The sequence below is a fragment of the Rhizobium leguminosarum bv. trifolii WSM2297 genome (assembly GCF_000271845.1).
The window spans coordinates 3156253-3211812 of the sequence record NZ_JH719395.1; the positions used below are offsets into that span (position 1 = coordinate 3156253).

The 55560-nt window shown below is 62.1% G+C and carries 54 protein-coding genes and 1 tRNA gene (1 of these 55 only partly in view); 26 read left to right on the forward strand and 29 right to left on the reverse strand.

Annotated features, from left to right (window positions below):
- Both RLEG4DRAFT_RS41180 and RLEG4DRAFT_RS30480 read left to right on the forward strand, forming a co-directional pair.
- Positions 1-215: hypothetical protein (locus tag RLEG4DRAFT_RS41180; protein WP_210161338.1), on the forward strand; the 215-nt coding region annotated here is incomplete at its 5' end.
- A 391-nt stretch (positions 216-606) separates the two neighbouring features.
- Positions 607-2547, forward strand: a complete 1941-nt coding sequence (locus tag RLEG4DRAFT_RS30480; protein ID WP_003582542.1) for a M23 family metallopeptidase — start codon at positions 607-609, stop codon at positions 2545-2547.
- 83 nt (positions 2548-2630) lie between these two features.
- Here RLEG4DRAFT_RS30480 and clpB read toward each other — a convergent pair whose 3' ends face one another.
- The 6 genes from clpB to RLEG4DRAFT_RS30510 all read right to left on the reverse strand — a co-directional run bounded on the left by clpB (position 2631) and on the right by RLEG4DRAFT_RS30510 (position 12245).
- A complete protein-coding gene (gene clpB, locus RLEG4DRAFT_RS30485) occupies positions 2631-5231 on the reverse strand; it encodes an ATP-dependent chaperone ClpB (protein WP_003582544.1) in 2601 nt (866 codons plus the stop codon).
- A gap of 250 nt (positions 5232-5481) precedes the next feature.
- The gene (locus RLEG4DRAFT_RS30490) at positions 5482-6207 is read right to left on the reverse strand and encodes a DUF4167 domain-containing protein (protein ID WP_003582546.1); all 726 of its coding nucleotides are present in this window, start codon (positions 6205-6207) and stop codon (positions 5482-5484) included.
- Positions 6208-6550: 343 nt separating this feature from the next.
- Positions 6551-7411 carry a peptide chain release factor N(5)-glutamine methyltransferase gene (gene prmC / locus RLEG4DRAFT_RS30495; RefSeq protein ID WP_003582549.1) on the reverse strand — a complete coding sequence of 287 codons (861 nt, stop codon included), beginning with the start codon at positions 7409-7411 and terminating at the stop codon, positions 6551-6553.
- Entirely contained in the window at positions 7408-8487 is a 1080-nt protein-coding gene (gene prfA, locus RLEG4DRAFT_RS30500; RefSeq protein WP_003582551.1) for a peptide chain release factor 1, read from the reverse strand. The genes prmC and prfA overlap by 4 nt, the downstream gene beginning before the upstream one ends.
- A 126-nt stretch (positions 8488-8613) precedes the next feature.
- Positions 8614-10881, reverse strand: coding sequence for a phosphoenolpyruvate--protein phosphotransferase (ptsP, locus tag RLEG4DRAFT_RS30505; RefSeq protein ID WP_003582553.1), 2268 nt, complete (start codon positions 10879-10881; stop codon positions 8614-8616).
- Positions 10882-10970: 89 nt separating this feature from the next.
- Complete coding sequence (locus tag RLEG4DRAFT_RS30510; protein WP_003566987.1) at positions 10971-12245, reverse strand: aspartate kinase; 1275 nt, start codon at positions 12243-12245, stop codon at positions 10971-10973.
- A 297-nt stretch (positions 12246-12542) separates the two neighbouring features.
- Here RLEG4DRAFT_RS30510 and ubiG point away from each other — a divergent pair, with 297 nt between their 5' ends.
- A complete protein-coding gene (gene ubiG / locus RLEG4DRAFT_RS30515) occupies positions 12543-13289 on the forward strand; it encodes a bifunctional 2-polyprenyl-6-hydroxyphenol methylase/3-demethylubiquinol 3-O-methyltransferase UbiG (protein WP_003582556.1) in 747 nt (248 codons plus the stop codon).
- Positions 13290-13310: 21 nt separating this feature from the next.
- On the opposite strand, the gene RLEG4DRAFT_RS30520 is transcribed toward ubiG, so the two are convergent.
- Genes RLEG4DRAFT_RS30520 through RLEG4DRAFT_RS30540 form a run of 5 tightly spaced genes read right to left on the reverse strand, consistent with a single transcriptional unit; the run spans position 13311 to position 16249 of the window.
- Positions 13311-13889: a DUF3291 domain-containing protein gene (locus tag RLEG4DRAFT_RS30520; protein ID WP_003582557.1), complete on the reverse strand. Its 579-nt coding sequence runs from the start codon at positions 13887-13889 to the stop codon at positions 13311-13313.
- 1 nt (position 13890) lies between these two features.
- Complete coding sequence (locus tag RLEG4DRAFT_RS30525) at positions 13891-14319, reverse strand: DUF1178 family protein (RefSeq protein ID WP_003582558.1); 429 nt, start codon at positions 14317-14319, stop codon at positions 13891-13893.
- Complete coding sequence (locus RLEG4DRAFT_RS30530) at positions 14316-15173, reverse strand: carbon-nitrogen hydrolase family protein (RefSeq protein ID WP_003582559.1); 858 nt, start codon at positions 15171-15173, stop codon at positions 14316-14318. The genes RLEG4DRAFT_RS30525 and RLEG4DRAFT_RS30530 overlap by 4 nt, the downstream gene beginning before the upstream one ends.
- 10 nt (positions 15174-15183) lie before the next feature.
- Complete coding sequence (gene grxC, locus RLEG4DRAFT_RS30535; protein ID WP_003582560.1) at positions 15184-15441, reverse strand: glutaredoxin 3; 258 nt, start codon at positions 15439-15441, stop codon at positions 15184-15186.
- A gap of 31 nt (positions 15442-15472) precedes the next feature.
- On the reverse strand, positions 15473-16249 hold the full coding sequence (locus RLEG4DRAFT_RS30540; protein ID WP_003582561.1) for a ComF family protein: 777 nt from the start codon (positions 16247-16249) through the stop codon (positions 15473-15475).
- Positions 16250-16326: 77 nt separating this feature from the next.
- Between RLEG4DRAFT_RS30540 and RLEG4DRAFT_RS30545 the strand changes: the two genes are divergently transcribed.
- Positions 16327-17211 (forward strand): methyltransferase domain-containing protein, encoded by an 885-nt coding sequence (locus RLEG4DRAFT_RS30545; protein WP_037094931.1) that lies wholly within the window; start codon positions 16327-16329, stop codon positions 17209-17211.
- A gap of 15 nt (positions 17212-17226) precedes the next feature.
- Here the strand turns inward: RLEG4DRAFT_RS30545 and RLEG4DRAFT_RS58740 are convergent, their stop codons facing one another.
- The 6 genes from RLEG4DRAFT_RS58740 to RLEG4DRAFT_RS30575 all read right to left on the reverse strand — a co-directional run bounded on the left by RLEG4DRAFT_RS58740 (position 17227) and on the right by RLEG4DRAFT_RS30575 (position 21518).
- A complete protein-coding gene (locus RLEG4DRAFT_RS58740) occupies positions 17227-17394 on the reverse strand; it encodes a Flp family type IVb pilin (RefSeq protein WP_003582563.1) in 168 nt (55 codons plus the stop codon).
- A 125-nt stretch (positions 17395-17519) separates the two neighbouring features.
- Positions 17520-17837, reverse strand: coding sequence for a hypothetical protein (locus RLEG4DRAFT_RS30555; RefSeq protein ID WP_003582564.1), 318 nt, complete (start codon positions 17835-17837; stop codon positions 17520-17522).
- A gap of 230 nt (positions 17838-18067) precedes the next feature.
- On the reverse strand, positions 18068-18496 hold the full coding sequence (mutT, locus tag RLEG4DRAFT_RS30560) for an 8-oxo-dGTP diphosphatase MutT (RefSeq protein WP_003582566.1): 429 nt from the start codon (positions 18494-18496) through the stop codon (positions 18068-18070).
- The gene (locus RLEG4DRAFT_RS30565; RefSeq protein ID WP_003582568.1) at positions 18493-19299 is read right to left on the reverse strand and encodes a GNAT family N-acetyltransferase; all 807 of its coding nucleotides are present in this window, start codon (positions 19297-19299) and stop codon (positions 18493-18495) included. Before RLEG4DRAFT_RS30565 ends, mutT begins: the two co-directional genes overlap by 4 nt.
- Entirely contained in the window at positions 19280-20521 is a 1242-nt protein-coding gene (gene argJ / locus RLEG4DRAFT_RS30570) for a bifunctional glutamate N-acetyltransferase/amino-acid acetyltransferase ArgJ (RefSeq protein ID WP_003582570.1), read from the reverse strand. The genes RLEG4DRAFT_RS30565 and argJ overlap by 20 nt, the downstream gene beginning before the upstream one ends.
- Before the next feature lie 115 nt (positions 20522-20636).
- Positions 20637-21518: a peptidylprolyl isomerase gene (locus RLEG4DRAFT_RS30575; RefSeq protein ID WP_003582571.1), complete on the reverse strand. Its 882-nt coding sequence runs from the start codon at positions 21516-21518 to the stop codon at positions 20637-20639.
- Positions 21519-21763: 245 nt separating this feature from the next.
- Between RLEG4DRAFT_RS30575 and secA the strand changes: the two genes are divergently transcribed.
- The 3 genes from secA to RLEG4DRAFT_RS30590 all read left to right on the forward strand — a co-directional run bounded on the left by secA (position 21764) and on the right by RLEG4DRAFT_RS30590 (position 27353).
- On the forward strand, positions 21764-24481 hold the full coding sequence (gene secA / locus RLEG4DRAFT_RS30580; protein WP_003582573.1) for a preprotein translocase subunit SecA: 2718 nt from the start codon (positions 21764-21766) through the stop codon (positions 24479-24481).
- A 178-nt stretch (positions 24482-24659) separates the two neighbouring features.
- Positions 24660-26075, forward strand: a complete 1416-nt coding sequence (locus RLEG4DRAFT_RS30585) for a lipopolysaccharide biosynthesis protein (protein ID WP_003582575.1) — start codon at positions 24660-24662, stop codon at positions 26073-26075.
- The gene (locus tag RLEG4DRAFT_RS30590; protein ID WP_003582576.1) at positions 26076-27353 is read left to right on the forward strand and encodes a GNAT family N-acetyltransferase; all 1278 of its coding nucleotides are present in this window, start codon (positions 26076-26078) and stop codon (positions 27351-27353) included.
- A 49-nt stretch (positions 27354-27402) separates the two neighbouring features.
- On the opposite strand, the gene RLEG4DRAFT_RS30595 is transcribed toward RLEG4DRAFT_RS30590, so the two are convergent.
- Positions 27403-29034 carry an AMP-binding protein gene (locus tag RLEG4DRAFT_RS30595; RefSeq protein WP_003582577.1) on the reverse strand — a complete coding sequence of 544 codons (1632 nt, stop codon included), beginning with the start codon at positions 29032-29034 and terminating at the stop codon, positions 27403-27405.
- Between the two features lie 221 nt (positions 29035-29255).
- On the opposite strand from RLEG4DRAFT_RS30595, the gene RLEG4DRAFT_RS30600 reads away from it, so the two are divergent.
- Complete coding sequence (locus RLEG4DRAFT_RS30600; RefSeq protein WP_003582578.1) at positions 29256-30236, forward strand: aldo/keto reductase; 981 nt, start codon at positions 29256-29258, stop codon at positions 30234-30236.
- A gap of 172 nt (positions 30237-30408) precedes the next feature.
- Positions 30409-31206, forward strand: coding sequence for a class I SAM-dependent methyltransferase (locus tag RLEG4DRAFT_RS30605; RefSeq protein ID WP_003582579.1), 798 nt, complete (start codon positions 30409-30411; stop codon positions 31204-31206).
- Between the two features lie 2 nt (positions 31207-31208).
- On the opposite strand, the gene RLEG4DRAFT_RS30610 is transcribed toward RLEG4DRAFT_RS30605, so the two are convergent.
- Positions 31209-31787, reverse strand: coding sequence for a TetR/AcrR family transcriptional regulator (locus RLEG4DRAFT_RS30610; RefSeq protein ID WP_003582580.1), 579 nt, complete (start codon positions 31785-31787; stop codon positions 31209-31211).
- A 128-nt stretch (positions 31788-31915) separates the two neighbouring features.
- On the opposite strand from RLEG4DRAFT_RS30610, the gene RLEG4DRAFT_RS30615 reads away from it, so the two are divergent.
- Together RLEG4DRAFT_RS30615 and RLEG4DRAFT_RS30620 are read left to right on the forward strand one after the other, a co-directional pair.
- Positions 31916-33211 carry an MFS transporter gene (locus RLEG4DRAFT_RS30615; protein WP_003582581.1) on the forward strand — a complete coding sequence of 432 codons (1296 nt, stop codon included), beginning with the start codon at positions 31916-31918 and terminating at the stop codon, positions 33209-33211.
- A 124-nt stretch (positions 33212-33335) separates the two neighbouring features.
- Positions 33336-33420, forward strand: a tRNA-Leu gene (locus tag RLEG4DRAFT_RS30620).
- A gap of 121 nt (positions 33421-33541) precedes the next feature.
- On the opposite strand, the gene RLEG4DRAFT_RS30625 is transcribed toward RLEG4DRAFT_RS30620, so the two are convergent.
- Together RLEG4DRAFT_RS30625 and RLEG4DRAFT_RS30630 are read right to left on the reverse strand one after the other, a co-directional pair.
- Positions 33542-33829 carry a hypothetical protein gene (locus RLEG4DRAFT_RS30625; RefSeq protein WP_003582583.1) on the reverse strand — a complete coding sequence of 96 codons (288 nt, stop codon included), beginning with the start codon at positions 33827-33829 and terminating at the stop codon, positions 33542-33544.
- 167 nt (positions 33830-33996) lie between these two features.
- Positions 33997-34281 carry a hypothetical protein gene (locus tag RLEG4DRAFT_RS30630; protein ID WP_003582587.1) on the reverse strand — a complete coding sequence of 95 codons (285 nt, stop codon included), beginning with the start codon at positions 34279-34281 and terminating at the stop codon, positions 33997-33999.
- A gap of 189 nt (positions 34282-34470) precedes the next feature.
- On the opposite strand from RLEG4DRAFT_RS30630, the gene RLEG4DRAFT_RS30635 reads away from it, so the two are divergent.
- Positions 34471-36219 carry a cation:proton antiporter gene (locus tag RLEG4DRAFT_RS30635; RefSeq protein ID WP_003582589.1) on the forward strand — a complete coding sequence of 583 codons (1749 nt, stop codon included), beginning with the start codon at positions 34471-34473 and terminating at the stop codon, positions 36217-36219.
- A gap of 13 nt (positions 36220-36232) precedes the next feature.
- Here the strand turns inward: RLEG4DRAFT_RS30635 and RLEG4DRAFT_RS30640 are convergent, their stop codons facing one another.
- On the reverse strand, positions 36233-36517 hold the full coding sequence (locus RLEG4DRAFT_RS30640) for a hypothetical protein (RefSeq protein WP_037094934.1): 285 nt from the start codon (positions 36515-36517) through the stop codon (positions 36233-36235).
- Positions 36518-36775: 258 nt separating this feature from the next.
- Here RLEG4DRAFT_RS30640 and RLEG4DRAFT_RS30645 point away from each other — a divergent pair, with 258 nt between their 5' ends.
- Both RLEG4DRAFT_RS30645 and RLEG4DRAFT_RS30650 read left to right on the forward strand, forming a co-directional pair.
- Complete coding sequence (locus RLEG4DRAFT_RS30645; RefSeq protein ID WP_003582594.1) at positions 36776-37366, forward strand: YqaA family protein; 591 nt, start codon at positions 36776-36778, stop codon at positions 37364-37366.
- 22 nt (positions 37367-37388) lie between these two features.
- Positions 37389-37904, forward strand: coding sequence for a disulfide bond formation protein B (locus RLEG4DRAFT_RS30650; RefSeq protein ID WP_003582597.1), 516 nt, complete (start codon positions 37389-37391; stop codon positions 37902-37904).
- Between the two features lie 11 nt (positions 37905-37915).
- Here RLEG4DRAFT_RS30650 and RLEG4DRAFT_RS30655 read toward each other — a convergent pair whose 3' ends face one another.
- Together RLEG4DRAFT_RS30655 and RLEG4DRAFT_RS30660 are read right to left on the reverse strand one after the other, a co-directional pair.
- Positions 37916-38473, reverse strand: a complete 558-nt coding sequence (locus RLEG4DRAFT_RS30655) for an HNH endonuclease (protein WP_003567029.1) — start codon at positions 38471-38473, stop codon at positions 37916-37918.
- Between the two features lie 111 nt (positions 38474-38584).
- A complete protein-coding gene (locus RLEG4DRAFT_RS30660; RefSeq protein WP_037094383.1) occupies positions 38585-39277 on the reverse strand; it encodes a DNA-3-methyladenine glycosylase family protein in 693 nt (230 codons plus the stop codon).
- Here RLEG4DRAFT_RS30660 and gluQRS point away from each other — a divergent pair.
- The gene (gene gluQRS, locus RLEG4DRAFT_RS30665) at positions 39276-40157 is read left to right on the forward strand and encodes a tRNA glutamyl-Q(34) synthetase GluQRS (protein ID WP_003582601.1); all 882 of its coding nucleotides are present in this window, start codon (positions 39276-39278) and stop codon (positions 40155-40157) included. The genes RLEG4DRAFT_RS30660 and gluQRS overlap by 2 nt on opposite strands.
- Here gluQRS and RLEG4DRAFT_RS30670 read toward each other — a convergent pair.
- The gene (locus RLEG4DRAFT_RS30670; RefSeq protein ID WP_003582602.1) at positions 40122-41045 is read right to left on the reverse strand and encodes a YihY/virulence factor BrkB family protein; all 924 of its coding nucleotides are present in this window, start codon (positions 41043-41045) and stop codon (positions 40122-40124) included. The genes gluQRS and RLEG4DRAFT_RS30670 overlap by 36 nt on opposite strands.
- A gap of 76 nt (positions 41046-41121) precedes the next feature.
- Between RLEG4DRAFT_RS30670 and RLEG4DRAFT_RS30675 the strand changes: the two genes are divergently transcribed.
- From RLEG4DRAFT_RS30675 to RLEG4DRAFT_RS30705, 7 genes are all read left to right on the forward strand, one after another.
- Complete coding sequence (locus RLEG4DRAFT_RS30675) at positions 41122-41955, forward strand: SDR family oxidoreductase (protein WP_003582604.1); 834 nt, start codon at positions 41122-41124, stop codon at positions 41953-41955.
- A gap of 14 nt (positions 41956-41969) precedes the next feature.
- Positions 41970-42173 (forward strand): twin transmembrane helix small protein, encoded by a 204-nt coding sequence (locus RLEG4DRAFT_RS30680; protein ID WP_003582606.1) that lies wholly within the window; start codon positions 41970-41972, stop codon positions 42171-42173.
- Positions 42174-42512: 339 nt separating this feature from the next.
- On the forward strand, positions 42513-43091 hold the full coding sequence (locus RLEG4DRAFT_RS30685; RefSeq protein WP_003582607.1) for a cob(I)yrinic acid a,c-diamide adenosyltransferase: 579 nt from the start codon (positions 42513-42515) through the stop codon (positions 43089-43091).
- A 33-nt stretch (positions 43092-43124) separates the two neighbouring features.
- Positions 43125-43922, forward strand: a complete 798-nt coding sequence (locus tag RLEG4DRAFT_RS30690; RefSeq protein ID WP_003582608.1) for a rhomboid family intramembrane serine protease — start codon at positions 43125-43127, stop codon at positions 43920-43922.
- Positions 43923-44084: 162 nt separating this feature from the next.
- Positions 44085-44834, forward strand: a complete 750-nt coding sequence (locus RLEG4DRAFT_RS30695; protein ID WP_003582609.1) for an electron transfer flavoprotein subunit beta/FixA family protein — start codon at positions 44085-44087, stop codon at positions 44832-44834.
- A 24-nt stretch (positions 44835-44858) separates the two neighbouring features.
- Positions 44859-45788: an electron transfer flavoprotein subunit alpha/FixB family protein gene (locus RLEG4DRAFT_RS30700; RefSeq protein WP_003582610.1), complete on the forward strand. Its 930-nt coding sequence runs from the start codon at positions 44859-44861 to the stop codon at positions 45786-45788.
- A gap of 209 nt (positions 45789-45997) precedes the next feature.
- Complete coding sequence (locus RLEG4DRAFT_RS30705; RefSeq protein WP_003582611.1) at positions 45998-46879, forward strand: 3-hydroxybutyryl-CoA dehydrogenase; 882 nt, start codon at positions 45998-46000, stop codon at positions 46877-46879.
- Between the two features lie 531 nt (positions 46880-47410).
- Here RLEG4DRAFT_RS30705 and tlpA read toward each other — a convergent pair.
- Positions 47411-48073 carry a thiol:disulfide interchange protein TlpA gene (tlpA, locus tag RLEG4DRAFT_RS30710; protein WP_003582614.1) on the reverse strand — a complete coding sequence of 221 codons (663 nt, stop codon included), beginning with the start codon at positions 48071-48073 and terminating at the stop codon, positions 47411-47413.
- 26 nt (positions 48074-48099) lie between these two features.
- Here tlpA and argH point away from each other — a divergent pair, with 26 nt between their 5' ends.
- From argH to RLEG4DRAFT_RS30730, 4 genes are all read left to right on the forward strand, one after another.
- Entirely contained in the window at positions 48100-49503 is a 1404-nt protein-coding gene (gene argH, locus RLEG4DRAFT_RS30715; protein WP_003582616.1) for an argininosuccinate lyase, read from the forward strand.
- Between the two features lie 152 nt (positions 49504-49655).
- Complete coding sequence (gene lptM / locus RLEG4DRAFT_RS30720) at positions 49656-49850, forward strand: LPS translocon maturation chaperone LptM (RefSeq protein WP_003582619.1); 195 nt, start codon at positions 49656-49658, stop codon at positions 49848-49850.
- Between the two features lie 11 nt (positions 49851-49861).
- Positions 49862-51130, forward strand: coding sequence for a diaminopimelate decarboxylase (lysA, locus tag RLEG4DRAFT_RS30725; protein ID WP_003582622.1), 1269 nt, complete (start codon positions 49862-49864; stop codon positions 51128-51130).
- Positions 51131-51341: 211 nt separating this feature from the next.
- Positions 51342-54002, forward strand: coding sequence for a TIGR02302 family protein (locus tag RLEG4DRAFT_RS30730; RefSeq protein WP_003582625.1), 2661 nt, complete (start codon positions 51342-51344; stop codon positions 54000-54002).
- A 133-nt stretch (positions 54003-54135) separates the two neighbouring features.
- Here the strand turns inward: RLEG4DRAFT_RS30730 and RLEG4DRAFT_RS30735 are convergent, their stop codons facing one another.
- From RLEG4DRAFT_RS30735 to RLEG4DRAFT_RS30745, 3 genes are all read right to left on the reverse strand, one after another.
- A complete protein-coding gene (locus RLEG4DRAFT_RS30735) occupies positions 54136-54495 on the reverse strand; it encodes a response regulator (RefSeq protein WP_003582627.1) in 360 nt (119 codons plus the stop codon).
- Between the two features lie 168 nt (positions 54496-54663).
- Positions 54664-55206: a hypoxanthine phosphoribosyltransferase gene (gene hpt, locus RLEG4DRAFT_RS30740; RefSeq protein WP_003567049.1), complete on the reverse strand. Its 543-nt coding sequence runs from the start codon at positions 55204-55206 to the stop codon at positions 54664-54666.
- A 135-nt stretch (positions 55207-55341) separates the two neighbouring features.
- On the reverse strand, positions 55342-55560 hold the 3' portion of the coding sequence (locus RLEG4DRAFT_RS30745) for a hypothetical protein (protein WP_003582629.1). It continues 432 nt past the right edge of the window; only the last 219 of its 651 coding nucleotides appear in the window; the start codon falls outside the window, past its right edge; the stop codon is at positions 55342-55344.

Genomic DNA, 55560 nt, shown 5'->3' on the forward strand with positions numbered 1-55560 from the left:
GATCCAAATCGCTTCAGATCCCGCAAGCTCCGCCGCCCACGTTTCTCTTTCTTCCAATCTTCAATTGTCAAATAACAGACGACACCAAAGGCCGTCGACAAAACCAACGCTCCAAACTCTCGCTCGAAGCACAAACCAGCAATCCGCTAATCCGCTTGGGTTTCTTCAGAACGAAAGACTTCGTCGCCAGCAGCGCCGCCGCCCTCGTTCAGTGAGTGGGCTTATAGAACTAACCCTCCCGAACAGTCAACAGCCCTTTTTGAAAAAAGTGACTTTTCTTTCAGACCATTGTTTTTCCAGACGAATTTTCAGACGACGCGAGAATGCGGTCGTTTCCCGGATTCCGATCCGCCTGCCACAGCCAGGAAAGTGAACGCCTTTCGACTTTTCGGGGGGAAGAACGCTCTTTCGTCTCCCCGCGCCCCGACATCATCACAATCTGCTGGTCTTAAGAGACGCATGATTCACACAGGCAAATGCAGGTAGACTGCCTTTCCTTGGGCGATTTGACTTCCATGCCCAAAATATGCACATCTTTTGCCCCAGCCAGGATGGCCGAGAAATGCTTCCAGAGACGCCTGATGTAAGGACGCGGACCCGACTGCCATGATGACGGAGAAAATGATGATCCGCTCGTTGGGCAACGAGCCTCCGCTTCTGGCCGACGGCAGGCGTGCGCCCGACCGCCGCGAAGTGTCTCTGCGCTGGCTCTCGGGTACGTTCCTCACCGGCATCACATCCTCAGTCCTGATGGGTGTTGCGCTTTTTGCCGCCCTTGACGGCCGCCAGCAATTGGCGATCCCGGCCGAAGCCTATGCCAGTGCGGCGGCAGACGCGCATGAGGATACGACAGTGGTGCGCGGCGGAAGGCTGATTGCACCCGCCATCGCCGCAAAACCCTCCGACCGAGCGATCATGGAGGTTTCCACAGTCGTCCACGACGGTGAGAAAGAGGTCGTGCGCCGCCAGCCCTTCGCGCATGTGAAGATGACGCTGGCCGCCAACCATGTGGCGACCGAGGACTATCCCGACTTCGATCCCCTGGCGATCTTTTCCGCCGACGAGCCGCAGCCCGCCCCGCAAAGCCGCACCGGCGCGATTTACGGCTCCGACGTCGAATCCGAAGTCAGCCTGAAGACCATCCCCTTCCCGACCGGCAAGTCCAGCATGAAGATGGCCTCCGGCCTGTCGCTCGAGGAGGTCGAAGAGAATGTGCGCTCCAACGGCTCCGTCCTGACCGATGGCAACACTCAGCTTGCAGCCCTCTATTATGTCGATCCGCGCCGTTTCTCCAACGAGGATGCCGATGTCGATCTGACCGCTGGCCTCTCCGCCCGCGTGCTCGAACAGAACATGACCGTCTCCGCATCGGAATCGATCACGCCGCAGACCGAGGAGTTCGCCGACGACATCCTGCCTGTGCGCATCGACACGCCGATCGCCAAGGCGCTGACGGATTCAGGCTATCCGCAGCAATATGCCGATGGCATTGCCGGTTTCATCTCGCAGCAACTGGGTTCCGCCGATCTCGACAAGGGCGATGTGCTGCGCATCGGCATCATTCAGAAGGGCGAACAGGCAAAGATCATCCGCGCCAGCGTCTATCGCGGCACGCGCCACCTCGTCACCGTGGCCGTCGACGACAAGGGCAGATACGTGCCCGGCAGCGAGCCGCCGATGCTGGACGCCATCGCCACCGCCTTCGATGACAATTCCTTCGCGCCGCCGCCGGGCCAGAACCTGCCGCGCGTCTATGACGGCATCTATCGCGCCGCCCTTTCCTACGGCATGACCAAGGATATGACGGCGCTGATCATCAAGCTGCTCGCCAGCAATGTCGATTTCCAGGCGCAGTTGCGGCCGACCGACAGTCTCGAAGCCTTCTTCTCCGTCGCCGACAGCGCCGGCCAGGCGACCGAGGATTCCGAACTGCTCTACGTCAACGCCCGTTTCGGCGATACGCAGACACGCTTCTACCGCTTCCAGGATCCGGACGACGGCACGGTCGATTATTTCGACGAGAACGGCAAAAGCATCCGCCAGTTCCTGCTGCGTAACCCGGTCCCGAACGGCATCTTCAAATCGGGCTTCGGCATGCGCCGTCACCCGATCCTCGGTTTCGCCCGCATGCACACCGGCGTCGATTGGGCGGCACCCCGCGGCACCGCGATCATCGCCGCCGGCAACGGCACGGTCGAAAAAGCCGGCTGGGATTCCGGCGGTTACGGCAACCAGACGATTATCCGTCACGCCAACGGCTATGAATCCTCCTACAATCACCAGAGCGCCATCGCCAAGGGCGTTACCCCCGGCGCCAAGATCCGCCAGGGTCAGGTGATCGGCTGGGTCGGCACGACGGGCGAGTCCACCGGACCGCATTTGCATTACGAGCTGATCGTCAACGGCACCAAGGTCGATCCACTGCGCATCCGCCTGCCGGGCGGCAAATCGCTGCAGGGTGAGGCGCTGGCGAAATTCGAGGACGAGCGCAAGCGCATCGATACGCTGCTGAACAACCAGGCCTCGGATCAGGTGGCGAGCAAGTAATCCCCAACCCTTGCGTCGTTTCGTCTCCGCCAGACAAAAATGGCGGCCGAGGCCGCCATTTCTCATTCATCCGGCAGGCGGGTTTACGCCGCTTCGCTCACCGTCTGCCGCGTCCTGAACTGCAGCCGGTCGGAACCGCTGGTCACCTTCACCGTCGATCCGTCCGGCACTTGGCCGGACAGGATCTGCTCGGCCAGCGGATCCTGCACGAACTTCTGGATCACCCGCTTCAGCGGCCTTGCGCCGTAGACCGGATCGTAACCCTTGTTCGCCAGCCAATGGCGGGCTTCCTCGTCGAGATCGATGACGATCTTGCGTTCCGACAGCAGCGCCACCAGCCGCTTCAGCTGGATATCGACGATCGCACCCATCTCCTCACGCTTCAGGCGGTGGAAGAGGATGATCTCATCGATGCGGTTCAGGAATTCCGGCCGGAAATGCCCGCGCACGACCCCCATCACCGGCTCGCGAACCGTATCGCTGTCGTCGCCGTCGGCGAGCTGCGTCAGATATTCGGCGCCGAGGTTCGAGGTCATGATGATCATCGTGTTGCGGAAATCGACGGTCCGGCCCTGGCCATCCGTCAGGCGTCCGTCGTCCAGCACCTGCAGCAGGATGTTGAAGACGTCGGGATGCGCCTTCTCGATCTCGTCGAACAGCACGACCTGATAGGGCCGGCGGCGCACGGCTTCCGTCAGCGCCCCGCCTTCGTCGTAACCGACATAACCGGGAGGCGCGCCGATCAGCCGGGCAACGGAGTGTTTCTCCATATATTCCGACATGTCCATGCGCACCATCGCAGTCTCATCGTCGAAGAGGAAGCGGGCGAGCGCCTTGGTGAGCTCGGTTTTGCCGACACCCGTCGGCCCGAGGAAAATGAACGAGCCGATCGGCCGGTTCGGATCCTGCAGGCCGGCGCGCGCGCGCCGCACCGCCCGCGACACGGCCTGAACCGCATCACCCTGGCCGATCACCGATTTCGCCAGCTCGTCTTCCATCCGAAGCAGCTTGTCGCGTTCGCCTTCCAGCATCCTGTCGACTGGAATGCCCGTCCAGCGGGAAACGACATGGGCGATGTTGTCGGGGATAACCACCTCCTGCACCATCGCACCGCGTTCGCCGTCCTGCTTTTCGGCGTCGACCAGCTGCTTTTCCAGATCCGGAATGACACCATAGGTCAGCTCGCCGGCCCGCTGGAATTCACCCTTGCGCTGGGCGATCGCCAGTTCGTTGCGCGCATCATCGAGCTGCTTCTTGAGATCGGCGGCCAGGCCGAGCTTCTGCTTTTCCGCCTGCCAGCGGGCCGTCAACGCGTCGGCCTCCTCTTCGAGGCCGGTCAATTCGGTCTCCAGTCGCTTCAGCCGGTCGGCCGAGGCGACGTCGGTTTCCTTCTTCAGCGCCTCGCGCTCGATCTTCAGCTGAATGATGCGGCGATCGAGTTCGTCGAGTTCTTCCGGTTTGGAATCCACCTGCATGCGCAGCCGTGCGGCCGCCTCATCCATCAGATCGATCGCCTTGTCGGGCAGGAAACGGTCGGTGATATAGCGGTTGGAAAGCGTCGCAGCCGCCACCAGCGCCGCATCGGCGATGCGCACCTTGTGATGCTGCTCGTATTTTTCCTTGAGGCCGCGCAGGATCGAGATCGTGTCTTCGACCGTCGGTTCGTCGACGACAACAGGCTGGAAGCGGCGGGCAAGGGCCGGATCCTTCTCGACATGTTTGCGATATTCGTCGAGCGTGGTCGCTCCGACGCAATGCAGTTCGCCGCGGGCAAGAGCGGGCTTCAACAGGTTGGAAGCGTCCATCGCCCCATCGGCCTTGCCGGCACCGACCAGCGTGTGCATCTCGTCGATGAACAGGATGATCTCGCCGTTCTCAGCCTGGACTTCATTGAGCACGGCCTTCAGCCGCTCCTCGAATTCGCCGCGGTATTTCGCTCCGGCAATCAGCGCGCCCATATCGAGCGCCATCAGCTTTTTGTCCTTCAGCGATTCCGGCACGTCACCGTTGACGATGCGCAGCGCCAGCCCCTCGACGATCGCCGTCTTGCCGACGCCGGGTTCACCGATCAGCACAGGATTGTTCTTGGTGCGGCGCGAAAGCACCTGGATGGTGCGGCGGATTTCGTCGTCGCGGCCGATCACCGGATCGAGCTTGCCCTCGCGGGCTTCGGCGGTGAGATCGCGTGCGAACTTCTTCAGCGAATCGAAACCCTGCTCGGCATTGGAGGAATCCGCCGTCCGGCCCTTGCGGATGTCGTTGATGACCTGGTTCAGGCCCTGGGCCGTCACGCCTGAATTCTTCAGCGTCGAAAAGGTTGAGGCTGAGGATTCGATTGCCAGCGCCTGCAGCAGGCGCTCGACGGTGACGAAACTGTCGCCGGCCTTCTTCGCCGCCTCTTCGGCGGTCGAAAGCACTTTGGCGAGCGGCTGGGCCAGATAGATATTGCCGTTGCCGCCGGAAATTTTCGGCAGTTTGGCCAGCGCCGCGTCATTGGCAAGGCGGGCCGCCTTGGCATCGCCGCCGGCGCGCTCGATCAGCGACGCCGCCATGCCCTGATCGTCGTCGAGCAGGACTTTCAGCACATGCTCAGGCGTAAATTGCTGGTGACCTTGCGCCAGCGCATAGGTCTGCGCCGACTGGATGAAGCCGCGCACCCGCTCGGAATATTTCTCGATATTCATATTCTACCTCCATGGATCGCCCTGCCCTGACGAGGCGCAGACCGATGATTGAGATCGACCCCCTGAAAAGGCAGGCCGCGCTTGGCCCATCTCTCAATTGGGCGAAGCAGTCGAGGAGAATATGGTAGCCTGTTCTGCGAGTTTAAAGAGCCGGCAAAACGAAAATCCCCGGCGCGAGGCCGGGGATTTTCTTTGCAATTCTAACAGATGGCGTGAAGCTCACGCTTCCCCCGAAGGAGAAGCGAAATCCTCATTCCGATGCGGCATCGGCCAGCACCGGCGCCTCGCCGGAAGCGCCCTCGCCTTCAGCAGCGGCTTCGCCCTCGGCGCCGCGACGCGGGCGACGGGGGCGGCTGCCGGTGCTGCGGCGGCGGGGCTGGCGTTCGCGCGGCTGGCCGCCGGCACCTTCCTCGTCCATCGCGACTTCGGCCGGAATGCCGTCGATCTCCGGCTGCGGGCCGGTTCCGTCGATGACTTCGGCCTGGGACGCTACCGGGGCCGGAGCGGGAGCCGGCTGGGGCTCCGGTTGCGGCCGTGGCTGATGCTGCCGGTTCTGCGGCGGCTGAACGATAACAACGTCATCGCCGTCATTGTCGTTGCCGTCCATGTCGTCGCCGTCGCGGTCTGCGCCGTCGCGATCAAACTCGCCGCGATCGTCGCGCTGGAAGCGTTCCTGCATCTGCGCCTGGGCGCTGGCGATGATACGGTTGTAATGTTCGGCGTGCTGGAGATAGTTCTCGGCAATCACGCGGTCGCCGGAGCTTTGAGCATCGCGGGCGAGCTGCGCGTATTTTTCGGCGATATGCTGGGCAGTCCCGCGAATCTTCACATCGGGGCCGGAGCTGTCATAGGTCCGGGTCAGCGGATTGCCGCCCTTGCGGTTGAAATTGTTGTTATTGTTATTTCCGCCGCCGCCGCCGTTGTTATTATTGTTACCACGCCCTCGACCGCGCTTGTTCTGCTGTCCTGGCCTCATAGATCGTTCACCTGAATTCTCTGTTTGTGATGGATACATGGCACCAACCGCCATGACCGGAAAACCGGGTCAGGACCTTTGTGCCGCGAGCATACTGCGCCTTTGCGCCGACCTGCCGCTTGGTTCTCAAGTCAGATTGACTGATTCACGCGTTGGGTCGTGTTCAACCGTTGAAACTCTCGTTTAAAAGAGCGGACCCCCGAGGCAAACCAAGTACCGAACGAATCTCGTTCATTCCTATCTGCCCAACACGTGACCGCAACCTATATTGCTTCCCTGGGAAATCCAAGCCTTTTCTTCGCAATAACAATAATGTCCCGTTCAATGCAGCGATTATCGCCTGTCACGCGAGCGCGAACACGAGCACCCTATCGTTCTGACCATAATCTTTTACGGATTTGAGGCACTCGAAGCCTTTCGCTTCAAAGATCGCCGTCACATCGTTCCGCTGATCGTAACCGATTTCCAGCCCGACGACCCCATCGGGCCTCAAGAACCTTGCCGCATCCTTGGCGATGGCGTGATAGGCGTCAAGCCCATCCGGGCCGCCATCCAGTGCCGCGACCGGATCAAATTTCGTCACTTCGGGAGCGAGATCGTGAATGACATTGGAAGCAATATAGGGCGGATTTGAGACAATCGCGTGAAACGAACCCTGGATGCTCTCGAACCATCTAGACTCCACGGCCTGAAAACGATCCTGCAACCCGTTTCTTTCTGCATTCGATCTTGCTGTGCGAAGTGCATCCGCCGATATGTCGCTCCCGACACCTGACGCCTCAGGACATTCGCTCAAAAGCGCAAGGCATATCGCCCCGGTCCCGGTTCCCATGTCAAGGATATGGAGACGGCCTTGCGCCTTTGCAAGGTCCTTGAGATAGGCAAGCACCGTATCGACCAGGATTTCCGTATCCGGCCGTGGTTCCAGCGTTTCCACCGAGAGCCGAAGCGGCAGGCCGTAAAATTCCCGCTCGCCGAGAATGCGGTGCACCGGCTCATGGCTGAGCCGCCGCTCCAGCGCCTTGGACATGAGCTCCGCCTGCTCAGGCGAAAGCAACTCGGCCGATCGCGTCAAAAGCTCGGTCGGCGATAGTTTCAGAAGGCCCGCGACAAGCAACCGCGCATCGGTTGTCGGGTCGGCGATACCCGCTTCGGTGAAGCGGCGGCGCGCTTCGGCAAGCGTAGCGGCAACCGTCGCGCTCATTGCTGCTCGCCGAGCTGCGCCAGCTGGCTTGCCTGGTAATCGGCCATCAACGCATCGACCACCTCCTCGATCTCGCCTTCCATCATCCGGTCGAGTTTGTAGAGCGTCAGATTGATGCGATGGTCGGTTATGCGCCCCTGCGGGAAATTATAGGTGCGGATGCGTTCGGAGCGGTCACCGGAGCCGACCTGGCTCTTGCGGTCGGCCGAGCGCTCGCTGTCAGCCCGCTGCCGCTCGGCATCGTAGAGCCTGGAGCGCAGCACCTGCATCGCCTTGGCGCGGTTCTGGTGCTGCGATTTTTCCGAGCTGGTAACAACGATGCCGCTCGGCAGATGGGTGATGCGCACCGCCGAGTCCGTCGTATTGACGTGCTGGCCGCCCGCGCCCGAAGAGCGCATCGTGTCGATGCGGATATCTTCCGGCCGGATCTCGATATCGATCTCCTCGGCCTCCGGCAGCACCGCAACCGTTGCGGCCGACGTATGGATGCGCCCGCCCGCCTCGGTCTCAGGCACACGCTGCACGCGATGCACGCCGGATTCGAATTTCAGCTTGGCGAAGACGCCTCTGCCGGTGATCGTCGCGATGATTTCCTTGTAGCCGCCGGCTTCGCCCTCACTTGCCGAGAGAACCTCCACCTTCCAGCCCTTCTCCGCCGCGAAACGCTCATACATGCGAAAGAGGTCGCCGGCAAAAAGCGCCGCTTCCGATCCGCCGGTGCCGGCGCGGATTTCGAGGATCGCGCTCTTTTCGTCCGCTGCGTCCTTCGGCAGCAGCAGGATCTGCATCTCATGCTCGAGCGCCTCGATCTGCTCTTTCACCTCAGGTAGTTCCAGCTCGGCGAGGTCGCGCATTTCGCGATCGACCGACTTATCGTCGAGCAGCGTTTCGAGATCGGCAAGCTCGGCGTTCGCCTTCTCATAGGCGCGGATCTTCGTCACGACGGGCTGCAGTTCGGAATATTCGGATGCCAGCTTCACATAGACATCGGCAGCCGGGCCGGCCGACATGCGCGCCTCGATCTCGCCGAAACGACGTTCCAGCTCGCGCATCTTTTCAACGGGAAGCTTCGCCACCCTTCACTCCGATTCTTGTTAATGTCTGCCTAGAGCAATTCCAGGAAAAGTGCGAAGCGGTTTTCCGTCCGGAATTGCGTAAAAAGTTAGAGCGGTTCTGCGTTTCCGTGAAAAAGCTGAATCGCTCTAAAGGGGAATATTGTGGCTCTCGGCGAAGCGGGCAAGCACCTCGCGCATCGGCGTCATGGCGTGGACATCGTCCAGCACCTCGTCCATCGCCGTTGCCAGCGCCCCGATATCGAGCCCGAGAAGCATCGCTTTCACCGGTCCGATCGAGGCCGGCGACATCGAGATCGAACGGAAACCGACACCGAGCAGCGCCATCGCCGAGATCGGCTTGCTGGCGAGTTCGCCGCAGAGCGTCACCGGCGTCTTGTTCCGGTCCGCGCCGCGCACGATATCGCGCAGAATGCGCAAAAACGGTTTGCCGAGCGGATCGAACCGGTCCGAGACCCGCGCATTGCCGCGATCGACCGCCATCGAGAACTGGAAGAGGTCGTTCGAACCGACCGAGACGAAATCCACCGCCTCCATCAGCTCATCGAGCTGCCAAAGCAGTGCGGGCACCTCCAGCATCGCTCCGAATTGCAGCTTGCGCGGCAGCCCATGGCCGAAGCGCGAGAGATGCTGCACTTCCCTCTGCAGCAGTTCGCGCACCATCTTCAACTCGGCAACCTCGGTCACCATCGGCACCATCAGCTTCAGCTCGGTATCGGCCGATGCCTTCAACAGGGCGCGCAGCTGGGTGCGCAACAGCCCCGGCCGGTCGAGCGACAGCCGAATGGCGCGCCAGCCGAGCGCCGGATTTTCTTCCTCATGGCCACGAAAATAGGGCACGACCTTATCGCCGCCGATATCGAGCGTACGGAAGGTAACGGGGCGGCCCGCCGCCTGTTTTATCACATTGCGGTAGAACTGCTCCTGCTCTTCCGCCTTCGGCATGGTGGAGGCGATCATGAACTGCAGTTCGGTGCGGAACAGGCCGATGCCCTCGGCACCCGATTCCGAAAGCTGCGGCAGGTCGACCAGCAGCCCCGCATTCATCATCATCGCGATGCGCTGCCCATCCTTGGTCACCGGCTCGACGGCGCGCAACGCCCGGAACTGTTCCTGCCGCCTGGCGCGGAAGCGAACCTTTTCCTCGTAGGAACGCCGGTGATCAGCCATCGGCCGCAGGTGCACATGCCCCTCGTCGGCGTCGATGATCACGGCATCGCCGTTCTCGGCGAGCGCCACCACACCTGCTGCCTGGCCGATGACCGGAATACCCATGGCGCGTGCGACGATCACCACATGGCTCGTCACCGCACCTTCTTCCAGCACCAGCCCGCGCACATTGGCACGAGGATAATCGAGCAGCTCGGCCGCTCCCATGGCGCGCGCCAGGATGATCGCATCGTTGGGGAAACCCTCGGCGGTCGTCCGCCCGGTATAACCCGTCAATTGTCTGAGCAGCCGATTTGCCAGATCCTCGAAATCATGCATGCGTTCGCGCAGATAGGGGTCGGTCAACCGCATCATCCGCGCCTTGGTGTCGCTCTGCACCTTCTCGACCGCCGCTTCCGCCGTCAGGCCGTTGCGGATCGCCTCTTCGAGCTTGCGCACCCAGCCCTGGTCATGGGCGAACATGCGATAGGTTTCGAGCACCTCGCGGTGCTCGCCTTCCATCGACACATCGCGGCGCGAGAGCATGTCGTCGATGGAGATCCTGAGCGAGCCCATGGCTTCGGCCAGCCGCCGGATTTCCTTCTCGGCATCTTCGTTGAGCAGGTTGGTGACGACGATGCGCGGCTCGTGCAACACGACGTAACCAAGGCCGATGCCGTCATTATAGGTGTCGCCGTCGACCGTCACCGAACGCGTCAGGTCGAGTTCGAGGCCCGGCTTGGTGATCTTTTTGAGCTCGCCGGTGGCGATCATCTCGGCAAGCACCATCGCCGTCGTCTCGAGCGCTTCCAGCTCCTCTTCGCGATAGTTGCGGCTTGCCTTGTTCTGCACGACGAGGACGCCGAGCGAACGCCCGGTCCGGAGGATCGGCACGCCGAGGAAGGAATGGTAGATCTCTTCGCCCGTTTCCGGCAGGTAGCGGAACGCCGGATGCGACTGGGCGTCGGAAAGGTTCAGCGGCTGGGCCGAGGCCGCGATCGTGCCGACCAGGCCCTGCCCCATTTTCAATTGCGCCAGATGCACGGCCTCACGGTTGAGGCCTTCGGTCGCATAGAGTTCGAGCACGCCATCGGCGCGCAGCACGTAAACCGAGCAGACCTCGGCCACCATGTTGCCGGCGATCTGGCGGACGATCCGGTCAAGACGATCCTGCGGCTCCAGCGGCTCCGCCATCAACTCGCGCAGCCGCCTGAGCAGCACGCGCGGACCGCCGGAAAGGTCTCTCATGGCGTCTCAAGCTCCCGAAACAACGCACTCAGTCCCGGCAGGCCAGCCCTCATCTCCTCAACCTGAAGGGGCAGGCCGCCCACTGGGAATCAATTCTTATCCAGACCGTAGCAGGAATGCAAAGTCCTGACAGCGAGTTCTGCATAAGGACCGTCGATCAGAATGGAAATCTTGATCTCGGAGGTGGTGATCGCCTTGATGTTGATGCCTTTTTCGGCAAGTGCACGAAATGCGGTCGCGGCCACGCCGGCGTGGCTGCGCATGCCGATGCCGATGACCGACACTTTCACCAGCCCCGATTCGTTCTGCACGACATCGTAGCCGATCTTCTCCTTATGGTCGCCGAGCACCTTGATCGCTTTCTCGACGTCGCCCGACGGCACGGTGAAGGTCATGTCGGTCTTCGACCCGTCCTCGGAGATATTCTGGACGATCATGTCGACATTGATATGGGATTCGGCGAGCGGTCCGAAGATCGCCGCGGAGACGCCCGGCCGGTCGGCAAGACGGCGAAGCGAGATCTGAGCCTCATCCTTGGCATAGGCGATGCCGGTGACTACTTCCTGTTCCACGATTTCATCCTCGTCACAAATCAGCGTTCCGGGCGGGTTTAGCAGATCGCCCATGCCCGGAGCATCGGGATCTTCGAATGATGAGCGCACAAAGGTGCGCACCTTGTGCACCATGGCAAGCTCGACCGAGCGCACCTGCAGCACCTTGGCGCCGAGCGAGGCCATTTCGAGCATTTCCTCGAAGGCGATCTTCTTCAGCCTGCGCGCCTTCGGCACGATGCGCGGATCGGTCGTGTAAACGCCATCGACATCGGTATAGATATCGCAGCGATCCGCTTTGACAGCTGCAGCGATCGCGACAGCCGACGTGTCCGACCCACCGCGGCCGAGCGTCGCGAGGCGGTTGTCAGGTCCAAGTCCCTGGAAGCCGGCGATGACGGCAACCTGCCCCTCGCCCATCCGCTTGACGATGTCGGAGCCGTCGATCTCCATGATCCGCGCCGCGCCATGCGCATTGTCGGTGCGGATCGGGATCTGCCATCCCTGCCAGGAGCGCGCATTGATATCCATCGCCTGCAAAGCGATCGCCAGCAGCCCGGAGGTTACCTGCTCGCCGGAGGCGACCACCGCATCATATTCCCGCGCATCGTAAAACGGCGAATTGGCGCCGATCACCTTCGGCATGCCCTGCACCCAGCCGACCAGCTCATTGGTCTTGCCGGACATGGCCGACACCACCACCGCCACCTCGTGGCCGGCATCGACTTCGCGTTTTACATGGCGGGCGACGTTCTTGATGCGATCCAGGTCAGCGACGGACGTACCGCCGAATTTCATTACGATGCGTGCCATATGCCTCTACCACGACTGGCGCCGGGAAAGCGGAAAACCGGACCCGGCATCACGAAAGCTCTGGGGCAGACCGCTTGGCCAGAGAGCCGGCTCCCGACTTCCGGAACCGCTCTAAAAGCCCGGGTCCCCAAGGCCCCAAGTTGCGGCGTCTCTTAGCGAGTTTGGCGGGGGGAGGCAAGCGCGCGCAATAAAAGCGATCGGCGAGCGGCGTAGCACTCATCGATGCTCTGGCCTGCGCCCCTTGACTTATGCCCCCGATCGTCCGACTTCACGTGTCACGAACACAAGGAGTGGACGATGACGGAAGGCGCCAGAAGCACGATCGACCAGGGCGAAGTGGACCGCTTCTCGGCGATGGCGGCGGAATGGTGGAGCCCGACCGGCAAGTTCAAGCCGTTGCACAAGTTCAATCCGGTCCGCCTCGCCTATATCAGAGACAAGGCCTGCGAGAATTTCGGTCATGATCCGAAAAGCGCCCGCCCGCTGGAGGGCCTGCGTGTGCTCGATATCGGCTGCGGCGGCGGTCTGCTGTCCGAACCTGTCGCCCGCATGGGCGCCTCCGTCACCGGCGCCGATCCTTCCGAGAAAAATATCGGCATCGCCTCGACCCATGCCAACGCCTCCGGCGTTTCGGTCGACTACCGCGCCGTCACCGCCGAGGAACTGGCGGGCGCCGGCGAAACTTTCGACATCGTCTTGAACATGGAAGTGGTCGAACACGTCGCCGATGTCGAGTTTTTCATAACGACCTGCGCAAAAATGGTCCGCCCCGGCGGCCTGATCTTCGTTGCCACGATCAACCGCACCATGAAGGCGGCAGCCCTTGCCATCTTCGCCGCCGAAAACATTCTGCGCTGGCTGCCGCGCGGCACCCACCAATATGAGAAGCTGGTACGCCCCGAAGAGCTGGAAAAACCATTGACGGCAAGCGGCCTCGAGATTACCGACCGCACCGGCGTCTTCTTCAATCCACTGTCGAACCAGTGGACCTTGTCCAAAGATATGGACGTCAATTATATGCTGCTGGCAAAGCGGCCCGCCTAGCTCCTGCCGATAATAAGCCGGCTACACTTTCAGCATTTGAACGCGGGCAAGCAACTCCTGTTGGGTTTCTGCGTTGCGAGCGGCAAGTGCCTTGACCCGGTCGCGATCGATTGTCGTCTCCGCGCCATCAGACCCGTAAGGCTGCTTGAACGTAAAGGCGCGAGGGCTTGGCCCGTTATCGGCAAGATATTCGAGGCGTTCGACACCCTCCTGCCAATCCGGCCGGTAATGGCCCGGCACCCACCACAGAACCAGCGGCGGCCACGTCTGTTTCACATTCCAGTTGCGCGCATGTTTCAGCGCCTCGGCATGCACGCCGTTATAGGTAAAGGCCATCAGGCACTCGATGTCGGCCCAGAGCGAAAGGGAGGACGGCGCGGACGTAAAACCGCTGCCTTCGATATAACGGGGAAAGACCTGAACGCCCCAGCTTCTGGCTCCGGGATAACCGGCATAGCCGGAGCGTCCGATGAAGCCGTAGGCACGGGCGGCGGCTTCGAAATTCAAGGGTTCGCGGAGGGCGAAGCCTTCGACCGTTTCGCTTTCGGCAGGCGCGACGTGCAGGCCGAAATTATAGAAGGCCAGACGCGCAGACTGCATTTCAGTTCACATCCTCCGGCAGCACCGGAATGGCGGCAATCTCGATGCCCTCTTCCAAAAGTGCCTGCGCCTCGTCGACCGTCGCCTGGCCAATAATGCCGCGGGCATCCGCCTCGCCATAATGGATCTTGCGGGCCTCCTCGGGAAATTGCGTGCCGACGTCCTCGGAATTGGCCTTGACCGCCGCGACCGCCTCTTTCAGCTTTTGCAGCGCCTCCTGACGCAGGGCATCCATCGCCAGCGTCTGCCTCTCGTCCTTCTTGCGCGCCGTCGACACCGAAGGCGCCATCAGCAGCTTGGAGACGGCGGCGGAATGGCAGACCGGGCAGGTCAGGAAACCGGTCGCGACCTGACGGTCGAAATCGGCGCTTTCGGAAAACCAGCCTTCGAATTCATGGGCATTGTCACAGCTGAGGGAATAGCGGATCAAGCGGCGACGCCTCCTGCGACTGCCCCCGCAATCTTCTCGACCGAGAATTCCCGGCCGTTCCTTAAATTCGGGATCTTGTCATGCGCGGCCTTGACCGCGCCGGGATCGATCTCGGCGACGATGACCGCCTCGCCGGTGGCGCCGGCCGAGGCCAGCACCGTGCCCCAGGGGTCGATGATCATCGAATGGCCGAAGGTCTCGCGCCCGTCCTCGTGCCGGCCGGCCTGCGCAGCAGCAACGACGAAGACACCGTTCTCGATCGCGCGTGCGCGCAGCAGGATCTCCCAATGTGCCTCGCCGGTCTGCTTGGTGAAGGCGGCGGGAACCGTCATCACCTCGGCGCCGGCAATCGCCTGGGCGCGGAAGAGTGCGGGAAAGCGCACATCGTAGCAGATGGCGAAACCCATTTCGGCAAAGGGCAGCGACAGCACGCGCGCCTCCGAGCCGGCCGTATAGGCGGCACTTTCGCGCCAGCTCTCGCCATTGTCGAGGTCAACGTCGAACATATGGATCTTGTCGTAGCGATTGAGAATGCGGCCGTCGGGACCGAACAGGAAACCGCGATTGGCGATCTTGCCGTCGGCCAGCGCGATCGCCGTCGAGCCGACATGCATGTGGATGCCGAATTCTGCGGCGAGCTCGGAGCCGGTTTTGACGATGATGTCATGGGTCTCGTCTGCGAGCACGGCGCGCGCCGCCGCGCGGTCGCGCTGCAGCATGCCGGTCATCTCGGGCGTTTGCACATAGGTCGCGCCTTGGGCGGCGGCCTCGCGCACCAGCCGCGCCATGGCGGCGGCATTCTTCACCGGATTAACCCCGGAGCACATCTGGACGGCGGCGGCCTTGAAGCTCATCGGTTCGTCCTCAGGCCGCCAGCAGCGGATCGAGCTTGCCGGCCCGATCGAGCGCGAAGAGATCGTCACAGCCGCCGACATGATCGGCGCCGATGAAGATCTGCGGAAAGGTGGTGCGGCCGTTCGACTTGCCGATCATTTCCTGGCGAAGGTCCGGTGAATATGTCGCATCGTGCTCGACGTAGTCGACGCCCTTTTCTTCGAGAAGGGACTTGGCGCGGCTGCAATAACCGCAGAACTGCCGCGTATAAATGGTGACGGGTACCATAATCTCTCCAGACCGATGCCGGGTATTTCTGTCATATAGGCTCGGAGAGAGCCCTTGCAAAGGTCAAAACTGTTATCTCGGCCGCGCCCGCCTTGCGCAGCGTCCGGCTTGCCGCGGCAACCGTCGCCCCTGTCGTGTAGACGTCGTCGACAAGGACGATGCGCTTGCCGAAAATGTCGTTTCCGCAACCCTTGGCAATCGCGAAAGCGCCCCTGACATTGTCCTCGCGCGCCTTGGCGCCGAGACCGACCTGCTGGCTGGTGCGCTTGACCCGCACCAGCGTGGCGGCAAGCAGCGGCTTGCCCGAAAGCCTTGCCATATGGCGGGCAAGTTCGGCGGCCTGGTTGAATTTGCGCGCCAGCATCCGGGAGCGGTGCAGCGGCACCGGGATCAGCGCATCGCAGCTTTCGACCGTCCCGTCGGAAGCGCGCAGCATCCAGGCGGCCATCATCGGCGCCAGATCGGTGCGATCGCGATATTTCAGCCCATGAACGAGATCGCGGACCGCATGGTCGTGGGTTGCCGCCGACCGCAGCCGGTCGAAAGGCGGTGGGTTGGCGATCGCCTCGGCGCTGAGGATGCCGGTGCCGAGATCGTGCGAGAAGGGAATGCCGAGCACTTCGCAATAGGGCCGTTCGATGAAACGGATGCCGGACCAGCATTTCGCGCAGAGCCCGCGATGGCCGCCGGTGGAAATGCCGCAGACAGAACAGGCTGGCGGATAGAGAAAATCGGCAAGCGCCGAAAACGGCCGCAAGAGCTGCGCCCGCAGGAATTCCGCCGGTCTTTCGAAATCAATCGGTCCCATCCCGTCGAGACTAGCTTGTTCTCCTCCAAAGGAAAATCGCCTTGCTGCTGCTCTGGAGCGAGACTAAGGACATCGTCATGGAAACGATCTTCGACAAGACCCTGATCGCCGCGCATCGCCACCGCGCGCTCGCCAATAACGACCCGAAAGCCGCCTTCCTGCTCGACATCGCCGCAGAGGAAATGGCCGAGAGGCTTGCTGTGGTCGAGCGGACCTTCGAGACCGCCGTCGAGTTGCATGGCGCAACGGGGGCGGCCGCCCGCGCGGCAATGGCGACGGGCAAGATCGGCACGATGATCCGTGTCGAAAGCGAGAAGGCCTATGCGGCCCCGGGCGAAACCTTGATCGAGGCGCCGCTTGAGGACGTGCCGCTCGAGCCGCAATCGGCCAATCTCATCCTTGCGCCGCTCAGCCTGCACCTGACCAACGATACGCCTGGTGTTTTCATCCAGATCCGCCGCGCCCTGAAGCCGGACGGCCTGTTCCTGGGGGCGATCCCCGGTGCCGGCACGCTGCAGGAACTGCGCGACGTGCTGCTCGCCGCCGAGGCCGAGCTGACGGGTGGCGCCAGCCCGCGCGTCATTCCCTTCGCCGATGTGCGCGATATCGGCAGCCTCATGCAGCGCGCCGGCTTCACGCTGCCGGTCATCGACGCGGAAAACTACACGGTACGCTATGATTCGCTCTTTCCGCTGATGCGGGATCTGAGGGCGATGGGCATGAGCAATCCGCTTGCCGCCCGCGGCCGGATGCCGCTGACGCGCGCCTTCTTCCTACGCGCAGCTGAGATCTATGCCGACCGTTACTCCGATCCTGACGGACGCATCCGCGCGACCTTCTCGATCATCTATGTCTCGGGATGGGCGCCGCACGAGAGCCAGCAAAAGCCGCTCAAGCCAGGCTCGGCCAAGGCACGCCTTGCCGATGCGCTGAAGGTGGACGAGCACAAGCTCAAGCAGTGACGGCCGGTTGCTTCTTCAATTCGCAGGGAGATTGTTGCCGATCACATTAAAGATCGCCTGCAGGCTACCGGTGAAAATTCCGAAAGCGGAGACGATTGCACCACCAATGAGGGCGGCGATGAGACCGTATTCGATGGCCGTCGCACCTCTGTTATCTGCAAGAAATGCCTTCAAAATATGCATTATCCCAACCCTTAGCGCGACCTGACAACCAGAGCATGATGCCGAAAAGTGTAAGCGGTTTTCAGGTGACATCATGCTGTAATGATAAACGATCATTCCACGACCATCGGCGATGGTCGGCATTTTCAGCAACCGGCGCCGACGCCGTAGCCCTGGACGACGCAGACCGAGCCGGGCGTATCCTGAAGGACGCTGCGGCGGATCGTATAACGCTTGCCGCTTTCGCTCTTTGGAATCGATCCCGTCGTCATCGTATCGAATTCTGCCGGCGCGCTGGCAAAGACGCTCTTCTTCGAGGAATCCGCAAGCATCGGCGTCAGGATAAGGGTCAGAGCGACCACCGCCGTGCCGAACAGGAGGGCGATATTCAGCGCACCCGTCCTGCGCGAGGCAGACGAAACCCGTTCCTTTTCCCGGACAGCTTTCCAGAAATCATCGTCCATGACGTCAAGCCTTTTAATACACGCACGCCAGATGCTTGATTGAGGCCGATCTTTGGCAGAAGGTGTTAAACGATCCATTAATATCCACAGCCGAAAACGGCGTGGCACAATAATAATCAGACAATGCTAATGAATGTCGCCTGGAAATGTGTGGCAGTTCCAGGATAACGACATGCATTAGAATAAAAATTTGAAACACCTCGAACGAATCGAGTTCAACGAGACGCGCTTTAAAGTAAATCCTGCAGCATCGGGATCAGCGGCTCGTCGGCGGGCGGCATCGGGTAATCGCGCAGCGCCTGCGGACGCACCCATTTCAGCGCCTGGCCCTCCCGGCCTTGAGGAATGCCCTCATAGCGCCGGCAGATATAAAGCGGCATCAAAAGATGGAAGGTCTCGTAGGAATGGCTGGCGAAGGTCAGCGGTGCCAGGCAGGCGATCTTGGTATTGATGCCGAGCTCTTCCTCGAGCTCGCGCACCAGCGTTTCCTCCGGCGTCTCACCGGGCTCGACCTTGCCGCCGGGAAATTCCCAGAGTCCGGCCAGCGACTTTCCCTCGGGACGCTGTGCCAGGAGGATACGCCCATCGCTATCGATCAGCGCACAGGCGGCGACCAGCAATATCTTCCGGCCATTGCACTGTATGAGAGGCTCGCTCATCGCGGCTCCTGCTGCCAATAGCAATAATGATAGGCGTCGCGAAAACCGAGGCGTTCATAGAGTGCGATGGCCGGACGGTTGGACAGCTTCACCTGCAGCCAGGCCGATCGGGCGCTGCGCATGCGCGCCCAGCGCAGCGCCGAGGTCAGGATCTCGGTGCCGAGTCCCTCGCGCCGCCGCGTCTCAGAAACCGAAAGCGACATGATGCCGGCAAGGTCGTTGTCCTGGACGCAGAGCACGGTCGCAAGCGGACCGTCGACCGCATTCTCGATCATGAACAGGCCCGACGGCGGCTTGATCGCCGAAATGATTTCGGCAAGCGCCGGCTTCAAGCTCAGTGGCGCCCGTTCGACGGCAAGATTGGCGTCGACGAAACGGCCGACATCATGGGTCGGCAGATGATCGAGCGTATCCGGCAGTTCCGCCTCGGCAAGGTCGCAGGTCATCACCACCGTCTCGTCGAACCGCGTCCAGGCCTGCGCCCTGAGAAGCTCGATCAAGACAGGCGAAGCAAGCGGCGTCTGCCGGATGACCGCGGCGCGGCCATAGGCCTCGAACTTCCGGCTCGCCTTTTCCAGACGGATTTCAACGTCGCGATGATCCGAGGGATCGAGCGGCACGATCGAATTCAACCGGTTGGACGGGTGCCCGGCCGTCAGCCGCACCTGCCAGCTGCCGTCATATTGCACCGACGCCGCCGGCCAGGCCCGGAAGCCGACGGCCTCCAGCCTGCGCACCAGCGGCAGATTCTGTGAAGAAATGGATGCCTGCGCCAATGAACGATCAGCTCCGATAGTCGCCATTGATCGCAACATATTCCTTGGTGAGGTCGCAGGTCCAGACGGTTGCCGAACCGGTGCCGAGCCCGATGTCGACTTTGACGGGGATATCCTGCGCTTTCATGACGTTCGTGGCCGCCGCCTCGGAATAATCCGGGTCGCGCTCGCCATTGACGGCGACCCTGATGTCGCCGAACCAGATGGCAAGCCGGTCGCGGTCAGCCATCTCGCCGGATTTGCCGACGGCCATGACGATGCGGCCCCAATTGGCGTCTTCGCCGGCCGCCGCCGTCTTGACCAGCGGCGAATTGGCGATCGACAGTCCGATACGCTTGGCGGCGGCATCGCTTTCGGCGCCCGTCACGGTGATTTCGAGCATCTTGGTGGCGCCTTCGCCGTCGCGCACCACCTGCAGCGACAGATCCTTCAGCACCTCGTTGAGGGCGGTCCGGAAGGCGGCAAGGCGCGGATCGTCGGCGCGTTCGATGCGAGCCTGGCCGTCCTCGGCCGCAGCACCGGTCGCAAACAGCATCAGCGTATCGGATGTGGAGGTGTCGCTGTCGACGGTCATGGAATTGAAGGTCGGGCCGACGCCATCGGACAGCAGCACCTGCAGCGCTGCGGGCGCGATATCGGCATCGGTGACGACGAAGGAGAGCATCGTCGCCATATCGGGCGCGATCATGCCGGCGCCCTTGGCAATGCCGTTGATCGTGACGGTCACGCCGCCGATCTCGGCGCTGCGGGTCGAAACCTTCGGATAGGTGTCGGTCGTCATGATCGCCTTGGCGGCCTCGAACCAGAAATCGCCGGTGGCTTCGGTCTGCATCCGGTCCAGAACGCCGGCGAATTTGGTGGCGTCGAGCGGCTCGCCGATGACGCCGGTCGAGGCCAGGTAGACTTCGTTTTCGCCGCAGCCGACAGCGGATGCCGCCGACTTCGCCGTCAGCTCGGTCGCCTGCCGGCCCTTCAGGCCGGTGAAGGCATTGGCATTGCCGGAATTGACGACAACCGCACGCGCACTGCCATGCGACAGGTTGGCGCGGCAGAAATCGACCGGCGCCGACGGGCATTTCGAGCGGGTGAAGACGCCCGCAACGGCGGCCGGCTTGTCGAAGACCATCATCAGCACGTCGGTGCGGTTCTTGTACTTGATGCCGGCGGACGCCGTTGCCATGCGCACGCCGCGCAGCGGCGGCATCGAGACGAAGGATTTCGGGGCGAGCGGAGAGACGGAACCGGACATGATGAAACCTGCCAATGGGCATTTCCAGGCGAAATCGGCAGCGGTTCGCCGTGCGGAAATGCGACAACAACAACGATATTAAAGGGCCCGGAAAAACCGGGCCCTGATGCGATTATTACGGCTTCGGCGCGGGTGCTGCGGGCTCACTGCCCGGCTCCGGCTGCTTGTTGGCCTGGTCGTAACCCTTGCGCAGCGTCTCGTCGCTGATTTCGATCTTGGCCGAGGCCTTCGCCTTGTTCAGAAGCTCAAGATACTTGTCGCGCATGACGAGCTGACGAACCTGATCCTGTACCTGCTCGAAGGGCGGCGGCGGGGAGTCGCGCTTATCCTCGACCTTGATGACGTGATAGCCGAAATCGGTTTTGACGGGCGTCTTGGAATAGGTGCCCTTCTCAAGCGCAAAGGCCGCGTCCTCGAATTCCTTGACCATGCGGCCGCGCGAGAAATAGCCGAGGTCGCCGCCTTCCGACTTGTTCGGATCGGTGGACTTTTCCTTGGCGAGCTCGGCGAAATCCTTGCCGGCATCGAGCTGCTTGATGATGTCCTTGGCTTCGTCCTCGGTCTTGACGAGGATATGACGGGCGTGAACTTCCTCTTGCTTCGGCAGGGCGGCGACTTCCTTGTCGTAGCGGGCCTTGACTTCTTCGGGCGTTACGATGTCGACGACATGCTTCTTGAAGTAGGCGTTGTGCAGCTCACGGTCGGTGAGATACTGCATGCGCTTCTTGAATTCGTCGGTCTGATCGAGCTTCTCGGCCGCTGCGTCGGCGGCAAGCAGCTTCACGTCGATGGCGGCGGAAAGGGCTGCGACCTTCTTCTGGTCGTCGGGCAGCTGTGCCAGCTGCGGGTCGAGATTGGCGACGGCGAGGTCGAGTTCCGACTGGTGAATCTCCAGATTGCCGACCTTGGCGATGACGGCGTCATCGGCATAGGCCGGGGCCTGGAGCGCAACAAAAGTTGCAAACGCCAGAACGGCAAGTTTGTTGGTGCTCAACATGAAATACCCTTCACAGTTACATCGCCGGTTTCAGCATCGCCTGAATCGGCCCAAAATAGCCATCAACACCGGATTGTGGCCTTTCTGTATCCGCCAAATCCGTTGACATCATTCGACCCCCCTCTTATCTGTCACGCAACCTCGCGTCCAGAACAGTTTCCGGGCGTTTTAGCCGCGCGCCTGATTTTCGGCTGGGCCGCGAACAACAAACGCCGGGGATGAATATTTGAGAAAGGACCAGTCATATGGTCAGCTTTGGCGGTATAGCCCGCAAGTTATTTGGGTCCTCCAATGACCGCCGTGTGCGGTCGTTCCAGCCGAACGTCGCTGCCATCAACTCTATCGAAGAGAAGACCAAGGCCCTGACGGACGAGCAGCTCGCGGCAAAGACCGTGGAGTTTCGTGCCCTGCTCGCCGAAGGCAAGACGCTCGACGACATTCTGATTCCGGCCTTTGCGGTCGTGCGCGAAGCCTCGCGCCGCGTTCTCGGCCTGCGGCCTTTTGACGTACAGCTGGTCGGCGGCATGATCTTGCATTCGAATGCGATCGCCGAGATGAAGACCGGCGAAGGCAAGACCCTCGTCGCCACCCTGCCGGTCTATCTGAACGCGCTTTCCGGCAAGGGCGTGCACGTCGTCACCGTCAATGATTACCTTGCCCAGCGCGATGCCGCGACCATGGGCCGCGTTTACGGCTTCCTCGGCATGACCACCGGCGTCATCGTCCACGGTCTCTCCGACGAGGAGCGCCACGCAGCCTATGCCTGCGACGTTACCTACGCCACCAACAACGAACTCGGCTTCGACTATCTGCGTGATAACATGAAGTACGAGAAGAACCAGATGGTCCAGCGCGGCCACAACTTCGCGATCGTCGACGAAGTGGACTCAATCCTCGTCGACGAGGCGCGCACGCCGCTGATCATCTCCGGCCCGCTCGACGACCGCTCCGAACTCTATAATACGATCGACGCCTACATTCCGATGCTGGTGCCCAGCGATTACGAGATCGACGAGAAGCAGCGCTCAGCCAACTTCTCCGAAGAGGGCACCGAGAAGCTGGAAAACCTGCTCCGCCAGGCCGGCTTGTTGAAGGGCAACGCACTCTACGACATCGAAAACGTCGCGATAGTCCACCACGTCAACAACGCGCTGAAGGCCCACAAGCTGTTCCAGCGCGACAAGGACTATATCGTCCGCAACGACGAAGTCGTCATCATCGACGAGTTCACCGGCCGCATGATGCCGGGCCGCCGCTATTCGGAAGGTCAGCACCAGGCGCTCGAAGCCAAGGAAAAGGTGCGGATCCAGCCGGAAAACCAGACGCTGGCTTCGATCACCTTCCAGAATTATTTCCGCATGTACGCCAAGCTTGCCGGCATGACCGGCACGGCGCAGACGGAAGCGGAAGAATTCGCCAATATCTACAATCTCGACGTCATCGAGGTTCCGACCAACCTGCCGATCAAGCGTATCGACGAGGACGACGAGGTTTACCGGACCTTCGACGAGAAGTTCAAGGCGATCATCGAGGAGATCCTCGACGCCCATAAGCGCGGCCAGCCGGTGCTGGTCGGCACCACCTCGATCGAGAAATCCGAACTGCTCGCCGAACGCCTGCGCAAGCAGGGCTTCGACGACTTCCAGGTGCTGAACGCCCGCTACCACGAGCAGGAAGCCTATATCGTCGCCCAGGCCGGCGTGCCCGGTGCCATCACCATCGCCACCAATATGGCTGGCCGCGGTACCGATATCCAGCTCGGCGGCAACCTCGACATGCGCATCGAGCGCGAACTCGGCGAAGTCGAGGCCGGTCCGGAGCGTGAGGCCCGGATCCAGGCGATCGTCGAGGAGATCAAGGAACTCAAGCAGAAGGCGCTCGCCGCCGGCGGTCTCTACGTCATCGCCACCGAACGCCATGAAAGCCGCCGCATCGACAACCAGCTGCGCGGCCGCTCCGGCCGTCAGGGCGACCCCGGCCGCTCGAAATTCTACCTTTCGCTTCAGGACGACCTGATGCGCATCTTCGGCTCCGACCGCATGGACAGCATGCTGACCAAGCTCGGCCTCAAGGAGGGCGAGGCGATCGTCCATCCTTGGATCAACAAGGCCTTGGAGCGCGCCCAGAAGAAGGTCGAAGCCCGCAACTTCGATATCCGTAAGAACCTCTTGAAGTATGACGACGTTCTCAACGATCAGCGCAAGGTGATCTTCGAGCAGCGCCTCGAACTGATGGAATCGACCAATATTTCCGAGACCGTTTCCGACATGCGCCGTGAGGTGATCGAGGACATGGTCGAAAAGCATATCCCCGAGCGCGCCTACGCCGAACAATGGGATGCCGTCGGCCTGAAGGCCGGCGCTCTCAACATCCTCAATCTCGACCTGCCGATCGAGGACTGGGTGAAGGAAGAAGGCATCGGCGAAGACGATATCCGCGAGCGCCTGACGCAAGCCACCAACGCCGCCTTCACCGAAAAGGCCGAGCGTTTCGGCGACGACATCATGCATTATGTCGAACGCTCGATCGTCATGCAGACGCTCGATCATCTCTGGCGCGAGCACATCGTCAACCTCGACCATCTGCGCTCCGTCATCGGCTTCCGCGGCTATGCCCAGCGCGATCCGCTGCAGGAATACAAGTCGGAAGCCTTCGAGCTGTTCACCGGCCTCCTCAACAATCTGCGTGAGGCCGTGACCGCGCAATTGATGCGCGTCGAGCTGGTGCAGCAGGCGCCGGCCGAACCGGAACCGCCGCTGATGCAGGCCCATCACCTCGATCCGACGACCGGCGAGGACGATTTCGCACCGGCAATCTACCAGGCATCGGAAGTCATCGTTTCGCCGGAGAACCGCAATCCGGATGATCCGGCCACCTGGGGCAAAGTCGGCCGCAACGAGACTTGCCCCTGTGGTTCCGGCAAGAAATACAAGCATTGCCACGGCGCCTTCGAGCAGGTCTGAGGCAAGCCGCAAAGATCATTTAAATGCCGCCTTCGGGCGGCATTTTCTTTTCCGTGGCAGTGCCGGAAAACCGCAATTTCAGCGTCGCAGACAAGCCCGATCCGGAACCGTTTCTTAACCCTGTTCTGTCAAGACTTCGGGACGATTTGCCTGACTTTCAGAGTTTTGCGTGTTCATCATGGCGGTCATAGAAACAGCGGAAAAGATGCTGCCCGCGGGTCTGCGCCCGATCGGCGGTCGCACGCTGCGTATGCTTGCTGCCGTGCTCACCGAACGTGGTGAGAAGGCTGCCGCCCAGCGCATGGCGCTGACGGCCTTTTCAATCCGCATTCTCAGCGCAGCCCTTGCCTTCATCTCCCAGATCGTGCTTGCCCGGCTGATGGGCGAATATGAATACGGCATCTTCGTTTTCGTCTGGGTGCTGGTCGTCGTTTTCGGCGATCTCTCATGCCTTGGTTTCCACACGGCAATCATCCGCTTCCTGCCGCAATACAAGGCAGCGGGCGCCTTCGAGGAAATCCGCGGCCTGACCGGCACGGCGCGTATCTTTGCGCTGCTTTCCGGCACGGCGGTGCTCGCCGCCGGCATGCTCGGGCTGCATTTCTTCGGCCATATGATCCAGCTCTATTATCTCGTCCCGATCTTCCTCGGCCTGCTCGCCATGCCGATGATCGCGCTCGGCGACATTCTGGAAGGCACGTCGCGGGCAAACCACTGGCCGGTCATGGCGCTTGGCCCGGTCTATATCGTCCGGCCGATCCTGATCATCCTCTTCATGCTGATCGCCATTGCCATCGGCGCCGAGCATACGGCCGTCACCGCGATGCAGGCAGCGCTTGCCGCGACCTTCGTCACCGCGCTCGGCCAGTATGCCGCGACGCTCTATCGCCTTCGCCGGCATTATGACGCAGGCCCGCGCAAGGTCGATTTCCTCGCCTGGTTCAGCGTCGCCTTTCCGATTTTCCTGATCGAGGGCGTGAGCTTCCTGCTCACCAATTCCGATGTCGTCGTCGTCGGCATCTTCCTCGAGCCGCACGACGTCGCCATCTATTTTGCCGCCGCCAAGACCATGGCGCTGGTGCATTTCATCAATTTCTCGGTCAAGGCAGCCTCCGGCCCGCGCTTTTCCTCGATCATCGCTGAAGGTGACCATGCACAGCTGGCGACCGCCGCCATCGACGCCGCCCGCTGGACCTTCTGGCCGGCACTCGGCGTTGGCCTTGTGGTGCTTGCCGCCGGCCATCTTCTGCTGTCGCTGTTCGGCGGCGCCTTTACATCAGGTTATCTGGTCATGGCGATCCTGCTTGCCGGCATCCTCGCCAAGGCCTTAGTTGGCCCGGCCGAAACCCTGCTGATGATGGCCGGCAAGCAGAACCTCTGCGTTGCACTCTATGCCGGCGCACTGGCGGCCAATGTCGGCCTCAACCTTGCTTTGATCCCGCATTACGGCATCGAAGGCACCGCGATCGCCACGGCCTCGGCCATGGGGGTCGAGGCAATCCTGCTGCATCTTGCCGTGCGCCGCACGCTCGGCATCGTCCTTTTCGCCTTTGCCAGCCCCTCCGCCGCAACGCCAGAAATGAGAGTTCGATAGATGGTGCGTATTCCTCCCGTGACCGAAAGCACCGACAGCATTGCCAACCGCATGGTGCATGATCTTGCCGCGCTGCATTTCGAAGCGCCGCGGGCCGAGGCGCGCGCCGAGATCGGCCGGCCGGGGCGCGAACTCTGCCTCTATCCCGGCAAGCTCGGCTATGAGCTTCAGGAAGAGCTCGACTTTCTCTCCAACCGGGCGATGGAGCCGAACGTCTTCTTCTCCGGCCGCTTCCTCGCGCCCGCCATGCCGCGGCTCGAAGACCGGCAGGTGAACTTCGCCCTGATCCGTGACCACAATGGCGGCCGCAGCCGCATGCGCTTTCTCATGCCGTTTTCGGTCGACAAGCCGGGTTTTGCCGTCGGTCCGTCGATCATCCGCGGCTGGTCGAACAGCTTCGGCCCGCTGGGTACGCCGCTCGTCGACAGCGAGGATGCCGCCGAGACCCTCGACAATCTCTTCGAGGGACTGACCGCGCGCGACCTCAATCTGCCCGGAATCGTGGTCCTGCCGGATCTCAGGCTGAACGGTATCTTCGTGCGCATGGTCAAAGCCGTGGCGCTCAGCCGCAATCTTCCCGTCACCGTCACCAATCCTTACCTGCGCCCCATGCTGCAAAGCGACGAAGAGGCGCCGGCCTATCTCGGCCGCACCATCTCTTCCTCGCATATGCGCGAGATGCGCCGCCAGTGGCGCCTGCTGGAGGAACAGGGAACGGCGGTTTATGCCGTCGCCCGCCAGCCGCGTGAAATCCATATCCGCTTCGAGGAATTCCTCGCGATGGAAGCCGGCGGCTGGAAGGGCAAGCGGCGAAGCGCCCTCGTCACCGATCGCTATCATACGGCCTTCGCCCGCGAGGCGGTGTCGAACCTTGCGGCCGTCGATGCCGTGCGTATTCACACGATCGACCTCAACGGCAAGGCGATCGCCGCCATCGTCGTGCTGATGATGGGGGGCGAGGCCTATACGTGGAAGACCGCCTATGACGAGAACTATGCGCGCTATTCGCCGGGCAAGCTGCTGATGAGCGAGCTCACCGAATGGCATCTCGACGACGCCAATATCGTCCGCTCCGATTCCTGCGCCGTTTCGGATCATCCGATCATGAGCCGCTTCTGGCAGGAGCGCGAGGAGATGGGAACGCTGGTGATCGGCCTGACGCAGAACAGCGACCGCGACATGCGCCAGGTCTCAGCCCAGCTGCACATGTACCGCAGCACCCGCAACATGGCGAAAATGCTGCGCGAGAAGATCATGTCGCTCGCCGGCCGCGGCTGACACCTTTTGTTTTCATGCATAACCGCTTCACACTTCCGGGCGGTATGCACTAACCTTCCGCCGCCGCCCTCTCGCGCAGCAGCCGGCGGATCACCTTGCCGGTAGTCGTCAGCGGCAAGGCATCGATGAATTCCACCTCGCGCGGATATTCGTGCATTGAAAGCCGCGTCTTCACCCATTCCCTGATATCGGCGGCCAGCGCCTCGCTCGGCTGATGGCCCGGCGACAGCACGATATAGGCCTTGACGATCTCGGTGCGCACGGCATCGGGTTTGCCGACGGCGGCGGCAAGCTGCACGGCGGGATGGCCGATCAGACAATCCTCGATTTCGGCCGGGCCGATGCGATATCCGGACGAGGTGATGACATCGTCGTCGCGGCCTTCGAAGGTAACGTAGCCTTCGGCATCCTGCCGGCCGATATCACCGGTGAGCATCCAGCTTTTGGCGAATTTTCGCGCCGTCGCCGCCGGATCATCCCAATAGCCGAGGAACATGACGGGATCGGGACTGGCCACGGCGATTTGACCCGGTTCGCCCGCCGGCAATTCGTCACCCGCGTCGTTGACGATTGCGACGCGGTGTCCGGGCACCGCCCGGCCGATGGCGCCGGCCTTGGTCACGCCATAGGCTGCGCTCGACGACAGCACGAAATTGCACTCCGTCTGGCCGTAGAATTCGTTGACGGTGAGGCCCAGCGTGCGCTGCGCCCATTCATAGGTCTCGCGGCCAAGCGCCTCGCCGGCCGAGCCGATGGTGCGCAGCACCAGATCATATTTCGACCGCGGATCGGCAACGGATCGCATCAGCCTCAATGCCGTCGGCGGAATGAAGGCGTTGCGCACCCCCATCTCGGCCATGATGCGGTAGGCCATGTCGGCGTCGAATTTCTGCGCCGGCGAAGAGACGACGGGAACGCCGAGCAGAAGGCTCGGCAGGAGCGCGTTGAGCAGCCCTCCGGCCCAGGCCCAGTCGGACGGCGTCCAGACCTTGTCGCCCGCTTTCGGAAAACCCTCATGGGCAAACTGCATGCCGGGAATATGGCCGGGCAGGACGCGGTGGCCATGCAGTGCGCCCTTCGGCGGCCCCGTCGTTCCCGAGGTGAAAATCATCAACGCCGGATCGTCCGGACCGGTCTTGACGACGTCGAAGACCGGGGAATGGCCGTCCACCAGGTCGTCAAACGCAGCCGCATCGGCACTCGCCCCGTCGATGCTGACGATATGTTTCAGCATCGGCAGGCGCTCGCGGATCTGCCGGATGCGCTCAAGACCGAAGCCATTGGTGACGACAGCCGCCACGCCTGCGGCCCTCAGCCGGTACTCCAGCGCCTCGACGCCGAAGAGCAGCGCCAGCGGCAGCGCGATCGCGCCTGTCTTGTAGATCGCCACATGCGCAATCACCGTCTCGAAGGATTGCGGCAGGAGCAGCGCGACGCGATCACCACGATTTATGCCGAGCGAAACCAGCGCATTTGCAAAGGCCGAGGAACGGTCGGCAAGCGCGCGATAGGTCAGGGTGCGGTGATGCCCGTCCGGGCTGAAATGTTCGAGGCAGACGCGCTCCGGCGCCCTCGCCGCCCAGTCGTCGCTGACGGCGCGGCCGATATTGAAATCCTCGGGAATCCGCCACGAGAAATCGCGATAAAGATCGTCGTAGCGATCATGGGACGGCAGTATCATAGGCGAAATCCAATCAATGCTGCACCAGCTAACACCTTGTGCTGCAAATGCGCAAGCGACCTGTCCGGAGGGCGATGACAGGCCGGCTTCGACACCCATCACGCATAGTTGTAGGCATCGCAGAACGGATTTTTCGCAGGGCGTCATGCGACTTTGCCGGTTTGCGCGCTAGATCATGGAAAGCCGCCGGGGGGCTATCGAATTCATCACGGAGTCGTTTCATGGAATATGCAAAATTTGGGAAGACAGGCCTCGAAGTCTCGAAAATCTGCCTGGGCTGCATGACCTTCGGCGACCCCGGCCGCGGCAATCATGCCTGGAGCCTGCGCGAAGAAGAAAGCCGGGCGATGATCAGGCAGGCGATCGACCTCGGCATCAATTTCCTCGACACCGCCAACACCTATTCCAACGGCTCCTCCGAGGAGATCGTCGGCCGCGCCATCAAAGACTTCGCCAAGCGCGAGGACATCGTGTTGGCGACCAAGGTGTTCAACCGCATGCGGCCGGGCCCGAACGGCGCCGGCCTGTCGCGCAAGGCGATCTTCGATGAGATCGACAACAGCCTGCGCCGCCTCGGCACCGATTATGTCGACCTCTACCAAATCCACCGCTTCGACTACACGACGCCGATTGAGGAAACGCTGGAAGCGCTGCACGACGTCGTCAAAGCGGGCAAGGCGCGTTATATCGGCGCCTCCTCCATGTATGCCTGGCAATTTGCCAAGGCGCTCTACATCTCCAGGCTGAACGGCTGGACCGAATTCGTCAGCATGCAGAACCATCTGAACCTGCTCTACCGCGAGGAAGAGCGTGAAATGCTGCCGCTCTGCGAGGATCAGAAGATCGCCGTCATCCCCTGGAGCCCGCTTGCCCGCGGCCGCCTGACCCGCGACTGGGACGAAGCGACGGCGCGCAGCGAAACCGACGAATTCGGCAAGACGCTCTATACGCAATCCATCGATGCCGACCGCAGGATCGTCGAGGCCGTGGCTGAGATCGCCAAGGCCCGCGACGTCTCGCGCGCCCAGGTCGCAACCGCCTGGATCCTGCAGAAAAGTGCCGTAACCGCCCCGATCATCGGCGCTTCCAAACCGAACCACCTGACGGACGCCGTTGCCTCGCTGGCTGTCAAGCTGACGGCCGAGGAAGTGGCGGCACTGGAAGCACCCTATATTCCGCACGCCGTCGCCGGCTTCAAATAGTCGTCCGGCGGTTTCTTCGCCTTCAGCTACCAAGGCAGATCCTTCTCCGTTTGCGCGGAGGAGTGATCGAAATCACGGTCGGCGTCCTTCCGTCGGCAGCCGCATGCCCGCCATCACGAGACAGTCACAGTTGGGCCTTAGTGAATGCCGAGATATCGAGGATATCGCTGCCATGACCACCGTTCCTTTCACACCTCGCCGCTTCCGCACCACCGCCGCCTATTACAGCCGTTTCCGCGTTCCCTACCCCGATGCGCTGATCGAGCGCGTGGCCACCAGAACCGGCCTTCGGCCCGGCGATCGTCTGCTCGATCTCGGTTGCGGGCCGTGCCAGATCGGCATCGCCTTCGCACGCCTTGCCGGCGCCGACGTCATTGGCCTCGATCCGGAACCGGAAATGCTGGAGGCCGCCCGCGAAAACGCCGCAGCAGCCGGTGTCCGTGCCGAACTGGTCCTCGGCTCCTCTTATGATCTCAGCCCAGCCTTCGCGCCACTGAAGATGACCGCCATGGGCCGCTCGTTCCACTGGATGGATCGCGCCGCGACGCTTCAAATGCTGGAGACGCTGACCGAGCCGGGTGGAACAGTCGTCCTTTTCGGCGATCGGCACATTTGCGCCTCGCCAGCCTGGCGCGAGGCCATGGAGAGCGTGTCCGAACGCCTGTCGCCGGAAGTGATGCGAGCGGAACAGCAGTTCCTCCGTGGCCAGGACTTTAGAAAGCACGAGGAATTTCTGCTGCGCTCCGCCTTTCGCAAGCTCGAATGCATTGGCATCGTCGCCGAGCGGGTGATCGATGCCGATGAGATCGTCGGTCGTGCCTTCTCCATGTCCGTCACTTCCCCTCAGGCACTCGGCGACAGGACGATGGAGTTCGAACAGGCGCTGCGAAGCGAGCTGGCCGCCCTTGCCCCGGATGGAAAATTCACCGAGATCGTCGAAAGCAACGCTCTCATCGCCTTCCGAGACTGAGATTACGTTCGGCTGCCCGGATCGAGCTGCCGCCGCATCGTCACCAGAAACTGCTCGGCAAGCGCCCGGTCCTCGACCGCACGCGCGAGGATGACCGCGCCCATCATCGATGAGAGCGTGGTGGCGGCATTGGCGCGGCGTTCCTCTGCGGTCTCGCCGGGAACGATATCGGCGAGCGTGTCGACCAGCACCGACAGCCCATCGCTGAACACGGCGCGGACGGCACCCTGGCTGCGGCTAACCTCCTGGATCAGTGTTGCGAAGACGCAGCTGCCGCCCGGATCGTCGACCGTGCGCCAGTGGATATAGTGGTCGATAAGCGATTCCAGCGGCCGGTCCGGAGAATCGGCAATATGCTCTTTCCAGCGCGTTTCGACCCTGTCGATCAGCTTGCGGCTGACCTCCAGCGCCAGGTCGTCCTTTGAAGCGAAGTGGCCGTAAAAACCGCCATGCGTCAGCCCAGCCGCCTTCATGATGTCGGCGACGCCGACGCCGTCGAAACCGTTCTCGCGAAACAGCACGCCGGCAACGCTCAGGATTTTCTCTCGGTTCTCGGCAAATTTCTCGCGGCTGACCCGCATTTTCGTCTCCAGAAATAGTCGCTTGACAAAATATATGACGTCCATCATGAATACGCAAGAAATATGATGACCATCATGTAAAGCACCCCTGCACCTTCCCGAACCTGAAATCGAACGGAATTTCGCCCATGGTTTCCGCAGCCCTTGCCTCCACCCTTGCCCGGCGCAACATCCATTACGGCTGGGTCGTCGTTGCCGCGACCTTCCTCACCATGCTGGTCACCGCAGGCGCCATGGGCGCACCCGGTGTGCTGATCAAGCCGCTGCAGGACGAGTTCGGCTGGGAGACCTCGCAGATCTCCTCAGCCCTTGCGATCCGCCTGATCCTTTTCGGTTTCATGGGCCCGTTTGCCGCCGCCTTCATGAATTATTTCGGGGTGCGCAAGGTCATCGTCTTCGCGCTGGCGCTGATCGGCGCCGGCTTTGTCGGCTCGCTGTTCATGACCAAGCTTTGGCATCTATTGGCGCTCTGGGGCATCGTCGTCGGCTTCGGCACAGGTCTGACGGCCATGGTGCTGGCTGCGACGATCTCCACCCGCTGGTTCACCAAGCATCGCGGCCTCGTCGTCGGCATGCTTTCGGCCAGCTCCGCCACCGGCCAGCTGGTCTTTCTGCCGCTGATGGCGGAGCTGACGGAGCGCTACGGCTGGCGATCGACGGTGTTTTTCGTCTGCGCCATGATCATGGTCGCAGCCCTTGCCGTCCTCGCCTTCATGCGGGATCGCCCGGCTGACCTCAACCTGCCCTCGCTCGGCGAAACGCAGGTGACGCCGCCTCCGGCAAGCACCACGCTCAGTGCCGCCCTGATGACGCCGATCACCACCCTCCGGGATATTTCGAAGACGTCGACCTTCTGGATCCTGTTTGCCACCTTTTTCATCTGCGGTCTCAGCACCAACGGCCTGATCCAGACCCATTTCGTCACCCTCTGCGGCGACTTCGGCATCGTGCCGGTGGCCGCCGCCAGCGTGCTGGCGGTCATGGGCATCTTCGATTTCTTCGGCACCATCGGCTCCGGCTGGCTGTCCGACCGCTTCGACAATCGCTGGCTGCTGTTCTTCTACTACGGCTTTCGCGGCCTCTCGCTGCTCTATCTGCCTTTCAGCGATTTCAGCTTTTACGGCCTCTCCATCTTCGCCGTCTTCTACGGCCTCGACTGGATTGCCACCGTGCCGCCGACCGTCAAGATCGCCGCTGACCGCTTTGGCCGCGAAAAGGCCGGCCTCGTCTTCGGCTGGGTCTTTGCAGGCCATCAGCTGGGCGCCGCCACCGCCGCCTATGGCGCCGGCCTGTCGCGCACGGAGCTTTCGAGTTACCTGCCCGCCTTCTTCGTCGCCGGCGCCTTCTGCCTGCTGGCCTCGATACTGGCGATCACTCTGAAGAAGTCTGGCCTGAGCGCCCCGGCGCCGGCAACTGCCCATTGATATCTGAAACCTCCGGCCTCATTTCGAGGCCGGATCTCTCTACCGGATCAGTTCGATAACTTCACTCGCGCGTCTTGCGCGTGCGGCCGCTCGCATGTTAGACAGCCGCCCGTTCGTATCCGTTGCCCCATTGGCGGAATTGGTAGACGCGCTCGACTCAAAATCGAGTTTCGAAAGAAGTGCTGGTTCGACTCCGGCATGGGGCACCAGCCTTCGCTCTGCGGAGCTTCGGCCCGGCGGGCCGAGAGAGCAGCTAAGCGGAGGCTGTCGCGCCATAGTTCCGCAGGAACGAAGGCGGACCGGACAATGCTCCAGTCAGCTGCACCTAGACTACTTGTTCTTCAGCAGCCACATCTTGCCGGCCATGGTGATGCCGTAGACGTCTTTCGAGCCATCGTCGTCGAGGTGCCGACGCTCGAGAAAACCCGGTTCCTTTAACTCACCCAATGTCTTGGCAGTGACCGATTTGATTTTCTGGGGGCGTTCTTTCCAGCGGTCGGTTTTTGCGTAGGTGACGGTCGCGTTCTGATGCGTCCATTTATTGGCCGGCTGAGGGTAAAGGTCTCCATCCCTCGCGAGTTTCAGTGCGGCGATCTGGGACGGCGTAAGCTCAATCATACTAAAAGATCCTGTGCAGGAGTTGTTTGCGCTGGGAGTGCGCTTCTACCAAAGGCGTGCTCATAACACCGACGGACGAGTTTCACCACTGCATTGCGGTATTCGCGCCGCGAAAGACGAAAACCCGGCTCGTCGGAACCGGGTTTCGTCTTTGCGCTTATGTCTGGTCAGTCGCAGCGGCGGACCGTTTTGGTCACTTCGCCTTCGTCGGTCTGTCGGGTGACGCTTCTGGTTTCACAGCCGCTGTCGCGATAGCGGCGGTGCTCACGTTCGCGCACCGCTCCGAAAGTGACGCCACGCTCGCTGATGGTAATGCCGGGCCGTACCCGTTCATGACGATAGCCGTCATCATAGGAACGTTCCCTGACATAAACGCTGTCGGCGAGAACAGGCGCTGCAAACGAGCAGGCGGCAAGGGCCGCCACAGTACAATTCAGGATGATCTTCCGCATGTCGTTACTCCTTTCTTGATCAAAGGGCAACGAGACAAAACGCAAGTGGTTCCAACATCGCCGACGGCAGACTATCCCTGCACCTCACCGACGGAACCGGGAACGAGGGCCCCCCGCCACCCAAATCACCTGTTTAATTTTGCTCGCGCTTCGTCCAAAGTGGCCGCCGCTAAAGAAGAGAGGGCAGACGTGCATCAGCAAGTAGGACTCATCGCGACGGTTGCCGTCAGTTTCGTCTTCGCGGCGATCCTGGGCTATGGCGCCGACCGGCTGCGGCTGCCGCCGCTCGTGGGCTACCTGATGGCCGGCATCCTGATGGGGCCGTTCACGCCGGGCTTCGTGGCCGATAGCGCCCTTGCCGGCCAGCTCGCCGAAATGGGCGTCATCCTGCTGATGTTCGGCGTCGGCCTGCATTTTTCCGCCTCCGACCTGCTCGCCGTGCGCGGGATCGCCGTGCCGGGCGCGATCGGACGCATTATCCTCGCCACCCTGTTGGGCATCGGCCTTTGTAAACTCTGGGGCTGGAGCCTCGGCGCCGGCATCGTCTTGGGCCTCAGCCTGTCGGTGGCAAGCACCGTCGTGCTGCTAAAGGCGCTGGAGGAGCGCAATCTCGTCAACGCGCCAAGCGGCCGCGTCGCCGTCGGCTGGCTGATCGTCGAGGATCTGGTGATGGTGTTGGCGCTGGTGCTGCTGCCGGCGCTCGCCGAGCTCCTCGGTGGCCACGCGGTTGAAGCGACAAATCACGGTCTCGGCGAGTTGTCGCTGGCGCTGACGATCGGCCTGACGCTGCTGAAAGTGACCGCCTTCGCCGCCATGGCGATCTTCCTCGGCCCCCGCATCGTGCCGTGGCTGCTGACGATGATCGCCCGCACCGGCTCGCGCGAACTCTTCACACTGACGGTGCTGGCGATCGCGCTCGGCATCGCCTTCGGCTCGGCGGCGATCTTTGGCGTCTCCTTTGCGCTCGGCGCCTTTTTTGCCGGCGTCGTCATGAGCGAATCCCAGCTCAGCCACAGGGCGGCGGCCGATTCGCTGCCGCTGCAGAACGCTTTCTCCGTGCTGTTCTTCGTCTCCGTCGGCATGCTCTTCGACCCCTCGATCCTGGTCCGCCAGCCGCTCGCAGTGATCGGCGCGCTGGCGCTCGTCATCCTCGGCAAGGGCATCATCACCTTCCTCATCGTCCTGCTGCTGCGATATCCGATCGGCCTGGGGCTGACATTGGCCGGCGGCCTTGCCCAGATCGGTGAATTCTCCTTCATCCTCGCCGGCCTCGGCGTCTCGCTCGGGCTTCTGCCGCATGAGGGCCAGGATCTGATCCTTGCCGCCGCAATCCTGTCGATCACGCTCAACCCGATCGTGATCCTGGCGACCGACAGGCTGAAGAAATACGCCCATTCGACGTGGCCCTCCCTTTTCGAAAACTACGGCAGAAAGAGGCAGAAGGCGCTCGGCAAGGAACTGGAAAAGATCAGGGCGCTCGGCGAGGAGCGCGAGCGCCAGCATCAGTTGAAGATGCAGCAGCTGATCGAAACCTTCCCGCTGTTCTCCGAGGTCGGCGAGGACGCCCAGGAGGAGCTGCTGCTGCTCTTCAAGGCGAGGTCCGCTCCACCCGGCGAACGCGTCATCCGCCGCGGCGATCGCGGCGACAGCATGTACTTTATCTCGTCGGGGGCGGTGGAGGTACGGCTCGCAAGCGGTGCGATCCGCCTGGAGCCTGGCGCCTTTTTCGGGGAGATGGCGCTTCTCACCGGTGGACGCCGCACCGCCGACGTCATCGCCGTCGACTTCTGCCAGTTCGAGGTGCTCGAGCGGCGCGACTTCAACATGTTCATGTCACACCATCCCAATCTGCGCGCCGCCGTCAGCGAGATGGCCCAGAAACGCACGGAGATGAACGTCCTGCGTCAGCAGTGGGAAAAGTCGATGGACCTGTCGTGAAACGCAAAAAGTCTCAGCGCGCCGGCCAATAACCGTCGGAGCGGAAATCCTCGGGGATCGGGTCGAGCCTTGACAAGGCTTCCGCTGCAAAATCGATCTGCAGCGACAGGTGTTTGAGAGCCGCCAGCATCGGCATGCCGGTCGCAAACTCCCGAATGCGGGACAGATGATAGCCGCTTTCGCTGAGCCGCCGCGCCGCCTCCCGGCGCACATCGTCTCGGCTCGGCCTGCCACCCTCTTCAGCCTGGACATCCATTTGCATGGCCTGCCCGCGGCCGCCTTCGATCACTTTGAACATCGTTTTGCCACCCTGCACGTCGACCCAATTCAGCTGGAGCATGATGTCGTCCGAAAACCGCCCACACTTTTCGGCATCATGCTCTGACAGCTTGCCGCAGAATGGCCGATTCGCAATCCCGTGAAATCTTGGGAGAGGCGTCGATGCCCCACATCACGAAAATTTTTGGATGGCGGTGGCACGAAGGACACGGGCGAGCATTTACAGCGCCGCGCACGGCCCCTAAAGCTTTTTGCACCGCAACAGGAAGGAAACGGAATGCTCCGCAGACTTTACGACTGGACCATGTCTCTGGCCGCGCGCAAATCGGCCGAAGTCTGGCTCGCCGTCATCGCCTTCGTCGAAAGCTCCGTCTTTCTCGTCCCCGCCGATGTCTTGTTCCTGCCGATGGCGCTTGCCAAGCCGGAGCGCTCCTATCGCTACGCGGTGATTGCAACTGTCGCCTCCGTGCTCGGCGGCATCGCCGGCTGGGCGCTCGGCTTTTACGCCTATGAGACAGTGGCGCGGCCGGTTCTTGAGTTTTACGGCAAGCTCGATGCCTTCGAAGAGATGAAGGCCTATGTCACCTACGAGTGGATCCTGCTGCTGCTTGTCACCTCAGGTCTGGCACATCTGCCGCCGATCAAGATCGTTACGATCCTGTCCGGCGTCATCCACGTCAATCTGGGTCTTTTCATTGTTTCGGCGATCGTTGCGCGCGGCGCGCGTTTCCTGTTTCTCGCCTGGCTGCTGCGCCGCTACGGCGAGCCGATCCGTGATTTCATCGAGAAGCGCCTCGGGCAGATCGTCGGCATCGGTGCCGGTGCCGTGATCGTGCTCTACGTCGGCTATCGCTCTTTCGCTCACTAGGCCTATCTTGCGGAGTTCCGCCATGACTGCCACTTCCTCGCCGCTCGCCCGCCCCGGCTTTGTCTATTCCATATTGCTCGCCATCGGCATGGCGGCTGCGGTCGGCACGGCGCTCGGTTTCCAATATATCGGCGGCTATATCCCCTGCGCGCTCTGCCTCTTGCAGCGCCAGCCCTATTATTACGCCATCCCGATTGCGATCCTCGCCGCAATTTCGGAACTCGTCGGCCTGCCGAACTGGATCACCCGCGCGCTTATTCTTGCGGCCGGCATGCTGATGCTGGTTACGGCGGGCATGGGCGTCTATCACGCGGGCGTCGAATGGCATTTCTGGCCAGGCCCCGCCACTTGTTCGACGACGGCAAGCAGCATGACGACCAATGCCGGCGATCTGCTCGGCGAGCTCAACACGATCAAGGGCCCGTCCTGCACCGATGCGGCGCTGCGGGTGCTCGGCCTGTCTTTTGCTGGCTGGAACGTGATCGCCGGAATTCTGCTCGCAGCCTTCGCCTTCGTTGGCGTTCGCAAGGCCGCCTAAGGCCACTTGGATTACGGCTGCAGTTCGGTATCCCAGTAGAGATAGTCGAGCCAGCTGTCGTGCAGATAGTTTGGCGGGAACAGCCGGCCATTATTGTGCAGATCCTGCACCGTCGGCTGATAGGGCTTCTGCGCCGGGAACATGCTTGCCTGCTTCGGAAGCTTGCTGCCCTTGCGCAGATTGCAGGGAGAGCAGGCCGCCACGACATTTTCCCATGTCGTCTCGCCGCCATGGGCGCGCGGGATGACGTGATCGAAGGTCAGGTCGTCATGGGCGCCGCAATACTGGCACTCGAACCGGTCGCGCAGGAAGACGTTGAACCGGGTGAATGCGGGATTGCGGGACGGCTGAACGTAAGTCTTCAGGCACACGACACTCGGAAGCCGCATCGAAAAACTCGGCGAGGAAACCGAATGCTCATACTCTGCTATGATATTCACACGGTCGAGAAATACCGCCTTGATCGCGTCCTGCCAGGACCACAGCGACAAGGGGTAATAACTCAGTGGCCGGTAGTCAGCGTTCAGGACGAGCGCTGGCAGGGCCTGGGGGGAGACTGCAATCGTCAAGGGACTCTCCTGATCGATTCGGCATCTGCACCTGTATATTAGGCCGGTTGTTACAGGATTGTGAAGTCCAATAAATTCAGAGGATAAAGGCAATTTGAAGAGTATTGCCGATCAGCCGGTCGGCACCATGTCGCGGCGCGTTTTCGTGGCGTAATAGGCCCAGAAAAGCCGCGCCGCCACCGAGCGCCATGGCGACCAGACTTCCGCCAGGGCACTCAGCGCCTTTGCTTCAGGCCGTGCCGCGAGACCGAATGCCGCACCGACAGCGTTCTGCAGCGCGACATCGCCGGCCGGAAACACATCGGCATGGCCGCCGCAGAACATCAGATAGACCTCCGCCGTCCACGGACCGACGCCCTTCAGCGCCGTCAGCTCGCCAAGCGCTTCTTCAGGCGGCTTCAGGCAAAGCCCGGCAAGATCGAGCCGGCCGGAGGCAACGGCTTCGGCGATCCGCGACAGGGTCTCGGCCTTGGCGCGCGACAGGCCGAAATCGCGCCAGGCCTCGGCGTGAAGCAGTGCGTAGCCTTCGGCGGTTAAGAGACCGTCCGCCGGCAGCATGCGCCGCCAGATCGCATCGGCGCTGGCGCGCGACACCATTTGCGAGACGATAATATGGGCAAGGCCGGCAAAACCGGGTTCGCGCAGCCGCAGCGGAACGGGCCCGGCATCTGCCGCAACCGGCACAAGGCGGGGATCGAGGCGAAGCAGCGCTTCGAGCCCCTGCCTGACGTCGTCTTCGTTGCGGATGATCTGCACGTGGCCTCGCAGTGGTTCAAAAACCGAATCCATGGCAGAAGAAAGCATGACCATGAGCGAGCGTCAAAAACCTGTCTTTCGTTTTGCGCCGAGCCCCAACGGGCAGCTGCATCTCGGTCATGCCCTCTCGGCGCTGTTGAACCGCGACATGGCGGAGGCCGCGCATGGCCGCCTGCTGCTGCGCATCGAGGATATCGACCAGGCGCGCTGCACGTCCGCGTTTGAGGCCGGCATCCTCAGGGATCTCGACTGGCTGGGGATTGGCTGGAAAAGCCCGGCGCGGCGCCAGTCGGAACATTTTCCCGAATATCAGGCAGCACTGCACGCGCTGATCGAACGCGGCCTGGTCTATCCCGCCTTCCTGACGCGCGGCGAGGTGAAGGCGCGCGTCACGGCCTATGAGGCGACCGGCCGGTCTTGGCCGCGCGATCCCGACGGCACTCCGCATTACCCCGCCAATGATCGCGAGCGCCCTAAGGACGAATGGCGGGGCTTGCTGACCTCGGGGCAGAAACATGCCTGGCGCCTCGATATGCGCAAGGCGCTCGATCTGATCGGCGAGCTGCTGTTCTGGACGGAAAGCGGCGACGGCAGATCGGGCGAGATCGCCGCCGAGCCGGAAGTCTGGGGCGATGTCATCCTGTCGCGCTCGGACGCCCCGTCGAGTTATCATCTTTCGGTGGTGGTCGACGATGCGCTCCAGGGTGTCACCCATGTGGTGCGCGGGCTCGACCTCTTTCCCGCGACGTCGGTGCACCGGCTGCTGCAAGTCCTGCTCGGCCTGCCGCAGCCGGTCTATCATCATCATCGCCTCATTCTCGACGCGAGCGGCCGCAAGCTTTCGAAAAGCCAGGGCGACAGCGGCATCGGCGAATTGCGCGCCCGCGGCATGTCAGGAATGGATATTCGCCGCCTTGTCGGGCTCTGACGGCCTTTCGACCCGCTCTCTGCCGACGATCGAAAGCGTGTGGGAGAACATCCGGAAGACGCGGAACTTGATCAGCGCCGCATTGATCTCCGCGCCGATGATGAAGATGACGCCGACCATATAGAGGAAGATCAGCACGATCATGACGGAGGCGAGACCGGCATAGGTTGCAGTATAATTGGCGAAGGTTGCGAGATAATAGGCAAAGATCAGCGCCCCGGCGAGCCAAAGCAGTAGGGTCAGCAGCACGCCCGGAATGACGTCGAAGACCCGCCGCTTGCCGGCCGGCAACCAGAGATGCATGACCAGCAATCCGACGGTCAGCACGAAAAGCGTGCCGTAGATGCGCCAGCTGAAGACGATGTCGAGCGTATCGGCAAACAGCGGAAACCAGTTCCTGGCATAATCGAGAGCCAGCGGCACGGCGACCAGCAGGATGCTGATCGCCGCAAAGATAATCACTGCGATCAGCACATAGCCGAGGCTGGCGAGGCGGGTGAAGTACCATGGCCGCGTCTCCTGCACCCGGTAGGCGCGGTTAAGCGAGATGCGCAGCGCCTCGACGCCGTTCGAGGCGAAATAGGCGGCCGCCAGCACCGAGATCGTCAGCAGCCCGCCGCGCGGAATGGTCAGCACCTGCAGCACCTGGTCGGCGAGCGGCTTGGCGATCGCCTCCGGCCAGGTGTCGAAGATCAGATGGATGGCCGTCGAGGAGAACTGATCGGCGCCGAGAAAGCTTGCCAGCGCCGTGCCGAAGATCAGGAAGGGGAAAACCGCAAGCAAGCTCGACAGCGCCACATGGCTCGCCATGGCAAAGCCGTCATCCTCGACCATGTGACAGATCGCGTCATAGACCACGTCGTAGATCGTGCGCAGCGCCTTCGGCATTCCGTCCCCGGCTTTCCAGATTGTATCCTCTGGCCGAATATGGGAAACGAGTCCCATTTTGTACAGGAATCATTCCATGGCGGGAGAGCGCACCATCGTCGTAACCGGATGCTCGTCCGGTATCGGCGCTCATTGCGCGCGGGCGCTGAAAGCCGATGGCTGGCGCGTCTTCGCGACGGTACGCAAACCGGAAGATCTGCCGGGGCTGGAGGCAGACGGCATCGAAGCCTTCCTGATGGACTATGCCAGGACCGAAACGATTTCGGAGCTGGTCGGCGCGGTTCTCGAACGCAGCGGCGGCCGCATCGATGCGCTCTTCAACAACGGCGCCTATGGCCAGCCGGGCGCCGTCGAGGATCTGTCGACGTCAGCGCTGCGGGCCCAGTTCGAAGCGAATTTCTTCGGCTGGCACGAATTGACGCGCCAGGTGATCCCGGCGATGCGCAAACGCAAGGAGGGGCGGATCGTGCAATGCTCGTCGATCCTCGGCGTCCTGCCCTATCGCTATCGCGGCGCCTATACGGCTTCCAAATTCGCGCTCGAAGGCCTCAGCATCACTCTGCGCATGGAACTGCAGGGCAGCGGCATCCATGTGAGCCTGATCGAGCCGGGACCGATCGCCACGCGTTTCACCGCCAACGCGCTCGCCAAGTTCAAGGAGCATATCGACCTTACGAATTCGCCGCACGCGGCCGATTATGTCAGGCAACTGGCAAGGCTTGACGGATCCGGTCCGGTCAACCGCCATAGACTTGGCCCGGAGGCGGTCTATTCCGTATTGAAACACGCATTGAACTCGAAAAATCCGAGGCCACATTATCCTGTAACGACACCGGCCAAGCAGGGCATGTTCCTGAAGCGGCTGCTTCCGGCAGACCTCTTCTACCGCCTGATGCGCTGGACGGACTGAGAAAGCTGAATGCCATGTCCACGGTCACCTATATCCTCGCGATCATCGTCATGGGCGCCGTCGCCCTCGTCCTGATCCGCGGCCTCTTCAACATGATGAAGGGCGGCGATGCCAACCGGTCCAACAAGCTGATGCAGCTGCGCGTCCTGCTGCAGGCAATCGCCGTCATCCTGATTATGATCACCCTCTGGATCACCGGCGGCGGCCGGCCGACGTGAGGAAAACCCTGGAGTGGTTGGTTTGATGGCGAATGGGAATGACAGAGGAGACGTGATGCCGGATGAGGTGTCTCTCCAGGCAGCGTCAAGTTTGGCGAAAAGGCCAACTCCACTCTCCGTCATCCTCGGCCTTGAGCCGAGGATCCATGCCGCGGCTACTGGTGGGCGCCGTGTGGATGCTCGGGTCAAGCCCGAGCATGACGGAGCTTGGGGCGGGCGGACCTATCCACAATGCGGACGCGCATTGGATTCCTTTGACTTACCCCGCGTCGAGCCTGACCACAGGCATGACCGAGGTTGGGATGGCACGGCCATCCTCCCGCCAACAGGCGGTGCAACATGGTGAAACTCAACAAGATCTACACGAAAACCGGCGATGACGGCACGACCGGGCTGGTTTCCGGCCCGCGCCGGGCAAAGGACGATCTGCGCGTCGAGGCCTATGGCACGATCGACGAAGCCAATTCGGCGATCGGTGTCGCGCGGCTGCACACTTCAGGCCTGCCCGAACTCGACGCGATGCTGATGTCGATCCAGAACGATCTCTTCGATCTCGGCGCCGATCTCGCCACCCCCGATACCGGCGAGCCGCCGACCTACGAGCCGCTGCGGATCGTCGACACCCAGGTCGACCGCCTCGAGCACGATATCGACCAGCTGAACGCCGGCCTGGAGCCGCTGAAATCCTTCATCCTGCCGGGCGGCAGCCCAGCCGCCGCGCAGCTGCATCTGGCCCGCACGATCGCGCGCCGCGCCGAGCGTTTGATGGTGGCGCTTGCCCGCACCGATGGCGAAACCGTCAGCGAGCCGGCGAGGAAATATGTCAACCGGCTCTCCGATTTCCTCTTCGTCGCCGCACGTCATGCAAATGACCGAGGCCAAGCGGATGTGCTTTGGGTTCCGGGAAAAAACAGATAGGCTTGCCGCGATGACGATCGCCGGGGGGCCTTTATGTTCATACCACTTCACGACGCCAATACGCTGAAACATATCAAGGTCCAGTGGGTTACGCTCTCGCTGATCGGGCTGAATGTGGCAATCTGGCTCCTGACCAGCCTGGAGAGCGAGCAGGCAGCCCAGGCAACCACCGTCGGCCTCGGCTATATCCCGGCGATCGCCTTTGGCGACGCGGTGCTGGCGCAGGGGCTGGAAATCGTGCCGGAGCCGCTGACTTACCTCACCTATGCCTTCGTCCATTCCGGCTTCTGGCATCTCGCCGGCAACATGATCTTCCTCTGGGTCTTCGGCGACAATGTCGAGGACGCGATGGGACATCTGCGTTTCCTGATTTTCTATCTTCTCTGCGCGGCCGCCGGCGCACTCTGCCACGGCCTGCTGACCATGACGTCGCAAGCGCCGCTGGTCGGCGCCTCGGGGGCGATTTCCGGTGTGGTCGCCGCCTATGTCTTGCTGCATCCGCGCGTCAGGGTCTGGGTTCTGGTGTTCTTCCGCCTGCCGCTGCCGCTGCCGGCCTTCGTGCCGCTGCTTTTGTGGATCGGCCAGCAATTCTTCATGCTGGCGATTGCACCCGACGGCGACGTTTCCTGGGGTGCGCATGTCGGCGGCATCCTTGCCGGGGCTCTTCTGATCCTGGTGTTGCGTCGACCAGGTGTGCCGCTCTTCGACAGGGAGATCGTCACGCCCCGCGCCGTGAGAAGCGATCCCGATGCCGGTCCGTCCATCATCGCAGACGCAGCCGGGCGGAACGCCCAGCGCCTTCCCTGGGGGCGGCGCCGACAAGAATATTGACGTGAACGTAAACGTCAATATATTGCCCGGCAAATCGCCCGCCGGCGACATGGAAGCGTTGTATTTGGAGGAAAAGCGCGTATCCATGTCGCCATTCGACAATCGAAATGGCGCGCGAGCGCGCATTTTCGCTGAAGCCAATTTCCCTGAAGGAAGGACCCCATGAAGATTCTCGTCCCAGTCAAACGGGTTGTCGACTACAACGTGAAGATCCGGGTGAAGCCGGATGGTTCCGGTGTCGAGCTTGCCAATGTGAAGATGTCGATGAACCCGTTCGACGAGATCTCGGTGGAAGAGGCGCTGCGGCTGAAGGAAGCCGGCAAGGCCGAGGAAGTGGTGGTGGTGTCGATCGGCCCTGCCAAGGCCGAGGAGACGCTGAGGACCGCGCTTGCCATGGGCGCCGACCGGGCGATCCTGGTCGAGACCGACGATGCAGTCGAGCCGCTCGCCGTCGCCAAGATCCTCAAAGCGGTGGCCGATGCCGAACAGCCGGGTCTTGTTATCGTCGGCAAGCAGGCAATCGACGACGACAGCAACCAGACCGGCCAGATGCTGGCGGCTCTCTTGGGCTATGCCCAGGCGACCTTCGCCTCGAAGATCGAGATCGGTGACGGCAAAGCCCAAGTGACCCGCGAAGTCGATGGCGGCCTGCAGACGATCGAGATCAAGCTGCCGGCGGTGGTCACCTCGGACCTTCGGCTGAACGAACCGCGTTATGCCTCGCTGCCGAACATCATGAAGGCGAAGAAGAAGCCGCTCGACAAGAAGTCGCCTGATGATTTCGGTGTCGATACGACGCCGCGGCTGAAGGTGCTGAAGACCGAGGAGCCCAGTGGCCGCAAGGCCGGCGTCAAGGTCAAGTCGGTCGCCGAACTTGTCGACAAGCTGAAGAACGAAGCCGGCGTGCTTTAAGGCAGGAAAGAGAGAACAAACACCATGACCATTCTTCTTCTGGCCGATCACGACAATGCCAGCCTTTCCGACCAGACCGCCAAGGCGCTGACGGCCGCTTCCCAGATCGGTGGCGACGTGCATGTGCTCGTCGCCGGCAAGGCCGCCAAGGCTGCTGCCGATGCCGCTGCCAAACTCTCCGGCGTCTCCAAGGTGCTGCTGGCCGAAAGCGACGAACTTGCCAACAACCTGGCCGAACCGCTTGCCGACCTGATCGTCTCGCTGGCCGGCAGCTATGACACCATCCTCTCTGCCGCCACCTCGGTCGGCAAGAACGTGCTGCCGCGGGTGGCGGCGCTGCTCGATGTCGCCCAGGTCTCCGAGATCATCGAGGTTGTCAGCCCCGATACCTTCAAGCGGCCGATCTATGCCGGCAATGCCATCCAGACGGTGCAGGCAAGCGATGCCAAGAAGGTGATTACCGTGCGCACCGCCTCCTTTGGCTCGGCACCGACAAGCGGCTCGGCTAGCGTCGAGGCGATCCCCGCCGTTTCCGATCCGGGTCTGTCGCGTTTCGTCGGCGATGCGCTGTCGGCCTCCGACCGTCCGGAGCTGACCTCGGCGAAGATCATCCTCTCCGGCGGCCGGGCACTCGGTTCTGCGGAAAAATTCAAGGAAGTCATCCTGCCGCTTGCCGACAAGCTCGGGGCTGCCGTCGGCGCCTCCAGAGCCGCCGTCGATGCCGGTTACGCGCCGAACGATTGGCAGGTCGGCCAGACCGGCAAGGTGGTGGCGCCTGATCTTTATATCGCCGCCGGCATCTCCGGGGCCATCCAGCATCTGGCCGGCATGAAGGACAGTAAGGTGATCGTCGCCATCAACAAGGACGAGGAGGCGCCGATCTTCCAGGTCGCCGATTACGGCCTGGTCGCCGATCTGTTCGAGGCCCTGCCGGAATTGGAAAAGGCGCTGTAAAACAGGTCGCGCAAAGACCGAAAGCGCCAAAAGCGAATCCGAAAGATCGCGGCGCGCTTCAAACGCGCCAAATGCTTTTCTTTCGCACTTGCGAATGACTGGAAAATTATCTTTTATCGGGCTACTACTGCTGCAGGGCGATCCTTCGTCCGGCAGCATTGCTAAAAAATGCGGCAGCGCGGGGGCGAATGCCGTGCGGGGGTTTGGAGATGAATGCGGTGTTGAAGAATATTGGTATTATCGGTGCCGGCCAGATGGGCTGCGGCATCGCGCATGTTTCGGCCGCCGCAGGTTACAGGGTTCACATCTACGATCTCTCACAGGATCGCATCGAGTCCGGCCTTGCCACCGTCAATGGCAACCTTGCTCGGCTGGTGACGAACGGCAAAATGACCGAAGAGGAGCGCAAGTCGACCTTGTCGCTCATCTCGGGCTCTTCCGATATCAACGATCTGGCTCCGTCCGATCTCGTCATCGAGGCCGCCACTGAGGACGAAACGGTCAAGCGCAAGATCTATGCGCAGGTCTGTCCGGTCCTGAAGCCGGAAGCGCTGCTTGCCACCAACACCTCTTCCCTTTCCATCACCCGGCTTGCCGCCGCCACCGACCGCCCCGAACGCTTCATGGGCATTCATTTCATGAACCCGGTGCCGGTGATGAAGCTGGTCGAACTGGTGCGCGGCATCGCGACCGATGAGAAGACCTTCTCCGCCGCCAAGGAATTTGTCGGCACGCTGGAAAAGACCATCACCGTCGCTGAGGATTTCCCGGCCTTCATCGTCAACCGCATCCTGCTGCCGATGATCAACGAGGCGATCTACACCCTCTATGAAGGCGTCGGCACGGTCGACGCGATCGACACGGCGATGAAGCTCGGCGCCAACCATCCGATGGGGCCGCTGCAGCTTGCCGATTTCATCGGCCTCGACACCTGCCTTTCGATCATGCAGGTGCTGCACGACGGCTTGGCGGACTCGAAATACCGTCCCTGCCCGCTGCTAGTGAAATATGTCGAGGCCGGCTGGCTCGGACGCAAGTCCGGACGCGGCTTCTACGACTATCGCGGTGAAGTGCCGGTCCCGACGCGTTAGAGCCTTTCCGGGTTAGATTGCAACATTCTGTTGGCTCAAACGGAGTCGGATGATCGACCGGCCGGCGCGCGTCGTAGCCCAGCTCTACGGCCAAGCCGGCCGGTCGATCAGCCGGCCCGTTTCAGCCAACCCTCCCGCAGATTTGCTTGGCAAATCTGCAAGACTCAGGAAACGCCGGGCGCACTTATCGCTTCGCCATGCGAAGCGGTGCGGCCGGTGGGCCGGGCATCTTTCCGCCAGGGCAAAGGCGATCGGCTCGGACGTACCTAGGGGTATGCCCGTCGCCAATCGCCTTTGCCCTGACGAAAACCTGCTCCGGCAGAATGCTGCAATCTGACCCGGAAAGGCTCTAAGCAGACATCACCAGAAAGGGCGAATGGACCGAACGCCCGCGAAATGCTTTCCTTGCCGTGAACGGGAGGAAATGCCATGTCAACCGAAACACCGATGTTCCTGCTGCAATGCTGCGTTCTCATAGGGCTTGCCGGTGTGTTCCTCATCAAAGGAAACGGTGACTCCTGACCGGCCTCTTTACGACCCGATAGCACCCTTGATCAGGGCCTTGGCATCGTCGCTGTCCCAGGCAGCCGGGCCGTTCATCGCCGAAATCAGGCATCCCTTGTCGTCCAGTAGCAGCGTCACCGGCAGGCCGAAGGCGAGGCCTTCCTTCTTCAGGCTGTTGAAGACGCCGATCGTATTGTCGCGGTAAAGCTGCAGCGCATCGACGCCGGTCTCGTTCAGGAAAGTCTTCGGCTTCTCGTCGTCGCCGCTGTCGATATTGACGGGCACCACTTGGAACTTGTCGCTGCCCATCTGCTTTTCGAGGGCATTCAGCGCCGGCATCTCCTCGCGGCAGGGCACGCACCATGTGGCCCAGAGATTGAGAAGCACGGTCTTGCCGGCAAAATGGTCGAGCGTCAGCGGCTTGCCATCAGGCCCGTTGAAGGAGACCGCAGTCAGCTTGCGCGGCTCATTGGCGGCAACCATGGCGGCCACCTGCCCCCTCATCAGCGGCGTCAGATTGGCAGCGCGATCCTTCGCCAGCGCGCATTCGGCCGAAGCGGTATTGCCGATGCCATTGCCAATCCCCGTCTCCTTCACGTATACCGCTGCCGCACCGGCAACAACGCCTGCAACGGCGGCGATTGCGATCAATTTTACGGACGGCAGACCGAAGGGTTTTCTCGTCGTCATTTCATTCTCCAGGACGGGCATCTTCCATGGCCGAGAGCAAAACCGATACCAAATCCTCCAACCAGATGTGGGGCGGGCGCTTCGCTTCCGGCCCGGACGCGATCATGGAGGAAATAAATGCCTCGATCGGTTTCGACAAGAAGCTATTCGCGCAGGACATTCGCGGTTCGATCGCCCATGCGACCATGCTCGCCCATCAGGGGATCATATCGGCCGAGGATAAGGACAAGATCGTTCACGGGCTAAACACGATCCTGTCAGAAATCGAAAGCGGCAATTTCGAATTCTCGCGCCGGCTCGAAGACATTCATATGAATATCGAAGCGCGCCTGGCGACGCTGATCGGACCGGCGGCCGGCCGGCTGCACACCGCCCGCTCGCGCAACGACCAGGTGGCGCTCGACTTCCGCCTCTGGGTGAAGGAAGAGCTTGAGAAGACCGAGAAGATGCTGACCGGTCTGATCGCCGCCTTCCTCGACCGTGCCGAAGAGCATGCCGAAAGCGTCATGCCGGGCTTCACCCATCTGCAGACCGCCCAGCCCGTCACCTTCGGCCATCACTGCATGGCCTATGTCGAAATGTTCGGCCGCGACCGCTCGCGCGTGCGCCACGCCATCGAGCATCTGGACGAAAGCCCGATCGGCGCGGCTGCCCTCGCCGGCACCGGCTACCCGATCGACCGCCATATGACGGCCAAGGCACTCGGTTTCCGCGAGCCGACCCGCAACTCCATCGATACCGTCTCCGACCGCGACTTCGCCATCGAGTTCCTGTCGATTGCCGCGATCACAGGCATGCACCTGTCGCGCCTGGCCGAAGAGATCGTCATCTGGTCGACCCCGCAATTCGGTTTCGTCCGTCTCTCCGACGCCTTCTCCACCGGCTCCTCGATCATGCCGCAGAAGAAGAACCCGGATGCCGCCGAACTGGTGCGCGCCAAGACCGGCCGCATCAACGGCTCGCTGGTGGCGCTGCTGACGATCATGAAGGGCCTGCCGCTCGCCTATTCCAAGGACATGCAGGAAGACAAGGAACAGGTCTTCGACGCGGCCGAGAGCCTGGAGCTGGCAATCGCCGCCATGACCGGCATGGTGCGCGACATGACCGTCAACACCGCACGCATGAAGGCCGCGGCCGGCTCCGGCTTTTCGACGGCGACAGACCTTGCCGACTGGCTGGTGCGTGAGGCGGGCCTGCCCTTCCGCGATGCCCATCACGTCACCGGCCGGGCCGTGGCGCTTGCCGAAAGCAAGGGCTGCGATCTGGCCGAACTGCCGCTCTCCGACCTGCAGGCGATCCATTCCTCGATCACCGACAAAGTCTACGACGTGCTGACCGTCGAGGCCTCGGTCGCCAGCCGCAAGAGCTTCGGCGGCACCGCACCCTCCGAGGTGCGCAAACAGATCGCCTTCTGGCGCGCCCGCAACTGAGAGACAAGGGCGGGGCGAAAGCCGCCTCGCCCCCGCTCACACATGGGAAAAGCGCCCAACAATCAGGGTGCACAAGGCGGATAAACTTCGTTATGAAGATGTCCGTCGTTCGATACGAACGATGTCCGCCATAGCCGCACAAGAGGATATCCATGCAGAAGAGCTTGCCGCATCTCATCCGCCTGACGGCGGTGCTCGCCGTCATCGGCCTTGCCGTTGCCGGATGCGGGCGCAAGGGCGACCTCGATCCGCCGAGTGCTGCGGCAACCAAGGAAGGCGACGTTTCCAAGCCGACGAAACAGCCCGGAACCGTTGATAAGCCCTTCCTTCTCGATCCTCTTCTTTAAGGCATAAGCCCGTGAACCATTTCGAGTACCGCGACGGTATCCTGCATGCCGAGAACGTTCCCGTTCCCGAGATCGCCAAGGCGGTCGGCACGCCTTTCTACGTCTATTCCACCGCGACGCTGGAACGCCACTACCGCGTCTTCTCCGAAGCCTTCGCCGATGTCGACTCCATGGTCTGCTACGCGATGAAGGCGAATTCGAACCAGGCGGTGCTGAAAACGCTCGGTCGCCTCGGCGCCGGCATCGATGTCGTCTCGGAAGGGGAGCTGCGCCGCGCGCTCGCCGCCGACATTCCAGCAAGCCGCATCATGTTTTCGGGCGTCGGCAAGACGCCGTCAGAGATGGATTTCGCCCTCGAAGCCGGCATCTACTGCTTCAACGTCGAATCCGAGCCAGAGCTCGAAATCCTCAACCAGCGCGCCATCAAGGCCGGCACGAAAGCGCCGGTCTCCTTCCGCATCAACCCTGATGTGGACGCGAAAACGCATTCGAAGATCTCGACCGGCAAGAAGGAAAACAAGTTCGGCATCTCCTGGGAGCGCGCCCGCGCCATCTATGCCAATGCCGCCAAGATGCCGGGCATCGAAGTCACCGGCATCGACATGCACATCGGCAGCCAGATCACCGAACTGCAGCCCTTCGACGACGCCTTCAAGCTGCTGAGCGATCTTGTCGCGACGCTGCGCGCCGACGGCCACACGATCCATCACGTCGATATCGGCGGCGGCCTCGGTGTTCCCTACAAGGACGATAACAATCCGCCGCCGCTGCCGGACGCCTATGCGGCGATCGTCAAGAACCAGTTGCGCGGCCTCAACTGCAAGATCATCACCGAGCCCGGTCGCCTGATTGTCGGCAATGCCGGTATCCTCGTCACCGAAGTCCTCTATGTGAAGGATGGCGGCGAAAAGACCTTTGTCATCGTCGACGCCGCGATGAACGATCTCATCCGCCCGACCCTCTACGAGGCCTATCACGAGATCCGTCCGGTAACGATTTCGGCGGCGAATGCCCCGCGCATCCGCGCCGACGTCGTCGGGCCGGTCTGCGAGACCGGCGATTACCTGGCGCTCGACCGCGAAATGGCGATGCCGAAGCCCGGCGACCTGATGGCCGTCAGCACGGCGGGCGCTTACGGTGCGGTCCAGGCAGGCACCTATAACAGCCGCCTGCTGGTGCCCGAGGTTCTGGTCAAGGGTGGCGATTTCCATACGATTCGCCCGCGCAGAACCTATGCCGAACTGATCGGCTTCGATTCAGTTCCGGCCTGGCTCGACTAACAATTGCGGGAAAAGTGCGAAGCGGAAAGATCGCGACGCGCTGTAAGCAGGCCATCACTTTTTGGCGAATTAACGTGAAAAGCCGGTATTGCCGGCCGCTCGCCCTCGCCTTCGCCACAAAGAGTGTTATCCTTTCGTTCATGAGCGTATTGCCCTGCAATCGCCGGAAGCGCCCTCTGTTCCAAAACGCCAGATCGCGGAGACCGGACCGATGACCAGCCTCTCAAGGCAGAAGAAAGGTGCATTTGCGCTTCGCCCCTCGCTTGCCCGGCTGGTGACGACAAAACGCCTGCTGGCGCGCGTGGTGCTGTTTTTCGAGCAGTTGCTCCCGCCTTTGATGCCGGTTCTGGCAGTCATCGCCCTTTATTTCTCAGCCTCCTGGTTCGGCGTCTTCCGCAGTGTGCCGGACTGGCTGCGCATCCTGCTGCTGATCGCCTTTGCCGCCGCTTTTCTCGTCTCGCTCCTGCCCTTACGCAATCTGCGCTGGCCGGGGGTCGCCGAAGCCGACCGCATGCTGGAAGAGCGCAACGGCCTGGCGCACCAGCCGGTCACCGTCCAGGAAGACGAGCCGGCCTTCGATACGCCCTTCGCACGGGCGCTCTGGCGCGAGCACCAGACCCGCATGGCCGAAAAGATCGCAGCCCTCGATGCTGGATTGCCGCGGCCGGATATCGCCGCGCATGACCGTTTCGCGCTGCGCGCCGTGCCGGCGCTGCTGCTGGTCACCGCCTTTGCCTATTCGCTGTCGATCAACGGCGGCTCGCTCGGTGACGCGTTTCAGGCAGCGCCCGAGCAGGTGGTCGTCGATCCGGCGGTGCGCATCGACGCCTGGGTGACGCCGCCCTCCTATACCGGCCGCGCCCCGATCTACCTCACCGCTGACGGCAGCGAGCAGGCGCCGATCGGCATTCCGCAGTTTTCAGGCCTCACGGTACGCGTCAGCGGCGGAAAGACCGCAGAGAAGGTCGTGTTCCGCAAGGCGAACGGCCAGGCCCAGGATATCGCCGTGCAGGCCGATACAAAGCAGGCGTCGGCATCAGGCAGCGGACAGCCGAATGCGGCTCCAGCCGGCCAAGCCCCCGCCAGCCAGGCACTCGTCGCGCAGACCCATACGATGAAACTCGAGGAGAGCGGCGCCCTCGAAGTCAACGGCCGACGCTGGAGCTTCGAGGTCCTTCCCGACAAAGCGCCGGAGATCGCCTTCGACGGTTTGCCGAAGCCCAGCGTCAACGGCGCGCTTGAAATCGGCTTTACCGTCAAGGACGATTACGGCGTCCAGGAGGCGCATGCGGAGATCGTTCCTCTGGAAAACGATCCGACGGCGACGCCGCTCTATCCGTTGCCGGAATACCGGCTGGATATTCCCCGCCGCAACGCCCGCGACGCCAAGGGCGTGACCAGCCGCAACCTGACCGAACATCCGCTTGCCGGCAAGCGCGTGCGCGTGACGCTCGTCGCCAAGGATGCCGCCGGCCAGACCGGCCGCAGCCCGCCGCATGAGATGATCCTGCCGTCGCGGCCCTTCAACGAGCCGCTTGCCGCAGCCGTCGCCGAGGAGCGGCAGGTTTTCGCGCTCGACACCCGCAAGATGCCGCAGGCGATCGCGCTGAACGAGGCGCTGACCATCCGCCCCGAGGAGACCATCCCCAAGCTCACCAATTATCTGCTGCTGCAATCCGCCTTGACGCGCATGAAGCTTGCAAGGGGTGATGAGGCGCTGAAGGATACGGCCCAATATCTGTGGGAGATCGCTCTCGGCATGGAGGACGGCGATCTTTCGCTTGCCGAGCGCAAGCTGCGCGAGGCCCAGCAGAAACTTGCCGACGCCTTGGACCGCAACGCGCCGGACGAGGAAATCAAGAAGCTGATGGATGAGCTGCGCAAGGCGATGCAGGACTATATGGCCGAGCTTGCCCAACGCATGCAGAACGCGCCGATGCAGCCGAACCAGAACGCCCAGAACATCCTGCGCCAGCAAGATCTGGAGCGGATGATGGACCAGATCGAAAACCTCGCCCGCTCCGGCAATCGCGACGCAGCCCAGCAGATGCTGTCGGAATTGCAGCGGATGATGAACAACCTGCAGGCCGGCAGGCCGCAGCGCGGCCAGCAGAGCCAGGAAAACAGCGAAGCCCGCAAGCAGATCGACAAGCTCGGCGAGATCCTGCGCGACCAGCAGAAGCTAATGGAACAGACCTTCCGTCTCGATCAGCAGCTCAGGGATCGCATGCAGCGCGGCGAACCAGAGATGGGCGAAAACGATCCGCTGCTCGACGAGATGAACCCTGGAGAGAATGGCGAGCCGCAGGATCAGCAGCAGGGCCAGCAAGGCAAGGAAGGCCAGCCCTCCGACCAGATGACGGCCGAGCAACTGCGCGAGGCGCTGAAACAGCTGCGCGCCCAGCAGGATGGGCTCGGCAAACAGCTCGGCGAATTGCAGAAAAAGCTGGGCGAGATGGGCATGAAGCCCGGCCCCGGCTTCGGCCAGGCGCAACGCGAGATGGAAGGTGCCGGCCGTGAGCTCGGCCAGGGCCGCGGCCAGCCGGCGATCGAGGGCCAGGGCCGTGCGCTCGAAGCGCTTCGCCAGGGCGCCCGTGACATGATGAACCAGATGATGCAGGCCCAACAGGGCCAGCAAGGGCAGGGTCCGAACGGCCAGGTGGGTCAGGGAGATCAGAACGGCCGCGACCCGCTCGGCCGTCCGCGCCGCGTCCAGGGACCGGATTTCGGCGACAACAGCGTGAAGGTGCCCGACGAGATCGACGTTCAGCGCGCCCGGGAAATCCTCGACGCGATCCGCGAAAAGCTCGGCAACAATCCGCCCCAGGAAATGGAACGGCGGTATCTCGAACGGTTGCTGGATATTCAGTAGGCCTTACACCGCCGTATAATGGATCAGCGGCGCGCTAGAGCGGTTCGGGTTCTCACGGAAACGCAGAACCGCTCTGACCTTTTATTTTCACGCAATTCTGGACGGAAAGCCGCTCAGGCGTTTCCGTCATGTTTCAGGCGACGAGCGCCCTGGCGACCGCCTTGCGGATATCGGGAAGCGCGAATGGTTTGGCGACGACGTCGATGATCTTTTCGGCAAGATCGTCGGCCCGTTCACGCTGTTCGGCATAGCCGGTCATCAGCAGTATCTTCAGGCCGGGAAAGGCGTCTTTTGCCTGATGGGCAAGCTCGATGCCGTCCATCACGGGCATGCGGATATCTGAAAGCAGCAGATCGTAGACCCCTTCCCTGAGCTTCTCCAGGCCCTCGGCCCCGTCGGCCGCCTCATCGGTCTCGTGGCCATCAAGCCGCAGGGCTCGGGCTACGAAGGACCGCAGGGAGTCCTCGTCTTCCGTGATCAGAATTCTTGCCATATGTGCATTGCTCCGTGGTCAGCCCGTGACGGAAATCACCAGACTTTCCTTTTCGATCGGTAAAGATGAGCAAGCGATGGACGAGATGGTTAACAAGCCGTCTCGACCGGCAAGGTCGCGCCGCGCGTCTTTCAGACGGCGAAGGACGCCGGAACATTTTGCCGCCGCTCAAGCGTCCCCGGTAACCACGCCGACGAATGGCAGTTCGCGAAAGGCATAGGCCACATCCATGCCGTAGCCGACGACGAAATAGTCGGGGCATTCGAAGCCGACATAATCGGCCTCCAGCTTTTCCTTGCGCTTGACGCGTTTGTCGAGCAGCACGGCGATCGTGACGTTGCGCGCGCCGCGCTCGAACAGCAATTCCTTGGCAAACAGCAGTGTGCGGCCGGATTCGAGAATATCGTCGATGAGAAGCACATCGCGGCCATGGACGTCGCTGTCGATATCCTTGACGATGCGCACGCCCTGCGAGACGGTGCCGATGCCGTAGCTCGACAAAGTGATGAATTCGACCTCCGGGGCAAGCCCGCTATCATGCAGGGCGCGGATCAGGTCGGCGGCGAAGATGAACGAACCCTTGAGAACAGCGATGACGAGCAGGTCCTTGGTCGGTCCGTTGGCGATCTCCCGCGCCATCGAATGATTGCGCTCGGCGATCTGCTCGGCAGTGAAGAGCGGTTCGATATTTTTTCCGCGCACGACAGGCATAAGGGCTTGCTCCATGAAAAGAAGGGTAAGCCGTTAGCACATATGCGAGCCTGAAACAGCCTCGTCGGCCATGAAATTAACGGGATTGGCGCGACCTGCGGCGGGAAAGTCAGCCATTCCGTGCCCGGTTGGCTTTTACGGCAGGAACGAGAGCCGGACCTCCGGCAGTTTTCCGCCGGCATGCTGGACGCGCGCCGAGAAGCCCCGACTCTGGTCGCTATAGATGACATCGGAGGGCGGATTGATGACGATGCTTGCGGTCAGCCGCTCGTCGGTGACGAGATCGGCGCGGATCGGATGCACCGTCTGCGTCGTGCCGCTGTCGTTTTCGATAATGCCGTTGATGACGAGGAC

What these genes read in the sequence shown, in the direction of transcription:
- RLEG4DRAFT_RS30640 (WP_037094934.1), bottom strand. Translation starts at nt 36,517, where the DNA reads ATGTTCAAAGTGATCGAAGGCGGCCGCGGGCAGGCCATGCAAATGGAT.
- RLEG4DRAFT_RS30625 (WP_003582583.1), bottom strand. Translation starts at nt 33,829, where the DNA reads ATGATTGAGCTTACGCCGTCCCAGATCGCCGCACTGAAACTCGCGAGG.
- RLEG4DRAFT_RS30705 (WP_003582611.1), top strand. Translation starts at nt 45,998, where the DNA reads ATGAATGCGGTGTTGAAGAATATTGGTATTATCGGTGCCGGCCAGATG.
- RLEG4DRAFT_RS30480 (WP_003582542.1), top strand. Translation starts at nt 607, where the DNA reads ATGATGACGGAGAAAATGATGATCCGCTCGTTGGGCAACGAGCCTCCG.
- lptM (WP_003582619.1), top strand. Translation starts at nt 49,656, where the DNA reads ATGCAGAAGAGCTTGCCGCATCTCATCCGCCTGACGGCGGTGCTCGCC.
- clpB (WP_003582544.1), bottom strand. Translation starts at nt 5,231, where the DNA reads ATGAATATCGAGAAATATTCCGAGCGGGTGCGCGGCTTCATCCAGTCG.
- RLEG4DRAFT_RS30650 (WP_003582597.1), top strand. Translation starts at nt 37,389, where the DNA reads ATGACTGCCACTTCCTCGCCGCTCGCCCGCCCCGGCTTTGTCTATTCC.
- hpt (WP_003567049.1), bottom strand. Translation starts at nt 55,206, where the DNA reads ATGCCTGTCGTGCGCGGAAAAAATATCGAACCGCTCTTCACTGCCGAG.
- RLEG4DRAFT_RS58740 (WP_003582563.1), bottom strand. Translation starts at nt 17,394, where the DNA reads ATGCATATTTTGAAGGCATTTCTTGCAGATAACAGAGGTGCGACGGCC.
- secA (WP_003582573.1), top strand. Translation starts at nt 21,764, where the DNA reads ATGGTCAGCTTTGGCGGTATAGCCCGCAAGTTATTTGGGTCCTCCAAT.
- RLEG4DRAFT_RS30605 (WP_003582579.1), top strand. Translation starts at nt 30,409, where the DNA reads ATGACCACCGTTCCTTTCACACCTCGCCGCTTCCGCACCACCGCCGCC.
- RLEG4DRAFT_RS30595 (WP_003582577.1), bottom strand. Translation starts at nt 29,034, where the DNA reads ATGATACTGCCGTCCCATGATCGCTACGACGATCTTTATCGCGATTTC.
- RLEG4DRAFT_RS30735 (WP_003582627.1), bottom strand. Translation starts at nt 54,495, where the DNA reads ATGGCAAGAATTCTGATCACGGAAGACGAGGACTCCCTGCGGTCCTTC.
- RLEG4DRAFT_RS30615 (WP_003582581.1), top strand. Translation starts at nt 31,916, where the DNA reads ATGGTTTCCGCAGCCCTTGCCTCCACCCTTGCCCGGCGCAACATCCAT.
- RLEG4DRAFT_RS30520 (WP_003582557.1), bottom strand. Translation starts at nt 13,889, where the DNA reads ATGCAGTCTGCGCGTCTGGCCTTCTATAATTTCGGCCTGCACGTCGCG.
- RLEG4DRAFT_RS30700 (WP_003582610.1), top strand. Translation starts at nt 44,859, where the DNA reads ATGACCATTCTTCTTCTGGCCGATCACGACAATGCCAGCCTTTCCGAC.
- RLEG4DRAFT_RS30540 (WP_003582561.1), bottom strand. Translation starts at nt 16,249, where the DNA reads ATGGGACCGATTGATTTCGAAAGACCGGCGGAATTCCTGCGGGCGCAG.
- RLEG4DRAFT_RS30680 (WP_003582606.1), top strand. Translation starts at nt 41,970, where the DNA reads ATGTCCACGGTCACCTATATCCTCGCGATCATCGTCATGGGCGCCGTC.
- prmC (WP_003582549.1), bottom strand. Translation starts at nt 7,411, where the DNA reads ATGAGCGCGACGGTTGCCGCTACGCTTGCCGAAGCGCGCCGCCGCTTC.
- tlpA (WP_003582614.1), bottom strand. Translation starts at nt 48,073, where the DNA reads ATGACGACGAGAAAACCCTTCGGTCTGCCGTCCGTAAAATTGATCGCA.
- RLEG4DRAFT_RS30670 (WP_003582602.1), bottom strand. Translation starts at nt 41,045, where the DNA reads ATGCCGAAGGCGCTGCGCACGATCTACGACGTGGTCTATGACGCGATC.
- mutT (WP_003582566.1), bottom strand. Translation starts at nt 18,496, where the DNA reads ATGAGCGAGCCTCTCATACAGTGCAATGGCCGGAAGATATTGCTGGTC.
- RLEG4DRAFT_RS30585 (WP_003582575.1), top strand. Translation starts at nt 24,660, where the DNA reads ATGGCGGTCATAGAAACAGCGGAAAAGATGCTGCCCGCGGGTCTGCGC.
- RLEG4DRAFT_RS30675 (WP_003582604.1), top strand. Translation starts at nt 41,122, where the DNA reads ATGGCGGGAGAGCGCACCATCGTCGTAACCGGATGCTCGTCCGGTATC.
- RLEG4DRAFT_RS30590 (WP_003582576.1), top strand. Translation starts at nt 26,076, where the DNA reads ATGGTGCGTATTCCTCCCGTGACCGAAAGCACCGACAGCATTGCCAAC.
- RLEG4DRAFT_RS30490 (WP_003582546.1), bottom strand. Translation starts at nt 6,207, where the DNA reads ATGAGGCCAGGACAGCAGAACAAGCGCGGTCGAGGGCGTGGTAACAAT.
- grxC (WP_003582560.1), bottom strand. Translation starts at nt 15,441, where the DNA reads ATGGTACCCGTCACCATTTATACGCGGCAGTTCTGCGGTTATTGCAGC.
- RLEG4DRAFT_RS30545 (WP_037094931.1), top strand. Translation starts at nt 16,327, where the DNA reads ATGGAAACGATCTTCGACAAGACCCTGATCGCCGCGCATCGCCACCGC.
- RLEG4DRAFT_RS30630 (WP_003582587.1), bottom strand. Translation starts at nt 34,281, where the DNA reads ATGCGGAAGATCATCCTGAATTGTACTGTGGCGGCCCTTGCCGCCTGC.
- ubiG (WP_003582556.1), top strand. Translation starts at nt 12,543, where the DNA reads ATGACGGAAGGCGCCAGAAGCACGATCGACCAGGGCGAAGTGGACCGC.
- RLEG4DRAFT_RS30530 (WP_003582559.1), bottom strand. Translation starts at nt 15,173, where the DNA reads ATGAGCTTCAAGGCCGCCGCCGTCCAGATGTGCTCCGGGGTTAATCCG.
- RLEG4DRAFT_RS30660 (WP_037094383.1), bottom strand. Translation starts at nt 39,277, where the DNA reads ATGCTTTCTTCTGCCATGGATTCGGTTTTTGAACCACTGCGAGGCCAC.
- RLEG4DRAFT_RS30730 (WP_003582625.1), top strand. Translation starts at nt 51,342, where the DNA reads ATGACCAGCCTCTCAAGGCAGAAGAAAGGTGCATTTGCGCTTCGCCCC.
- argJ (WP_003582570.1), bottom strand. Translation starts at nt 20,521, where the DNA reads ATGTCCGGTTCCGTCTCTCCGCTCGCCCCGAAATCCTTCGTCTCGATG.
- RLEG4DRAFT_RS30575 (WP_003582571.1), bottom strand. Translation starts at nt 21,518, where the DNA reads ATGTTGAGCACCAACAAACTTGCCGTTCTGGCGTTTGCAACTTTTGTT.
- RLEG4DRAFT_RS30690 (WP_003582608.1), top strand. Translation starts at nt 43,125, where the DNA reads ATGTTCATACCACTTCACGACGCCAATACGCTGAAACATATCAAGGTC.
- RLEG4DRAFT_RS30555 (WP_003582564.1), bottom strand. Translation starts at nt 17,837, where the DNA reads ATGGACGATGATTTCTGGAAAGCTGTCCGGGAAAAGGAACGGGTTTCG.
- RLEG4DRAFT_RS30600 (WP_003582578.1), top strand. Translation starts at nt 29,256, where the DNA reads ATGGAATATGCAAAATTTGGGAAGACAGGCCTCGAAGTCTCGAAAATC.
- argH (WP_003582616.1), top strand. Translation starts at nt 48,100, where the DNA reads ATGGCCGAGAGCAAAACCGATACCAAATCCTCCAACCAGATGTGGGGC.
- RLEG4DRAFT_RS30695 (WP_003582609.1), top strand. Translation starts at nt 44,085, where the DNA reads ATGAAGATTCTCGTCCCAGTCAAACGGGTTGTCGACTACAACGTGAAG.
- RLEG4DRAFT_RS30645 (WP_003582594.1), top strand. Translation starts at nt 36,776, where the DNA reads ATGCTCCGCAGACTTTACGACTGGACCATGTCTCTGGCCGCGCGCAAA.
- RLEG4DRAFT_RS30685 (WP_003582607.1), top strand. Translation starts at nt 42,513, where the DNA reads ATGGTGAAACTCAACAAGATCTACACGAAAACCGGCGATGACGGCACG.
- RLEG4DRAFT_RS30610 (WP_003582580.1), bottom strand. Translation starts at nt 31,787, where the DNA reads ATGCGGGTCAGCCGCGAGAAATTTGCCGAGAACCGAGAGAAAATCCTG.
- ptsP (WP_003582553.1), bottom strand. Translation starts at nt 10,881, where the DNA reads ATGAGAGACCTTTCCGGCGGTCCGCGCGTGCTGCTCAGGCGGCTGCGC.
- RLEG4DRAFT_RS30510 (WP_003566987.1), bottom strand. Translation starts at nt 12,245, where the DNA reads ATGGCACGCATCGTAATGAAATTCGGCGGTACGTCCGTCGCTGACCTG.
- gluQRS (WP_003582601.1), top strand. Translation starts at nt 39,276, where the DNA reads ATGACCATGAGCGAGCGTCAAAAACCTGTCTTTCGTTTTGCGCCGAGC.
- RLEG4DRAFT_RS30565 (WP_003582568.1), bottom strand. Translation starts at nt 19,299, where the DNA reads ATGGCGACTATCGGAGCTGATCGTTCATTGGCGCAGGCATCCATTTCT.